The 57671-nt window shown below is 61.5% G+C and carries 49 protein-coding genes and 3 tRNA genes; 20 read left to right on the top strand and 32 right to left on the bottom strand.

The genetic code is table 11. The features are described 5' to 3' along the window. Positions 1–377: 377 nt before the first annotated feature. Positions 378–462: transfer RNA gene (locus AAC029_RS08795), tRNA-Tyr, on the bottom strand. 129 nt (positions 463–591) lie between these two features. Between AAC029_RS08795 and rlmB the strand changes: the two genes are divergently transcribed. Continuing rightward, the gene (gene rlmB / locus AAC029_RS08800) at positions 592–1422 is read left to right on the top strand and encodes a 23S rRNA (guanosine(2251)-2'-O)-methyltransferase RlmB (RefSeq protein ID WP_339746483.1); all 831 of its coding nucleotides are present in this window, start codon (positions 592–594) and stop codon (positions 1420–1422) included. Between the two features lie 139 nt (positions 1423–1561). Here the strand turns inward: rlmB and AAC029_RS08805 are convergent, their stop codons facing one another. From AAC029_RS08805 to metG, 9 genes are all read right to left on the bottom strand, one after another. Beyond that, the gene (locus tag AAC029_RS08805; protein WP_339746485.1) at positions 1562–2575 is read right to left on the bottom strand and encodes a DUF2807 domain-containing protein; all 1014 of its coding nucleotides are present in this window, start codon (positions 2573–2575) and stop codon (positions 1562–1564) included. 291 nt (positions 2576–2866) lie between these two features. After that, on the bottom strand, positions 2867–4618 hold the full coding sequence (locus tag AAC029_RS08810) for a pyridoxal-dependent decarboxylase (protein ID WP_339746487.1): 1752 nt from the start codon (positions 4616–4618) through the stop codon (positions 2867–2869). 176 nt (positions 4619–4794) lie between these two features. Then, complete coding sequence (locus tag AAC029_RS08815) at positions 4795–5949, bottom strand: DUF819 family protein (protein WP_339746490.1); 1155 nt, start codon at positions 5947–5949, stop codon at positions 4795–4797. Positions 5950–6001: 52 nt separating this feature from the next. Further along, positions 6002–6622: a glutathione S-transferase family protein gene (locus AAC029_RS08820; protein WP_339746492.1), complete on the bottom strand. Its 621-nt coding sequence runs from the start codon at positions 6620–6622 to the stop codon at positions 6002–6004. Positions 6623–6634: 12 nt separating this feature from the next. Further along, positions 6635–7030, bottom strand: a complete 396-nt coding sequence (locus tag AAC029_RS08825) for a RidA family protein (protein WP_339746494.1) — start codon at positions 7028–7030, stop codon at positions 6635–6637. Between the two features lie 2 nt (positions 7031–7032). Further along, positions 7033–8454 (bottom strand): amidohydrolase, encoded by a 1422-nt coding sequence (locus AAC029_RS08830; protein ID WP_339746496.1) that lies wholly within the window; start codon positions 8452–8454, stop codon positions 7033–7035. A 152-nt stretch (positions 8455–8606) separates the two neighbouring features. Then, complete coding sequence (locus tag AAC029_RS08835; protein WP_339746498.1) at positions 8607–9893, bottom strand: flavohemoglobin expression-modulating QEGLA motif protein; 1287 nt, start codon at positions 9891–9893, stop codon at positions 8607–8609. Continuing rightward, positions 9893–10813, bottom strand: coding sequence for a peptidylprolyl isomerase (locus AAC029_RS08840; protein WP_339746500.1), 921 nt, complete (start codon positions 10811–10813; stop codon positions 9893–9895). Before AAC029_RS08840 ends, AAC029_RS08835 begins: the two co-directional genes overlap by 1 nt. Positions 10814–10904: 91 nt before the next feature. Beyond that, the gene (gene metG, locus AAC029_RS08845) at positions 10905–12614 is read right to left on the bottom strand and encodes a methionine--tRNA ligase (protein WP_339746502.1); all 1710 of its coding nucleotides are present in this window, start codon (positions 12612–12614) and stop codon (positions 10905–10907) included. A 119-nt stretch (positions 12615–12733) separates the two neighbouring features. On the opposite strand from metG, the gene AAC029_RS08850 reads away from it, so the two are divergent. Both AAC029_RS08850 and mprF read left to right on the top strand, forming a co-directional pair. After that, on the top strand, positions 12734–13177 hold the full coding sequence (locus AAC029_RS08850; protein WP_339746504.1) for a DUF1761 domain-containing protein: 444 nt from the start codon (positions 12734–12736) through the stop codon (positions 13175–13177). A 95-nt stretch (positions 13178–13272) separates the two neighbouring features. Beyond that, positions 13273–15927, top strand: coding sequence for a bifunctional lysylphosphatidylglycerol flippase/synthetase MprF (mprF, locus tag AAC029_RS08855; RefSeq protein ID WP_339746506.1), 2655 nt, complete (start codon positions 13273–13275; stop codon positions 15925–15927). Here the strand turns inward: mprF and AAC029_RS08860 are convergent. Then, positions 15924–16769 carry an alpha/beta hydrolase gene (locus AAC029_RS08860; protein WP_339746508.1) on the bottom strand — a complete coding sequence of 282 codons (846 nt, stop codon included), beginning with the start codon at positions 16767–16769 and terminating at the stop codon, positions 15924–15926. The two genes, mprF and AAC029_RS08860, sit on opposite strands and share 4 nt — an antisense overlap. 137 nt (positions 16770–16906) lie before the next feature. Here AAC029_RS08860 and AAC029_RS08865 point away from each other — a divergent pair. The 3 genes from AAC029_RS08865 (at position 16907) to AAC029_RS08875 (ending at position 18463) form a co-directional block, all read left to right on the top strand. Then, positions 16907–16982 (top strand) — tRNA-Thr (locus AAC029_RS08865). 289 nt (positions 16983–17271) lie between these two features. Then, on the top strand, positions 17272–17712 hold the full coding sequence (locus AAC029_RS08870; protein WP_339746510.1) for a thioredoxin family protein: 441 nt from the start codon (positions 17272–17274) through the stop codon (positions 17710–17712). Between the two features lie 25 nt (positions 17713–17737). Next, a complete protein-coding gene (locus AAC029_RS08875) occupies positions 17738–18463 on the top strand; it encodes a cytochrome c biogenesis CcdA family protein (protein WP_339746512.1) in 726 nt (241 codons plus the stop codon). Positions 18464–18521: 58 nt separating this feature from the next. Here the strand turns inward: AAC029_RS08875 and AAC029_RS08880 are convergent, their stop codons facing one another. The 3 genes from AAC029_RS08880 to AAC029_RS08890 all read right to left on the bottom strand — a co-directional run bounded on the left by AAC029_RS08880 (position 18522) and on the right by AAC029_RS08890 (position 20072). Further along, complete coding sequence (locus AAC029_RS08880) at positions 18522–19094, bottom strand: carboxymuconolactone decarboxylase family protein (RefSeq protein ID WP_339746514.1); 573 nt, start codon at positions 19092–19094, stop codon at positions 18522–18524. After that, a complete protein-coding gene (locus AAC029_RS08885) occupies positions 19094–19498 on the bottom strand; it encodes a hypothetical protein (protein WP_339746516.1) in 405 nt (134 codons plus the stop codon). The genes AAC029_RS08880 and AAC029_RS08885 overlap by 1 nt, the downstream gene beginning before the upstream one ends. Positions 19499–19781: 283 nt before the next feature. Then, on the bottom strand, positions 19782–20072 hold the full coding sequence (locus tag AAC029_RS08890; RefSeq protein ID WP_339746518.1) for a DUF2282 domain-containing protein: 291 nt from the start codon (positions 20070–20072) through the stop codon (positions 19782–19784). A 168-nt stretch (positions 20073–20240) separates the two neighbouring features. On the opposite strand from AAC029_RS08890, the gene AAC029_RS08895 reads away from it, so the two are divergent. The 3 genes from AAC029_RS08895 (at position 20241) to AAC029_RS08905 (ending at position 22006) form a co-directional block, all read left to right on the top strand. Beyond that, positions 20241–20795 carry a sigma-70 family RNA polymerase sigma factor gene (locus AAC029_RS08895; RefSeq protein WP_339746520.1) on the top strand — a complete coding sequence of 185 codons (555 nt, stop codon included), beginning with the start codon at positions 20241–20243 and terminating at the stop codon, positions 20793–20795. Beyond that, positions 20788–21432, top strand: coding sequence for a DUF1109 domain-containing protein (locus AAC029_RS08900; RefSeq protein ID WP_339746522.1), 645 nt, complete (start codon positions 20788–20790; stop codon positions 21430–21432). Before AAC029_RS08895 ends, AAC029_RS08900 begins: the two co-directional genes overlap by 8 nt. Before the next feature lie 253 nt (positions 21433–21685). Beyond that, the gene (locus tag AAC029_RS08905; RefSeq protein WP_339746524.1) at positions 21686–22006 is read left to right on the top strand and encodes a hypothetical protein; all 321 of its coding nucleotides are present in this window, start codon (positions 21686–21688) and stop codon (positions 22004–22006) included. A 650-nt stretch (positions 22007–22656) separates the two neighbouring features. On the opposite strand, the gene AAC029_RS08910 is transcribed toward AAC029_RS08905, so the two are convergent. From AAC029_RS08910 to AAC029_RS08930, 5 genes are all read right to left on the bottom strand, one after another. Continuing rightward, positions 22657–24489 carry a hypothetical protein gene (locus AAC029_RS08910; RefSeq protein ID WP_339746526.1) on the bottom strand — a complete coding sequence of 611 codons (1833 nt, stop codon included), beginning with the start codon at positions 24487–24489 and terminating at the stop codon, positions 22657–22659. 10 nt (positions 24490–24499) lie between these two features. Beyond that, entirely contained in the window at positions 24500–25186 is a 687-nt protein-coding gene (locus tag AAC029_RS08915; RefSeq protein ID WP_339746529.1) for a DUF305 domain-containing protein, read from the bottom strand. A gap of 106 nt (positions 25187–25292) precedes the next feature. Further along, on the bottom strand, positions 25293–27125 hold the full coding sequence (locus tag AAC029_RS08920; protein ID WP_339746531.1) for an ABC transporter ATP-binding protein: 1833 nt from the start codon (positions 27123–27125) through the stop codon (positions 25293–25295). A gap of 6 nt (positions 27126–27131) precedes the next feature. Further along, complete coding sequence (locus AAC029_RS08925; RefSeq protein ID WP_339746533.1) at positions 27132–28568, bottom strand: sulfotransferase family protein; 1437 nt, start codon at positions 28566–28568, stop codon at positions 27132–27134. Positions 28569–28574: 6 nt separating this feature from the next. Further along, positions 28575–29417: a sulfotransferase gene (locus AAC029_RS08930; protein ID WP_339746536.1), complete on the bottom strand. Its 843-nt coding sequence runs from the start codon at positions 29415–29417 to the stop codon at positions 28575–28577. A 207-nt stretch (positions 29418–29624) separates the two neighbouring features. Here AAC029_RS08930 and AAC029_RS08935 point away from each other — a divergent pair, with 207 nt between their 5' ends. Beyond that, positions 29625–30161 (top strand): cytochrome c family protein, encoded by a 537-nt coding sequence (locus tag AAC029_RS08935; protein ID WP_339746538.1) that lies wholly within the window; start codon positions 29625–29627, stop codon positions 30159–30161. Here AAC029_RS08935 and AAC029_RS08940 read toward each other — a convergent pair. The 3 genes from AAC029_RS08940 to egtB all read right to left on the bottom strand — a co-directional run bounded on the left by AAC029_RS08940 (position 30158) and on the right by egtB (position 33024). Continuing rightward, entirely contained in the window at positions 30158–30829 is a 672-nt protein-coding gene (locus AAC029_RS08940) for a hypothetical protein (RefSeq protein WP_339746541.1), read from the bottom strand. The two genes, AAC029_RS08935 and AAC029_RS08940, sit on opposite strands and share 4 nt — an antisense overlap. A 92-nt stretch (positions 30830–30921) precedes the next feature. Further along, a complete protein-coding gene (locus AAC029_RS08945; RefSeq protein WP_339746545.1) occupies positions 30922–31689 on the bottom strand; it encodes a class II aldolase/adducin family protein in 768 nt (255 codons plus the stop codon). 66 nt (positions 31690–31755) lie between these two features. Continuing rightward, positions 31756–33024, bottom strand: a complete 1269-nt coding sequence (gene egtB / locus AAC029_RS08950) for an ergothioneine biosynthesis protein EgtB (RefSeq protein ID WP_339746547.1) — start codon at positions 33022–33024, stop codon at positions 31756–31758. 93 nt (positions 33025–33117) lie between these two features. On the opposite strand from egtB, the gene AAC029_RS08955 reads away from it, so the two are divergent. From AAC029_RS08955 to AAC029_RS08970, 4 genes are all read left to right on the top strand, one after another. Beyond that, positions 33118–34176 carry a DUF2336 domain-containing protein gene (locus AAC029_RS08955; protein ID WP_339746549.1) on the top strand — a complete coding sequence of 353 codons (1059 nt, stop codon included), beginning with the start codon at positions 33118–33120 and terminating at the stop codon, positions 34174–34176. Between the two features lie 28 nt (positions 34177–34204). Next, entirely contained in the window at positions 34205–34975 is a 771-nt protein-coding gene (locus AAC029_RS08960; RefSeq protein WP_339746552.1) for an NAD kinase, read from the top strand. 77 nt (positions 34976–35052) lie between these two features. Further along, positions 35053–35559 carry a response regulator gene (locus AAC029_RS08965; RefSeq protein ID WP_339746554.1) on the top strand — a complete coding sequence of 169 codons (507 nt, stop codon included), beginning with the start codon at positions 35053–35055 and terminating at the stop codon, positions 35557–35559. Positions 35560–35572: 13 nt separating this feature from the next. Next, a complete protein-coding gene (locus tag AAC029_RS08970) occupies positions 35573–36070 on the top strand; it encodes an Hpt domain-containing protein (protein WP_339746556.1) in 498 nt (165 codons plus the stop codon). Positions 36071–36072: 2 nt separating this feature from the next. On the opposite strand, the gene AAC029_RS08975 is transcribed toward AAC029_RS08970, so the two are convergent. After that, entirely contained in the window at positions 36073–37209 is a 1137-nt protein-coding gene (locus tag AAC029_RS08975) for a DUF2336 domain-containing protein (RefSeq protein ID WP_339746557.1), read from the bottom strand. A gap of 80 nt (positions 37210–37289) precedes the next feature. Then, positions 37290–38090, bottom strand: a complete 801-nt coding sequence (locus tag AAC029_RS08980; RefSeq protein ID WP_339746559.1) for a transglycosylase SLT domain-containing protein — start codon at positions 38088–38090, stop codon at positions 37290–37292. A gap of 147 nt (positions 38091–38237) precedes the next feature. On the opposite strand from AAC029_RS08980, the gene AAC029_RS08985 reads away from it, so the two are divergent. The 3 genes from AAC029_RS08985 (at position 38238) to AAC029_RS08995 (ending at position 44712) form a co-directional block, all read left to right on the top strand. After that, positions 38238–38615: a DUF6491 family protein gene (locus AAC029_RS08985; RefSeq protein WP_339746561.1), complete on the top strand. Its 378-nt coding sequence runs from the start codon at positions 38238–38240 to the stop codon at positions 38613–38615. A gap of 331 nt (positions 38616–38946) precedes the next feature. Then, on the top strand, positions 38947–41889 hold the full coding sequence (locus AAC029_RS08990) for a S8 family peptidase (RefSeq protein ID WP_339746564.1): 2943 nt from the start codon (positions 38947–38949) through the stop codon (positions 41887–41889). A gap of 216 nt (positions 41890–42105) precedes the next feature. Then, positions 42106–44712 (top strand): EAL domain-containing protein, encoded by a 2607-nt coding sequence (locus tag AAC029_RS08995; protein ID WP_339746566.1) that lies wholly within the window; start codon positions 42106–42108, stop codon positions 44710–44712. A gap of 101 nt (positions 44713–44813) precedes the next feature. Here AAC029_RS08995 and AAC029_RS09000 read toward each other — a convergent pair. Next, positions 44814–44890, bottom strand: a tRNA-His gene (locus AAC029_RS09000). A 107-nt stretch (positions 44891–44997) separates the two neighbouring features. Continuing rightward, positions 44998–45792 carry a M48 family metallopeptidase gene (locus AAC029_RS09005; protein ID WP_339746569.1) on the bottom strand — a complete coding sequence of 265 codons (795 nt, stop codon included), beginning with the start codon at positions 45790–45792 and terminating at the stop codon, positions 44998–45000. Between the two features lie 132 nt (positions 45793–45924). Here AAC029_RS09005 and AAC029_RS09010 point away from each other — a divergent pair, with 132 nt between their 5' ends. From AAC029_RS09010 to phhA, 3 genes are all read left to right on the top strand, one after another. Beyond that, positions 45925–48042, top strand: a complete 2118-nt coding sequence (locus tag AAC029_RS09010; RefSeq protein WP_339746572.1) for an AsmA family protein — start codon at positions 45925–45927, stop codon at positions 48040–48042. Positions 48043–48200: 158 nt separating this feature from the next. After that, positions 48201–49466, top strand: coding sequence for a beta/gamma crystallin-related protein (locus AAC029_RS09015; RefSeq protein WP_339746574.1), 1266 nt, complete (start codon positions 48201–48203; stop codon positions 49464–49466). A 160-nt stretch (positions 49467–49626) separates the two neighbouring features. Beyond that, complete coding sequence (gene phhA, locus AAC029_RS09020) at positions 49627–50508, top strand: phenylalanine 4-monooxygenase (protein WP_339746576.1); 882 nt, start codon at positions 49627–49629, stop codon at positions 50506–50508. On the opposite strand, the gene AAC029_RS09025 is transcribed toward phhA, so the two are convergent. From AAC029_RS09025 to AAC029_RS09050, 6 genes are all read right to left on the bottom strand, one after another. Beyond that, positions 50505–50930: a response regulator gene (locus AAC029_RS09025; protein WP_339746579.1), complete on the bottom strand. Its 426-nt coding sequence runs from the start codon at positions 50928–50930 to the stop codon at positions 50505–50507. The two genes, phhA and AAC029_RS09025, sit on opposite strands and share 4 nt — an antisense overlap. Before the next feature lie 87 nt (positions 50931–51017). Continuing rightward, positions 51018–52358 carry an N-succinylarginine dihydrolase gene (gene astB, locus AAC029_RS09030; protein ID WP_339746582.1) on the bottom strand — a complete coding sequence of 447 codons (1341 nt, stop codon included), beginning with the start codon at positions 52356–52358 and terminating at the stop codon, positions 51018–51020. Between the two features lie 20 nt (positions 52359–52378). Continuing rightward, positions 52379–53824, bottom strand: coding sequence for a succinylglutamate-semialdehyde dehydrogenase (astD, locus tag AAC029_RS09035; protein ID WP_339746584.1), 1446 nt, complete (start codon positions 53822–53824; stop codon positions 52379–52381). Between the two features lie 4 nt (positions 53825–53828). After that, positions 53829–54845, bottom strand: coding sequence for an arginine N-succinyltransferase (locus AAC029_RS09040; RefSeq protein ID WP_339746586.1), 1017 nt, complete (start codon positions 54843–54845; stop codon positions 53829–53831). Between the two features lie 16 nt (positions 54846–54861). Continuing rightward, entirely contained in the window at positions 54862–56130 is a 1269-nt protein-coding gene (locus AAC029_RS09045) for a hydrolase (RefSeq protein ID WP_339746588.1), read from the bottom strand. A 78-nt stretch (positions 56131–56208) separates the two neighbouring features. Beyond that, positions 56209–57495, bottom strand: coding sequence for a cystathionine gamma-synthase family protein (locus AAC029_RS09050; protein ID WP_339746590.1), 1287 nt, complete (start codon positions 57493–57495; stop codon positions 56209–56211). Positions 57496–57671 lie beyond the last annotated feature (176 nt).

Consider the following 57671-nt stretch of genomic DNA (forward strand, 5'->3'; position numbering starts at 1 on the left):
CCTTCGCTCGGATTTAGGGTGGGCCTGCCCAGCCGAAGCTCGCGCAGCGAGCGAAAAACAATAGCTGGAGAACGGTCAGCGCCAGTCCGCCTTCGCTCGGATTTAGGGTGGGCCTGCCCAGCCGAAGCTCGCGCAGCGAGCAAAAAACAATAGCTGGAGAACGGTCAGCGCCAGTCCGCCTTCGCCAAGGCTACGGCGGGACAGCCTTCGCTCGGATTTAGGATGGGCCTGCCCAGCCGAAGCTCGCGCAGCGAGCGAGAAACAATAGCTGGAGAACGGTCAGCGCCAGTCCGCCTTCGCCAAGGCTACGGCGGGACAGCCTTCGCTCGGATTTAGGGTGGGCCTGCCCAGCCGAAGCTCGCGCAGCGAGCGAAGGCTGGTGGAGGGGGCTGGATTCGAACCAGCGTACGCTATGCGGGCAGATTTACAGTCTGCTGCCTTTAACCACTCGGCCACCCCTCCACAGGGTGTCCCGCTGGCGCCAATCCGGGGCCTTGGGAAGACCTGCAACAAAGGGGCTGCGCTCCCGGCTGGGCATGCTATGCCTGCGCCGAAATTTGCAACCGCCCTGAGACAGGAGCGCGGACTATAGTGACGAAGCCCCCTATGCGCAACACTCCCAACCGGGGCGATTACACACGTCGCTCCAGCCCTGCCCAGACAGCGAATTCCGGCTGGATATGGGGCCGCCACGCGGTCCTCGCAGCGCTGCAAAACAGCAAGCGCAAAGTGATCGAAATCCGCGTCACCCGCAATGCCGCGAAGGAACTTCCCGCCGGCATCGCGGCAGCGCGCATTTATGAGCCGCGCGAGATCGACCAAGCCCTGCCCGACGGCGCCGTGCACCAGGGCTTCGCCCTCAAGGCCAGCGCGCTGGAAAGCGAGCACATCAATGCCGTGGTCGACCCGACCCATGGCGCGCTTCTGGTGCTCGACCAGATCACCGACCCACACAATGTCGGCGCGATTTTCCGCTCCGCCGCCGCTTTCGGCATTCGCGCCATCATCATGCAGGACCGCAAGGCCCCGCCTTTGTTCGGCACAGTCTGCAAGAGCGCAGTCGGTGCCGCCGAACGCGTGCCGCACATCGCGGTCACCAATATCGCCGATACGCTGAAGAGCTTCCGCAAGGCCGGCCGCCATGTGCTCGGCTTGGCCGGCGAAGGCGATATCTCGCTGGCCGACGCCATTGCCGGTTATGACGGCAAGGGCCATGGGCCCGGCCTGGTGCTGGTGATGGGATCGGAAGACAAGGGGCTGCGCCCGCGCGTCGCCTCGGAATGCGACCAGCTGGTGCGGATCCCGATGATGGATGCAATCGAGAGCCTGAATGTCTCGAACGCGGCCGCCATCGCACTCTATGAAGCGTCAAAATGGCGCCCGGCCCGTGGCAAGGCGTCAGCCAGCGACCCCGAAGACTGAAACCCGCGAGCTTGCCCGGCCAAACCACCCATGATCGGGCGGCCAAGAGCTGAACGGTTTCCGGCAGCGCTGGCGTGCAATTGAACTCACACAAGCGCCGCCGGATTCGTGTTCGCGGATGATGGACCGGCAGAGCCGACTATTTGGTGTTACCGACGCGCAGGACCGGACGGCCATTGCGGCGCCAATCGACATTGCCCTCGATCTCATCGATGGAGACGTCGCCGCTCCCGGATTCGCGCACGGTGACATTGACGGCCGTGCCGCCAAAACTGACCCCACCAGATCCGTTTATCGCCACATCGAAGGGTTCCGCCCGCCCGCCACGGACATTAACGTCACCGGAGCCTCCGACACGGACATTGAAAGCGCCGTTCATGCTGTCGGCCGAGACATCGCCCGAGCCGTTAATGCTGATATCAAGGCCGGCAATCCGGCCAAAATCGACATCGCCGGACCCGTTGATCCCGATATCGGTGTCGCCAGTCACATCGGTCATGCGAACATCGCCCGACCCGTTGATGCCGAGATCGACCGAGCCGGCGATAGCGCCGAGGATGACGTCGCCGGAGCCATTAATGCCGAGGTCGAGATTTCCGCCGACACCACCTGTCGTCACATCGCCGGAACCATTGATGCTGATATCGACGTCATGGGCGATATCACCGGTCTGGAAATCGCCACAGCTGTCGATTTCCAGATCGAGCGAGCCGAGATCGCCGGATGTGCCCTGGAACGCACTGTCGCGCAGGCGCAGCGCCAGCGAGGCGGGCGCGGTGATGGTCAGCAACGGATAATCGGCGATGTCATGCCGGGCTCTCCAGTGCCGTCCGATCCGTATTTGGCCGTCGCGATTATTGCAACTGAGATTACGGATCGACTGGCCGCCATCAATCATGAGGCTGGAACCGGTCTGTCGCAGCTGCGGGTCATCGGCGATGCCGCCGGTGTTGGAGATAGCGACGCTGACCTGCGAGGAGGTCCCGGTGCGGATCTCGACCCGACCAATGAAATGTTCAATCGAGACGGTGTCGGCGCCATAGCTCTGGCCTGCACCCTGGGCGGGATCCTGGGCTGTCGCCGCATTGGCGATAACGGCCAAGCTGGCGAGGGCGAAAGCCGTACCAGTGATCAGTGCAAATTTACGCGTCATGAAAATCCCCTTGGATTGGTCCGATATAAACTGGATGCCGCAAAGGCCCCGATTGGATGCAAGCCTGCCGGATTCATTCCTGCCGCTCGCTGACGAGCGTGTGACAATGGTTTAATACTGCGCCGCATAAAACGCGTTGAGAGGGAATAGCGATGCCCCGATCCCCTGGCGACCCCTCGCATAGCGGCCACAGGGGCGGATAAAAGGGGACAGGTATAATTAACGCGTCCGCTCCACGGCGCCTTTGCGGGCAAAGCGGTGAGACTGCGCGTTAATTATACCTGTCCCCTTTTATCCCTCCGCCGTATGCGCCTGAAGCCGTTCCAGAAATTGCGGCATCAGAGCCGCGCGCACGGCTTCATGACGCCAGAACGGGTTCATGAAGACGCAGCGCAGCAGGACCAGCGTTTCGCAATCGCGCACCCCGCCATAGCGGTCCAGATGCGCGTCAATCAACCGGCCATAACCTTGCGTGCTCAAAACCGTCTTGGAGACTGAAAAGGCCGGGTCGGCCTTGAAGCCGGCATGGGCTCGCGCAGTGCGCGCATTGGAGGCGCTCAGGGCTTCACCCTTATGCGCCAGCGAGAAGCAGACGATATTGGTGTCGGCCGGTTGCAGCAGGCGCGCCATCGGGGCAGAGGCCTGGAGCGTCTGCGAAAAGGCCCGCGCGCTCTCGATCGTCGCCGCCAGCATAGCGCCGAAGCGGTCGGGCGTGAAACTCATGGTCTTCCCCGTCAACCAGACCGCCGACGGGCCGGCACCGCTGCGCGATCCTTCCAGCGTCACCATCCAGCGATCATTCGACAGGGCGAGATCGATATAGGGCGCAGGAAATCCGGACGTCGCATAGCGCGCTTCGTCGGCAACGAGAAAGGCGCCGCAGGCATAGGGCACATAGCCGAGCTTGTGCGGGTCGAGCGTGACGGAATCGGCACGCCCGATCGCGCCGAGCGCGTCGCGTTGGGCCGGCTGCAGCACCGCCTCAGCGGGCCCGCCCAGCATCGAGCAGAAAAAACCACCCCAAGCCGCATCGACATGATGCCAAATATCGAGGCCCCTGGTGCGAAGCGCGTCGAGCTGATCGCACACGGCATCGACCGGATCGATCTCGCCCGCCTCGGTCGTCCCGGCGACGGAAACGACTGCCAGCACCGGCCGGCCCTCGCCATGTGCCCTGGCGATCACAGCGGCGAGGGAAGTGGGGTCCAGCCGCCCCTCCCCGTCCAGCGCCACCGACCAGAAGGCCTCCTCGCCGAGACCGAAGACATTGGCCGCCTTGAGCCATGAGAAATGCTTGTTTCCCGGCACGATCAGAACCGGCCCGCGCCAGGCCCGCCCGGAGGCAGCACGAACACGCTCGGCATGCTCATGCGGATTGGTCAGAACACCGCTGGCGCCGCGTAATTCGCCGTCGGTCATCGCGTGCTCAGCGACCCGCTCATGATAGGCGTCCCAACCCATATGCGCCGCGGCAACCGGATCGAAGCGCTCGCCGGTCTTTTCCGAAACCGCCAGCCCCAGCGCCAGGAAATGGTCGAGCCGGTAGCGGGCGCGCCAGACGCCCTCGAAATTGGCAATCGTACCGCCGCTGGTGAAATGCCCCTGGGCGTGGAGCGGATCGAAGCCGACCATTTCGGCCAGCATGGCAATGGCCTCGTCTTCGATCTTGCCGCTGACCCGGGCGACTTCGCGCGAGGTGTTGTTGGGATTGTGAAGCAGGGTCGCAAAATGCCCAAGCAGGGCCGGAAGCGATGTCTCCGACACCATATGGCCGATATAGCGCGGCGTGTATTTGGGCACTTCCGAGCACAGCATTTCCCGCAATTCGCGCGTCGCTTGGGCAAAGCGTTCGCGTTCCGCCAGAAAGGGCGCGGACAGTCGCATCTCTGCGGAGATTGGCGAGGGATCGTCCTGAAACAATGATCGGCGCCAATCAAACCAGTGATCCAGAATCGCTTGGAATTCAGCCCGTACCCAGGCCGCATTCTCCGATTTCGGCCCGAGGAAATAGGCTTCGTCCAGCCAGGGCTCCCCGCCACTCATGACGCGCTCAGACGCCGCACTGCAGCGTCGTTATCAAGCGGACTTCCAACAGCAGACATTCGGCTCAGTCAGCCTCCAGCGCAGCAGGGCTGCCCATGCAGGTCCTGCAACCTCGTGAACATCATTGGGCTTGATAAATGTCAATGCGCATATCCGCGCAGGGCGAAGGGTCCTGGTCAGCTCGGCCAGAGCTGATAGACCGCCGTGGCGATCAGCGTGCCGATGGCATAACCGAACACCCCGACCAGCACGCCCGGCGTCACCAGATCCTTCCAGCCCTTCGCCGCCGCCAGTGCCGGCGCCGTCGTCGCACCGAGAATCGCGGCATTGGATGCGGTGATCAGTTCGGGCAGCGAGAATTTCAGGATCGAGCCGAGCCCGAAAGTGATGACCGCGTGCACCGTCAACAGGATGCCGATCAGTGCGATCAGCACCGGTGCCGATTGCACCAGTCCCATCACATTGGCGCCGGCGGCAATCGCCGCGAAGAAGACAAAGCTCAGCCCGATCCCGATCTCATAACCGCCATGCAAGCTGGCCATGGTTTTCGGGAAAGCCGTGGCCGGGATCAGGGCCAGAACTGTGATGATGGCGTAGCGCCATATTCCGGCATCCTCACCAAACTGGGCGACAACCAATCCGGTCAGCATATCGCCCAGCACCAGAACGATCAGCGCAAAGCTCGCCGCATAGACCAGCGTGGCCGCCGTCGCCTTACCCTCGCCCGCATCCTCTTCGACGACGTCATCAACCCGGCTGTGATCGCGCGGAACGAAACGCTTGGCGACCCAGTGCAGGCCGGGCAAGACCGCCAACATCGCCAGGAAGACGCCAGAGAAGAGATTGTCGACCGCCGTCGCGGCGGAAACGAAGCTTGGATCCTCGACGCGCAGTCCTGTCAGATCTACCAGCGCAGCATAATTGACCGAGCCGCCAATATAAGTGGCGGTGAATGTCCCGGCGGCGGCGGCCTGGTTGGGACCGATATCGATCAGAGAAAACGCGACCACCGCGCCAACCACTGTCCCCAGCGTTGCGAGCAGGAAAGCCAGCGTCATCCGGCCGGTCTCGAAGAATATCTTCTTCAGATCGGCCTTCATCAGGAAAAGCGGGATCAGGAGCGGCATGAAATAATCGAAGACAAAATCATAGCCGGGCGAGTCGTGGGGAATAAGACCGAGATTGGACGCGATGATCGCAAACAGGATTGCCCAGACGGCGCCGGTCAACAGCGCCCCGATCCGGGTTTTCTCCATCAGGAAGCCCGCCGCCGCGATCACGAACAGGGCCGCGAGCGCTGCCAGCGCATTATCTGCCGGTATCAGTGACATGTCTTTTCCCCAATATTATCGATCCGCGCGGCGTCAGGCCGGCCCGGCACACTTATTCGCCGTATAGCTCCAGCGCCCAGGCCGCATCCTTGGCCGTCGCGCGCTTGAAAGCCTCGCGCGCTGTCAGCCGGTCGACATAGGACACGAATGGTTCTCGCCGCTCCAGCATTTTGAAATTCATCAGAAAATTGAGCGTTGAGCCGATCATCAGATCGGCAGCGCTAAAGCGGTCATTGACCAGATATTGCTTGCCGGCGAGCCCCTGGGTCAGTGTCTCAAGCACCCGGTCAACACTGCCCCAGCCAACCGTGGCCGCGGGTGTTTCGCGGTTGAAGGCCTTATCGATAAAGGCCGGCTCGATGCAGGCGGCGCAGAAGAACAGCCAACGCAGATAGTCGGCGCGGGCGATATCGTTGATCGCTGGCGCCAGAGCGGCTCCAGGGCAGGCATCGGCCAGCCAAGCGCAAATCGCCGTGCTTTCCGTCACCAGATGCCCGTCGACGTCGAGCGCCGGAACCTTGCGCATCGGATTGACACCGGCATAGGCCTCGCCCTCGATCTCGTCGCGAATATTGACGAGCTTGACCTCGAAGGAATTGCCGATTTCCTCCAGCATCCAAAGCGCGTGAAAGCCACGCGTACGCGGGCAGTGATAGAGCGTGATATTGCTCATGCTCGGCTTCCTTTAATCGTCAACGAAGGCATCGGCCTCGATCTCAACCAGAAAACCCGGGCTGATCAGGCGGGATATCTCGATCATGCTGGTGGCGGGCGGATGATCGCTGAACACCTCGCCATGAGCACGTCCGAACGCCTCCCAATGATCGATATCGGTGACGAACATCCGCGTCCGCACGATATCGCTCAGGGTCGCGCCGACATCGACCAGCGCCGCCGCGATAATCTCGAAACAGCGCCGCGCCTGGGCTTGCGGATCGCCGGGTGCAAAGACGCCGCCCTTCTCATCCATCGCCACCGTGCCGGTGACCCAGACATGCGCCCCGCGGCGCAAGGCCCGGCAATAACCGACCTTGGCCTCCCAGGGCGCCCCGGAAAATGCGCGTCGAACCGGGGCGCTCACGCCTAGCCCTCCGTGGGCGCCAGAATATCGAGCGAGACGGCGGTCATGGCTTCAATCGCTTGGGTGATGGTTTCCTCCGGATCGTCCGGCGCAAACAGTGGCGAATGATTGGAGGGAGCAGCGACACCGCGAGCTGCGTAATCATCGAGCCGGGCCTGCGTCGTACCGCCGACCCAGAACATGAAGGTCGGGATGTGGGCATCGGTGCGCTCATATTGCGAAAAGTCTTCGCCGCCCATCACCGGCGTCGTCTCGATCACCGCATCATCGCCGAACCGGGCCCGCATCGCGGCGACGGCGCGATTGGCCAGAGCCGGATCATTGTACAGCGCCGGCGTATAGGGATCCTCGACCTCGACATCGGGATATTCTTCCGGCGTCAGGCCGTAGGAGGCCGCCTGGGCGTGGGCAATACGTTCGATCCCGGTCAGCAAATGCTCGCGCACCTCGTCGGTATAGGAGCGCACGGTGAGCTGCATGTGCGCCTCATTACCGATGATATTGTGCTTGGTGCCGGCATTGATCGCACCGACCGTAATCACACCCGGATCGAGCGGCGACAATTCGCGTGAGATCAGGCCCTGCAGCGCAATCACGATCTGCGCCGACAAATAGACCGGATCCTTGGTCGCGTGCGGATAGGCACCATGGCCGCCGCGGCCATGAACGATGATGTCGACACTGTCGACATTGGCCATCGCATAGCCGGGAACATAGGTAATCTCGCCGGCAGGAATGCCGGAGAAGGTGTGAAACGCGACATTATAGTCCGGCTGCGGGAAGCGCTCGAACAGCCCGTCTTCGATCATCATGCCGGCACCGAGACCAACCTCCTCGGCCGGCTGGCCGATCAAAACCAGCGTGCCGGACCATTGATCACGACGTTCCATCATCTGCCGAGCCGTGCCGACGATCGCCGTCATATGGGTATCATGCGCACAGGCATGCATGACCGGGCTCTCAAGCCCGCGTCGGTCGACACCGGTGACGGTCGAGGCATAGGTAACGCCGGTATTTTCTTCCACCGGCAGCCCGTCCATATCGGTGCGCAGCATCAGAGTCGGGCCTTCGCCATTGGTCAGCACGGCAACAATGCCGGTGCCGCCGACACCCTCGGTGACCTCAAAGCCGATCGCCCGCAATTCGCTGGCCAGTCGCGCCGCCGTCTGGATCTCCATCAGGGAGAGTTCCGGATTGGCGTGGAAATGCTCGTACAGCGCCTGCAGATTGGTTTCATAATCGGCGACGATCGACTGGCGCATCGCATCATCGCCGGGCACCGGAGCCGGTGTCGCCGAAGCCGCCAAAGCCGCTGCAGCAGAGGCACCGGCCTCAGGCGCGGCCGGTGTCTGCGCCTGGTCGGCAGCAGGCGAACAGGCCATCAGAGCCAAAGCGGCGACGGCGGTCAAAAACTGGCTTTTCATATCGGATTTCCCCATCCACTCATTCGCGACCATTCGAACCGCGACTCGCAGTCAGGTCAATCACCCAAGTCGATCCGGTGCGATATTTACCCAATCCATCACAGCCGCCAGCACGCCTGCGCCGGTCAATTCGCGCCGCGAAGAGCGGACGTCTATGGCGTTTTCGGCGCCGGTGTTCCGAGCAGGCTGCGGTAGCGCGCGGCGACATCGCCGAGATTGATCTCGTTGAGAAAAGTCGAATAGGCCAGATAAGACAAGAGATAACGCAGATCCGTTGCCCAGGGCGGCATGAAGGTCGGCTCGGCGATCAGGCCCTGTTCGCGCAGCATTTTCATCGCTTCCAGATCGGCCAGATCGATCTTGCCGACGAAGAGCAGGCGGATGAAGGCTGGATCGCCCGCCCTCACCGCCGTGCGAAGATAATTATGCACTTCCAGCAGCCCGCCGAGATAGATCGAATCCTTGGTGCAGGGTGCACCGCCGCCAACCAGACCGCCGCGCACGACCCGGCGCGCATTCTCGAACGCCTCAATCGGGGCGTCCTGGCCGCCGCGCTCGCGGAAGAACTCAAATAGTTGAATGAAATCGGCGCCCTCGGTCGCCATATCAATCGCAATGGTCCGGTCCGCCAAGCGCCGGAAGCGGCGCGGATCAAGGGCACCGGAAATGAACTCCGCGAACACGGCGAGACCTTCCTGGGTCCGCGCATTGCCCGGATGTGCCTCGCCGAGGATTGGAAACCGGCTCTGGGCGGCGCCATTCATATTGGTCGCGATATGGATCAGCGCTTCATGTTGCAGCAATTGCGTCACGTCGAGATCGGAGAAGGCCGCATCAGCCCGTAGCTTGATATAGTCGCGCCCGGCCGCCGCCTTGGCCGAGACATTCAGCGTCACTTCGACCTGAGGTGCCGCTTGGCCGAAAAAGCGCGGCAATTCCGCATCGAGCCGAGCTTTGAGGTCGGTGGCGCTGAGACGTTCCGGCGGTTCGAGCCGGATACTGCCCTCCTCGAAATCCGCCAGCAGTGTGTCGAGCCGGCGGGCGAGATCGAGTGCATTGCGCTTGCCATCGGCGATTGGCGTTCGGGGATCGCCATACAGGGCGCGCGAATGGGTGTGGAAGGTCTTCGTGCCAGTATTGGCCAGCAGGGCAGCGGTCTCAGCCGTCGTATCAGCCAGCCGCCGCAGCCAGTCATGCACCGGGCTGTCGCCATCAATCAGGGCGCGCGCCGCTGCGACACGCTCCAGTGAGGGCGCCGGATCGATGCGCGGATAGACCGGCTTGGGAAGTTCGCGCCCGCCGGCGGCAAAGAATGCATCGGCATGAGAGCGATCCCAAGCGATGGTCTTGAGCACCGGTAAGCGGTCTTCGGCTTCCAGCAACAGCCAGGCCGCGCGCGAAAGGCGCTCGACTTCGGCCTCGGGCAGCCCGTTCGACATCAGTTCACGCGCCGGGCCTGCGCCGGGATGTGGCAGGCCTCGATCACCGGTGGCGGCGTTTCGAAAAAGAACTCGGCGGTGCGATTTCGCCGCGCCGTCTTGAGGTTGAAGAAAGCCTCACTGTCGGTACGCATGATTTCATAGACCGGGCGCTGATCCTCCGGCAGATCCGCCGCGATATGCATCGACAGGATCTCATCGCGCATCGCCGGATCGGCGATGACACCGGAATTGACCATCGGGTCGCCGCGATTGAGCGCCTGGACATGATCCATGCCGTCAATCACCCGCCCGAACAGGCTCATGATGCGGTCGAGATGACGCGGCCCCTGCCCGATCACGATGTAGAATTCGACATCGCCGGTATCGGGACCATTATCGCGCGCCATCCCCATCGTGCCGGGACAATGGATCAACCAAGTCTGCGAGCCGTCATCATTCTCGGCCGCCGGAAACCCGTTCACATGCCCGACCACGGGCGCGTAGAGATCATCATCAATCATCGGCGTGAAGACGATGCCCGCGCTGGGCCGTACAAACTCACCCTGCAGCGGCGGGTATTGTGGCAGCTCCACAGAATCCGCCTCTTCGCCGCGCCCGCCTTGGGCGACAAAACCATCGATCACACGATAAAAGGTACGCCCGTCAAAAAACCCGTCGCGCACCGCCTGGCGCATCCGCGCCGCATGATGGGGGGCAAACTCGTCGGAGAGTTCAACCGTGACGGTGCCGTGACGGGTCTCGATCAGCAGCAGGTCTTCGGGGTCAGCGACGCGCCAGGTCGGAATGCCAGTGAAGTCGGGAATCGCGACCTCGGCCATCGCCTGTTCGGCCTCGTCGGGGATCGCCATGTCGTTTCCGGCGTCCGGCGAGCAGGCTGCAAGCGCCATCAGGCTGAGTCCAAATATCAAACTGCGCATCAATCACTCCCCACCCAAGCCAGTCGCACCTATTCGAGACGGTCACGAAGCGGGCGTCAATCGCCTTGCCGGATGGCCAAGGACGTACCGCCTATTCCGAGCCACCGAAGCGATCTGTCCAGGCCGCGATATCATCTTCTTCGATCTTCTTGAACAGGACGTCCGGCGGCTCGACCGACAGGCCGACCGGCAGCGCCGTCAGCATCGATTTGGCATCGCCCTGCGGCCAGGCGCGATGCGCGTCGGGGATGGAGAGCGCATCGAGGATGACCTTGGCAGAGACCGGAATAATCGGCTGCGCCGCGCTGGCCATGATGCCCATGTAGTTGAGCGCCGTACGCACACCGATTGCAGCGCCCTCAGGGTCGGTCTTGAACTTCGTCCAGGGCTCGGCGCGGGTGAGGTATTCATTGCCGAGCGCCCACAGGCCGCGCACTTCAGCGGCTGCCTTGCGGAACTCCATCGCTTCGAAATTGGCGGCAGCCGCTTCAAGTCGGACGGTCATCTCAGCCGCCAGCCAATCCTCATTCTCGCCCCATGTGCCGCCCGCTGGCACAACGGCCTCGAAGCGGGACTTGTTGAAGCGCAGGACGCGGTTGACGTAATTGCCCAGCACATCGGCCAGGTCCTTATTGATCACCGACTGGAAATGTTCCCAGGTGAAGGCGGCATCCGAGCCCTCCGGCGCATTGGCGGTGAGATACCAGCGCCAATAATCGCCCGGCATGATCTCGAGCGCCTGGTCCATGAAGACGCCGCGCTTCTCCGAGGTCGAGAATTTGCCGCCATACCAGGTCAGCCAGTTAAAAGCTTTCAGCTTGTCGACCGTCTTCCACGGCTCTTCCGAACCGAGAATGGTCGCCGGGAAGCTCACCGTGTGGAAGGCGACATTATCCTTGCCCATGAATTGGACATAGGTGACATCGCCGGCGCCCTTGTCGGTCCGCCACCAGCTCTCCCAATCGGCACTATTGAGCGCGGCCCATTCGGCCGTTGCCCCGAGATAACCGATCGGCGCGTCGAACCAGACATAGAAGACCTTGTTCTCAAAGCCCGGACGCGGCGCGCCCTGGCGAGCCACCGGCACGCCCCATTTCAGATCGCGCGTGATCGCCCGGTCGCGCAGGCCTTCATCGAGCCATTTATAGGCGATGGATTTGGCCAGCGATGGCCAGCCGGTCGAGGCATCGACCCAGGCGCGGATGCGGCCTTCCATCTTGGTCTGCATCAGATGCAGATGCTTGGTGCCGCGCACTTCGAGATTCTTCGAGCCGGAGACTTTCGAATAGGGCTCGATCAGATCGGTCGGCTCCAGCAAGCGGCCACAGCTGTCGCACTGATCCCCGCGGGCGCGTTCAAAGCCGCAATGCGGGCACGTGCCCTCGACATAACGGTCCGGCAGGAAGCGGTCATCATCGATCGAGAAAATCTGGTGTTCGAGCACTTCCTCAATCAGGCCGCGATCTTCGAGAACATCGGCGAAATGCTGGGTCAGCCGCGCGGTTTCCGGATTCGAGGTGCGGCCAAAATAATCATAGCTCAGCGAGAACCCCTCGCCGGCCTGTCTTTGAATTTCGTGTTGTTCATCGCAATAAGCGCGCACATCCATGCCCGCCTCGTTCGCAGCCAATTCGGCCGGCGTACCGTGCTCGTCGGTGGCGCAGATATACAGAACCTCATGGCCAGCCAGCCGCTGGAAGCGCGCATAGACATCGGCCGGCAGCATCGAGCCCGCCAGATTGCCGAGATGTTTGACCCCATTGATATAGGGCAAGGCGCTGGTGATCAGGATACGGGCCATAGTTGGTGCTTCTTCTTTGCGGCGGAAGTCGTGTATGTTTATTCGCCTGAAGCGCGAGTATCAAAACCCGCGCGCAGGATGGCAGACATAGCTGTCCTTTCATGGGGAGGAAATACCCAATGCCGCGCATTTTCGGTCTCAATATCATCGCCGTGCTGGTTTCAGCCATCGCGCTCTATTTCGTCGGTTTCCTGTTTTACGGCCTGTTCTTCGCGGATCTCTGGATCGGGCTTCAAGGCTTCACCGAGGCACAAATCCTCGAAGCCGATGAACACATGGCCCTCGGCATGGTGCACGGCTTTCTGATCTCGCTGGTCACGGCCACTTTCATCGGCTTGGCGCTGAAGCGGTTTGGGGCTGACGGCATGATGCCTGCGATCCAGGGCGCGGTCCTGCTCTGGGCCGGTTTCGCCCTAACGACGCTGGCCTATGGTTTCGTCTATGCGATGCAGCCCTTCATGCTGTTCGTGCTCGACGGCTCCCACCTCCTGGTCGGCTTTATTGTCGTCGCTGCAGTGCAAACGGCGCTGGACGGCGTTGGCGTCAAGTCCGAATACGCCTGATACCAAACGCGCGGGGCCCGACGGGTTTCGCGCGTTCGCCACGACGCAGACAAAAACCGGCTTCGGGCTGGGCTTCGACAGTCAGGAATCACGTCATGACCGACACCCAGGCCCCAGGCAAAACCGGGCCAAGCCAAGTCAAGCGAACGCAAGCTCCAGCGGACCCCAAGTCGGGTTTCCTGCTGCGGCGGCTGGCACCGTTGGCCGGCCTGCTCGTCTTTGCGGCGGCGCTGTGGACGATCCACAATGAAACCGGCCATCTGCATGTTCGCGATATCGCGGCCAGTTTTCGAACCATCGCCTATAGCGATATCGGTTTCGCGGCCGCACTGACCTTCGGCAGCTATCTGATGCTGTCGCTGGCTGACTGGTTTGCGCTGCATTATTCCAGCGCCCGCCTGCCCTGGCACAAGGCCGGCCACGCGGCGACGCTCTCCTATGCCGTCTCGAATGTCGTCGGCTTCGGCCCTTTGACCTCGACCGCCGTGCGTATCCGCCTCTATTCCGTCTGGGGCATCGATACCGGCACGGTCGCGATCATCACCGTGATCACAGCCGCCAGCCTCTATCTCAGCGGCGGCGCGGTGGCCGGGGTGGGCCTGATCCTGCGACCAGCCGAGATCGCCGGCTTCTTCGGCGGCCATCCCGCGCTCTACCAGGTCCTGGGCATTGTTCTGGTCGCACTGCTCGCCGCCGCGATTGTGCTGGCCTTGCGGCTCAAAGCGCCGATCAATTGGCGCGGCCTGACCATCACCGCGCCGCCGCGCTGGGTGCCCGGCTTGCAAGTCCTCGCCTCGATCACCGACTGGTTGCTCTCGGCGGCTGTGATCTGGATCCTGCTGCCCGAAATGGTGCGGCCCGATCTGATCGCCTTCCTGCCGCTCTTTATCCTGGCCGGCCTGTTTGGCGCCCTCAGCGGCCTGCCCGGCGGCATTGGAGCCTTCGACGCCACCCTGATCCTGGTCGCACCGCCCGGAAGCGAGGCCGCCTACGTCGCCGCGCTCGTCGTTTACCGCGTGGTCTATTTCGCCGGCCCCTTGCTGGCTGTCGGGATCGCCACCGCTTGGTCGGTGCGGCGCAAAATCCCCGCGACGGCCATCGGCGCCCAGACCGCCTTCGCCTCGGTCGCGAAAATGGTCGCGCCGCCGGTCTTCGCCCTGCTGACCTTCCTGTCCGGCGCGATGATGTTGTTATCGGCGGCAACGCCCGATCTCGGCTCGCGCCTGCGCGCCCTCAATGACTGGCTGCCGCTGGGCGTGATCGAGGCCTCGCATTTTGCCGCCAGCTTGGCTGGACTGATCCTGCTCTTCCTCGCCAGCGGGCTCTACCGGCGCCTGCACCGGGCCTGGACCGCGACGCTCGCTCTGAGCCTTGCTGCCGCAGTGCTGGCCATACTGCGCGGCCTGCACTGGAGCGATGCGACCTGGCTCCTGACCCTGTTCACCCTGCTCGCCCTGTCCGGCCCCGCCTTCTACCGCCGCGCCGAGGCCGGCAGACTCCGGCTCGGGCGCGAATGGACCGCCGCCATTCTCGCCACGCTTCTGCTGGTTGTCTGGGTCGGCTATGTCTCCTACCGGCACATCCCCTATCACGACGAATTATGGTGGAGCTTTCTGATCCGCGGCGATGAATCGCGCACTTTGCGGGCGATCAGCGGCGCCATCATCCTGTTCTTCCTGATCGCGATCTGGCGCTGGCTTGGCAGCAGGCAGGCAACAACAGACCCGCGCGCGTTGGACGCGGCATCAACGGCAAGTTTGAGGCAGGTTCTCGCCAGTGCAACGGTCAGTCATCCCGACTCCAATCTGGCCCTGCTCGGCGACAAGCGCTTCATCTTTTCGCCCAGCGGAAAGAGCTTCATCCAGTATGGCATTCGCGGCAATAACTGGATCTCGATGGGCGAACCCACTGGAGAGACGAACGAAATCAAGGCTTTGCTCTGGGCCTTCCGCGAAGCCGCCGATCTCGCTGGCGCCCGTCCGATCTTCTACGCCGTGCGCGAATCTGCCCTCGGTGATCTGATCGATCTCGGTCTAGTGGCCCAGAAAATTGGTGAAACCGCTTTGATTTCATTGGTAAATTTCGGAATTGAGGGCCCCAAACGCGCCGAATTGCGCCAAGCCCGCAACCGCGCCATCCGCGACGGCGCCAGCTTCGAGATCCTCACCCCCGACGAGGCCGCGCCCCTGATGCCGGCTCTAAAAGACATTTCAGATGAATGGCTTACCGGTCATGGCGGCGCCGAGAAAGGCTTCTCCCTCGGCCGTTTCGACGAAGCTTACCTGGCCAATTTCCCGATTGCTTTGGTGCGAATGGCCGGCGAACCGATCGCCTTCGCCAATCTCTGGACAACCCCCGATCGCCGCGAATTTTCCGTCGATCTGATGCGTCATGCCGAGGGCTCACCGCATGGGGTGATGGACTATCTCTTCACCGAACTGGGCTTGTGGGGCAAGGAAAATGGCTATGCCGTCATGGACATGGGCATGGCACCGCTGAGCGGCCTGGAGGCCCACCGGCTGGCCCCCCTGCTGACGCGGCTCGGCACCTTCGTCTATGAACGCGCCGGCAGCCTTTACGGCTTTGACGGCCTTCGCAAATACAAGAATAAATTCCTGCCCGACTGGGAACCACTCTATCTCGCAGCACCAGGCCGGATGATGCTACCCGCCGCGCTCGGCGATGTTGCCCTGCTCACGAGTGGCGGCCTGCTCGGCCTGTTCGGACGCGGCCGCGCCCGCGCCGACTAGGCCTTCAAGCCTGTCATCGTCCGGATCGTCGCAGCGATCCGCGCCGCATGCTCAGGATCGAGCACGGACGTATGGCTCTGGTCCGGCCAAGCCTGCAGCTCGTTGAACTGTCCCCTGGCCGCCGCAGCCCGCACCAGGCCAGCATTTTCACCGCCATCAGCGCGACTGGCAAACACCGCCACCGGCAAATCCGCCGCCGCTTGACGATCAAACAACGGGTCATTGGCATTGAACCCCGTCATCTCGCGGCGTGAATGCGACCAGTGGGTGCGGGCATCAAACACATGCCGCTTCTCGCGCGCCCGCTCTGTCGGCAGGCCGAGATCATCGCGCAGCGCTCCGGCCACCAGTCCGACCAGTCCCAGCCCCGCCGCCAATTCGCCAGCCCGCAAAGCCAGGGTAAAGGCGTGCAAATGCCGGGCAGCCACCGTTTGGCGATAGGCATGCGGATGCAGCGCATCGACGAAAACCAGGCCGGCCAGCTCGTCGGGATGAAGGTTGGCGAAGGCGTGCAGGCGCAATCCCGCCATGGAATGACCGACCAGCAACCAGGGCGGCGGCAGCTCAAGCGCCACTAAAAGCCCTCGCATATCAGCGACATGCCAGGCCGGCGACAACACCGCATCGCGTGGTGCCGGATCGCTGAACCCCATGCCGGCACGGCCATAAAGCAGAACCTGGTGGTCGGCCTTCAGCGCCTCCTTCAGCCACCAGCCATCGGCATACATGCCAAAGGCGCCATGATCGAAGACCACCACCGGCGCCCCGAGCGGCCCTTCCAGGCAGGCATGCAGTCGCCGATCAGCATCGATAGCGACGAGCGGGAAAGGCGCATTGATCATCGCTCATGCTAATCCCGCCACCTTGCCTGCGGCAATCAAATTTGTGATCGCGACCCGACCCACACACAGACCATTGCAGCGAAGCCTTGTGAGATGTCCCGGCTGCGGCTATCAGGTCGCCAGACGATCGAAATCGGGCCGGCTTAGCTCAGCTGGTAGAGCACCTGATTTGTAATCAGGGGGTCGGGGGTTCGAGTCCCTCAGCCGGCACCATTTCGAACGCCCAGACTATCGTCGAGCATCGACGCATCTTGGATTATTCCTGGCGAGCCTCTCGGGGGCTGCGACGCTCCCTGGCGCTGGCGAATGCTAGCACTGCAGGTGTCGACTGGCCGGACCGGTCGCCCCCATGTCTCCCCCATACCGCCGCTGCATTAGGCCATCGAATGCAGCCCGACATGTAACCTTTCCGAACCTGGGCGCGAAACTGTTGGAACTGGGCTGGAATGGCCATCCCGTGGCACCGCTATGTCTGGTGCTTCCCGCGACTTTGGAGACACCGATGAAACTGACGCTGCCCGCCATGATCCTGTTCGCCACCGTGTGTTTTGCCTCCCTCGGGGCCGTGGCCTCTGCCAACGGCCTGATTTTCAGCACACAGAACGAGATGACCAATGAAAGGTCGACGCCGTTTACCGCCGAAGCCTTCGCGGCAGCGCAGGCCGCAGGACAACCCATTCTGGTCGATATTTCAGCGACCTGGTGCCCAACCTGCCGGCGCCAGGGTCAAGTGATCGCGCAACTCCTCGACAGCGGCGAATTTGCTGACCTGGTCATCCTCGAACTCGACTGGGACAGCCAACGCCGGATCGCACAGTCCTTCGGCGCGATGCGGCAAAGCACGCTGATTGTGTTTCGCGGTGAGGACGAAGTCGCCAGAGCGATCGCCGTAACCAGTGAGCACGACATCCAGTCGCTGCTCTCACAGGCCTATGCGAACTAAGCCACGGATCCGGAGACTTTAGAATATGGGACCTGAATCCTATGGCCTTGGATTGATAGCAGGCATGCTGTCGATCCTGTCGCCCTGCGTCTTGCCGCTCCTGCCGATCGTGTTCGGCACCGCATCCGACAAGCACAGGTTTGGACCGCTCGCCCTCGCGGCCGGGCTGACCCTGTCCTTCGTGCTGGTTGGGCTGTTCGTCGCGACGATCGGCTATTCCATCGGGCTCGATGCCGAATGGATCCGCAAGGCAGGCGGCATTCTACTCGTCGCTATCGGGCTTGTTTTGCTCGTCCCGGTGTTGGGCGCAGGTTTCGCGACCGTCACTGCACCGGCCAGCCGATGGCTTGATGCCCGCTTGGGGTCAACGAACGACTCCAACGGTTTGGCCGGTCAATTCTCGATGGGGGTCGTTCTGGGCGCCGTCTGGAGCCCGTGCATCGGACCGACGCTCGGCGCGGCATCCATGTTGGCGGCGCAAGGTGAAAATCTTGGCCAGGTCACCTTGGTCATGATCGCCTTTGCCATCGGCGCAGCCATTCCGCTGACCTTTATCGGCATGGCCTCACGCGCCACCTTGGCGCGGTGGCGCGGAAAAATGCTGCAGGCCGGTTCGATCGGCAAAATGCTGCTCGGCGGCGTGATGCTGGTGGTCGGAGTGATGATCATCTCCGGCGTCGACAAGGCCATCGAAGCCTGGGCCGTCGAACACTCACCCGCTTGGCTGACCTGGCTGACGACCAGCATCTGAAGTCTTGATGACCGCGCCGCCCGTGTCTCCATTTGTGAGACACGGGCGTTGATGCCAATCAGCGCGTCTTGTCAGATATGAGGCCCAAACCAGCGCCCCATTTGGTATAGGTCGAACCGCGGCGGGCCTCGAGTTCCTCCGCGCCCGGCTCGAGATATTCAGGCCCCGGAACCAGGCCCGCGCCATCGACGAGCCGGTTCATGTAATTATACAATGCGATGATCGAGATCGCCTCGAACAGGCTCTCCTCGCTCCAGCCGGCCTCCAGCACATCGCGGGTTTCGCGCACCGGGCTCTTGCCAGGCTGGGTCGTGATTACGCGGGCGAGCAGCAGAACCGGCACCATTTTCGCGGCAATGGGCGCGGCGGCCGGATCATCCAGCAAGGTCTGGAAGACCTCGGCATCAATGCCAAAAGCCCGCGCCATAAGGGTGTGAGCGCCGTAACAGAAGGCGCATCGATTGGTGCCCGACACAAAGGCCGCGATAAGTTCGCGCTCGGCGATCGAGAATTCCGACGGTGATCTCAACAGCGCGTCGTGCAGGGCCAGCAGCGGCTCAACGCCTTTCGGAAAGCGCTGAAAGACATGGCTGAGATGCGTATCTTCAGGAAGCGACGGGAAATTCGACATCAGTTTGTATCCTCTGGGGTCGGCAGGAGCTTGTTGCTGGCCAGCCACGCCAAACATTCAATCTCGCTCTGAAAGGCGCGTGCCGGAAACCCGGCGCGATGGAGGGCTTGAGTCAGGAACATGGCATGGCTCAGTTGGGCCGGACGATGCAGCACGATGAAGATCGTCGCAGGCGGGAGCGTGGCGATGAAATGGTCCGCGACGCCGCGGAATTGCTGGACATCCTGCAGCATTTCACAATCATTCCAGTCGATAATAAGAGCCCGAAACTGACGGGCTGAGACAAAGGCCGAGATCGCATCAGCATTTTCCAAGCTGACGTCAAATCCGTTATCGCCATAAAGCCTCACCCGCGCGACGTGACCATCCTCCATCACTTCAAGCGCCATCGACAAGGGTTGCATATTTTGTCCTCGCTCAACGCGCCGCAGGCCCGGCTGGACAGATCCGCCGGGCACTGTATCAAACGCGATCCGACCCGCTGTGTACATCATCAGTCGCAAAGACAAGGTTACCCGCAAGGCGGGAGCGTCGAAGCTGAGGCCATCCGGATCGTTGTGGGAGCGAAGCGGAAACGCTCGCGCCTATCACCGGCCTGCGTCTGGGGGGACAAGGCGGGTTCAACAGGATCGGGATGGCCTCATGCCACGCGGTGCCAGGGGCGTAGCCCGCGCGGCAATTCGAAATTTATGGACGTTCGACGGCGGTCAACGAGCCGTGACCATAGGGCGTTTCGATCGACTCGCAGGTGCCGGTTGGAACATTGCTCCAGGAATTGCCCTGGTAATCGACGGTCGAGGTGCCGGCACAGGTCGTGCCGGGTCCGGCGGCGCAGTCATTTTCACCCGCTAGGGCGACGCCGTAACAATGTTCCATCGATGCGGATGTCGTCGTCACGGTGGCATTGGATGCCGCTGCAGCGAGTGCCAGTGCCAGCGCGGAGGCGGCGAAAGTGGCGATTTTGGTTTGCGTTTTCATGGTTCACCTTTGCTTGATAATAGGGGTGTGATCATTGCCAACAGGCCGACCACATGCTCCATTTCGCGCGGTCATGACAAAAGGTTACAGCGCGCTGAAATAAATCGGCGCAGAGCGGGATGTAACCTCCTGGTGCCTGCGGACGAACTCCTATCAAGAAGGGCAGACATGATTGCGTCGGAGAATGAGCTGCGCACAATGATGATCGCCAGTCAGGACGGCGATGCGCCGGCCTACCGGCACCTGCTCACAGCGCTGCGCCCCCGGCTGGAGATCTTCTACCGGCGGCGGGTCCATGATGGATCGGCGGCGGAAGATCTGGTCCAGGAGGCCTTGATGGCGATACATATAAAGCGCGACACCTTTGATCCCGGCCAGCCGTTCACGCCCTGGGTCTATGGCATAGCGCGCTACAAGCTGCTCGATTATTACCGGCGTCACCACAAGCATCAATCGGTACCGCTTGACGGTATCGCGGAATTCATTGGCGAGGCCGATCATGGCTTCGCCGCCGCCGACGCCCGCATGGATCTCGGCCGCTTGATGCAAGACCTGCCGGCAGCGCAATCGCGCGCTGTGCAACTGACCAAGCTTGAAGAGCTGTCAGTCGCCGAGGCCGCAGAGAAAACCCAGTCGGGCACCTCCGCCGTCAAGGTCAATGTTCATCGAGGGTTGAAAGCCCTGATCGCAAAATTTCAGAAATCGGAGGCGGAAAATGTCTGATCCGCTGATTGATTCCCTCACCGCCGACCTGAAGCCGGTGAACCGGCACCGGATCGGGCACCGCTTGGCGCTGTGTGTCATCGCCGGTCTGATCCTCGGAGCCGCTGTGTTCTGGCTCCTACCCGGGCGGATGATCCGATCAGACCTCGATATCGCCGTCACGGAACCTAATTTCTGGCTCAAATTCGGCTTCACCGCGGGCCTTGCCCTGGTCGGTTATTTCTCACTGCGCCAATTGAGCCGACCGGGTGGCGATGCTCCCGCTGCGGTGCGCCTTCCCGTGGCAATATGGCTGGGACTCGCGCTGATCGCCGCTGTCAGCCTGATTGTCACGCCGGTCGACAATTGGACGGGCTGGATACTGGGATCAACGGCTGTGCGCTGTGTGACTTATATCGTGCTGATTTCGCTGCCGATCATGGGCCTGTTTTTCATCGCCGTCAGGCGCGGTGCCCCGACAAGACTTGCCATGGCCGGCTGGGCCACCGGGCTCGCCGCGGGCGGCATCGGTGCGACGATTTACGGACTGGGTTGCCCCGAATCCTCAGTTGGTTTCCTCGCGGTGTGGTACGCATTGGGGATCATCTCGACCGGGCTGATCGGCGCGTTTACCGGACGTCACCTGCTGCGGTGGTAGCGGTCCCAAGGGTGGGCAGGTCTGCCCGGTGTGGAGGTGTTGATAGCAGAGCAACAGGCGAGCGACAGTGCCTGCACCCGATGCCAGAGTGAGAAGCGAGGGCCAGATGATCGAAACCGGGCCGGCTTGGCTCAGCCGGTAGAGCACCTGATCTGTAATCCGGGGGGACGGATTCATGTCCCCCAGCCGGCACCATTTCGATGGCCTTCCCAGCCTCGCAGGCTGGCGGGGCGAACAGGGTGGGAGATCGAGTTTGAACCAGCGCAACCCGATTGTTTTGAGTTTGATGATCGCGGTCCTGACGGCGGCGCCGCTGGCCGCGCAACCAGCGCCCGCGCCTCGAAACGGGCCCACGGCAAGTCTCAGCGACGACCAGATCCGCGATATCATCATCCAGCGCTCGATTACCGCCTATTCCGGGCGCTGTCCCTGTCCGGAGAACCGGATGAGCAATGGCGCCCGCTGCGGCCATCGCAGCGCCTATGAGCGGCCCAATGGTGAAGCGCCGAAATGCTATCGCCGCGATGTCTCCGACGAAGAGGTCGCGCGTTTTCGGGCCGCGAGCGAGCATTGATTGATCAGGAGTAGAGCAGAACTTGATCGCTGATGGACCGCACGTGGTTTGCCGGGCTTCAGCCGGATCGATCCCGGCGCGCAGCCAGGCCGTGCTCGGCGGCACGCACACCGAAATCTCCACGCCGCGAGCGGCTGGAGGGATGCGGAGTTCCCATCGAAATGGGAGGGGTGTGGGACGCCTTCGAATGCCGAACTGGCGCCAGTTTGATTTTGTTTGGTGTGACAGTCGAAGTCGTCCCACACGTGCAGTTTTCTCGGGCTGTCTCCACCCCGGTTCCAATCCAATCAGGTATTCGGGTCGGTCGTTTAGTGCCGTCAGACCTGAAAGGACGCCCTGCCAGCGCTCGGGATGTCACCCCTTCGCCCGGACAGGCTGCACGCTCCCGACCGCCGCAAATGACTGAGCTCGTGCCTCCCGTGCGACCGGAACGCTGCAAGCATACGCGCAGGTTTGGGGGGTGGGGATAACATCACGCAAAACTCGTCATCCCGCCCCCCCCCCTGCGCGGGGGCAAACTCCAGTCAGGACCTCGATTTCACAGGCTCCGCACTTGTCACGTCGAGGTCCCGGCGGTTCGCCGGGATGACGTGGGATAGTTGCGTGCGGTGGGGGATAAGTCGCCTACCGCTCCGCCCGGCCCGCCGCTCTTACCCGGCGCGGTGCAGCCAGTCGCTGATCGCCTGGAAGCGCTCGGCATCCCGGCCAGAGGCGGCTCTGGTGGCTGCCGCGAGGTTGGAGGTCAGCATGCGGGTGGTTTGGCCCGTGTCGATGGCGCTGCGGATTTGCGCCGCCAGTTCAGGCGCGACACGGCCGGCGCGCACGAGCTGGTCGAGATAGGCTTGGGCGATGACAGCCTCTTGCGGCCAGACAAAGCGCTGCTGGGTCTGGGGATTGGATTCGTCAAAATGGATCGCTTCGGCTGCGGCGATCTCATTGGCAGACAAATAGGCGCTCGGGACAAGTCGGAGAATATCGAGCCCGCGGACAATTTCCGGAGCGTAGATGCGGCCATTATACCAGTAGGCCGCCCAATTGCCGGCGAGGTATAATTCCTCGGCATCGACCGGGCCGCGATCAAAAAAGGCGATCTCGAACGGATTGTCGGAATCGGTGAAATCAATCATCGAAATGCCGCCGGAATACCAGCCCTGGAGCATGATATCGCGCCCGGGAACCGGAACCAGACCGCCATTATGCGCGACACAGTTTTCGGTGGCGGTCTGCCCGTTCGGGATTTTGAAAAATCCGCGTGTTACCAGCCCGTCCTCGGTGATGTCGGCGACGATATCCGCGCCCCACCGATCCGGGTCTTCGCTCTGGCAGCGCGCGCCGAGACCGCCGCCCCACTCATCGGTGAAGACGATTTTCGAAGCGGCATTATTGAAGATCGCCGCGTGCCAATAGACCATATTCGGATCGGAAGTTTCGCTGATCCGGACCGGGTTTGCCGGATCGCGAATATCGATCAGAATCCCGTTTCCGCTACAAGCGCCGGCTGCCAGCCCGGCCTCGGGATAGGCGGTGATGTCGTGGCATTGATTGGTGGAGCCGGTTTCGCGCTCCTGGCCCTCGTGCACGCCGCCCGCCCACAATCCGGCGATAGCACCGGTCTCGGCATCGGCGAACAGGCGCGGACGCTCAATAATGGCGGCCTGTTCCGGTGCGTCGAGCGCGACGCGGATAATATCAATGGAATAGCGCGCCGTATCGGGATTTTCGTCCGGCTCGCCATCGGAGCAGATATCGAGTTCCTCGGTCGGGCGCACGCTCGATGTGGCGGAATTATAGATATAGAGCACGTTCGGATCGGTCGGGTCGGGCACCAGGGTGTGGGTGTGCGATCCGCGGCAGGTCTGGACAGCGGCGATCTGGCGCGGGGCCGTGATATCGCTGATGTCGAAGATCTGGACGCCGCGGAAACGCTCAGCGCTGGCATCACCCTCGATCTCGACACCGGTGCAATCGAGCCGCGCGCGGCGATCCTCGACCGAGCGGAAAACCAGATTACCGTGAATGCTGACATCGCCCTGCCCGCCCGGACAGACGACGGAGAGAACCAGTTGAGGCTCGGCATCGCCCTCGGCCTCGAACACGTTGAAACCGTGCCAATTGCCCAGCACGATACGATTGCCGGAAAACGCGACATCGGTATTGGCGAAGGAGATCGGGCTTGGTGGTCTTGCGACCTCTTCGCCGGCCTCGGCCGCGATTGCCAGCGCCCTTTCGACCGCCGGCGCCCACAGCGCTTCCGGATCATTAAACCCGGCCGGCGTCGGAACTTCATGCAACAGTTCCAAATTCCAGATCGCCGTGCCGGCATCGTGCAGCCCGGCGGTCAAGTCCTCGCGGCTTGGCGGCGGCGCGTATTCCACGGCCGTGGCAGCGGCGGCATCAGGTGCGGTTTCCGTCGCGGGCTCCGAACAGGCGGTGAGGCCGAGCGCGAGCGCGGCAATCGAGGCAGTGCAATTGAGATAGTTCATAGTTTTCCCCTCAGCCGATTTCGGCCAGCATGGCGCGCATGCGCTGAATTTCAGTGGATTGATCGGCGATGATGGCGGTCAAAAAATCGGACATTTCCGGGTCCTCACCGCCACCGGGCTCGTTGAGCAACGCTTCGACCATGCCGATCGCGCCCTGGTGATGTTCAATCATGCCGGTCAGAAAGAGTTCGTCGAATTGTCGCCCCTCGGCCGCGGTCAGTTCGACCATCTGCGCCGGTGACAGCATTCCGGGCATCAGCGGCGTGGTCGACGGCATCGAGCCCTCGCCAGCCATGTGACCGGCTCCGTGGCCAGGCATTTCGACGGCCTCGCCCCGGCGTGTCAGCCAAGTCTGCATCATGGCGATCTCGCCCGTTTGCGACAGGGCGATGCGTTGGCCCAGCAGGCGAACGCGGCGATTGCTCGTGCGCGCCTCGATCAATCCGCCCATCTCCACGGCCTGGCTGTGATGGACGATCATGTGTTGCATGAATCGGGCATCGGCCGGCGTGTAATGGCTGCGCCCAAGCTCCAATGATTGCTCTGCCGTGATTTCGCGGCTGGGTGCGCCCGGCGCGCCAGGCTGCATGATCGGCGCGGTCTCGTCCGGCTGGGCGGGAAAAGCGGCAGGACAAAGCAGGACGAAGGCCGCGAGAACCGGCAACGTCTGCAAAAGCCCCTTGCGACGGAATTTCATTGGTTCGCCCCCGCGCTCTATGCCCTCGCCATGCAAGCCGAGCGAACTTTAGACGTTCTGGGGACGAGGGCAAGTTGGGTCTGGCAAAAGGGGACATGCCCGCCCCTCACCCTTCCCGATACGGGTCCGCCTGGCTCTCGAACAGTTCCCCATAGAGCCCGCCCGCCGCGATCAGCGCGTCATGGGTGCCGGTTTCGATCAACTGGCCCTTGTCGAGAACGATGATCTGGTCGGCGGTGCGCAGATTGGACAGGCGGTGGGAAATCAGGATGACGGATTTGCCATCCAGCGGGCGCTGCATGAACTCGGCCTCGGCGGCGGGGTCCATCGCGGCGGTCGGCTCGTCGAGGATGAGGATATCGGCCTCGTCATTGAGATAGGCACGCGCCATGGCGAGGCGTTGCCATTGCCCCCCGGAGAGGTCATGGCCGTCGATGAAATGGCGCGACAGCCTCGTGTCGAGGCCGGCCGGCAGTTCGGCAATCAAATCCTCGGCCAAGCCGAGCCGGGCCGCTCGCGCCAGATTGTCCGCATCGGTTTGCGCCAGGCCCAGTCCGGCGGCGATATTGTCGCGTGCGCTCAGCTTGTAATTCATGAAGGGCTGGAACATCACCCCGAGCCGTTTCGCCAAGGCGCCGCGCTGCCACTGCCGCAGATCCAGCCCATCGAGCGTCACCCGGCCACTATCGGGCGCATAGAGCCCGGTGGCGAGCTTGACCAGGGTGGTCTTGCCGGAACCATTGGCACCGACAATGCCAAGGCGGGCGCCATGGGGCAGATGGAAGCTGATCGTGTCCAGCGCCGCGCGCTTGCGACCCGGATAGCGATAGCTGACATTTTCAAAGCGCAGACCATCGCTCGGGTCCGGTCCGGCGGCGGCGCCGCTGGTCCGATCCTCCTCGGGCAGGGCCATCACTTCAAACAAATTGGCGACATAGAGCAGATCCTCGACGACGCCGTTGAAGGCCGCCATCAGGGTTGAAACATTGGTCTGCCCTTGCTTCAACAACCCGACCAGCATTGTCATCTGGCCCAGGGTGATCGCGCCGCCAATCGTCACCCAGACGATCCAGACCTTGCCACCGAGAAAGACTGCCGAGCTGAGCACGCCGAGCGCCGCTGCGATCCAGGCCTGACGCGCATGCAGGGCACTGTCGGCGCTGTGCAGGCTTTCGAATAATTCGCCATAGCGGCGCAGCAATTCATCACCGAAGCCGAAATGAAGCCGTTCACGTGCCGCCGCCTCGGTGGTGATCAGGCTTTCCAGATAGCTGCGATCACGCATTTGCGGCGAACGGCCAGTGTAAAAACGGTAGGCGGTGCTTGCAAAGCGCAGATTGCCGATGAAGAGCGGCAGGCCGCCCGCCACCACCAGCACGAACAGCCAGGCCGAGAAGCCCCACAGCAGTGCCGCGACCGAGACCAGGGTCACGGCCTGCTGGGCACCGTCGAACAGGCGATTGACCAGATTATAGGGCCGGCTCGCCGCGTATTGCCGGGCCAGCAGCAATTGCTGCTGGATCGTCGCATCCTCGACCTGAACCAGCGACAACGCCGCCGACTTGCCGAGAATCAACGAGGTGACGGCGAAACCGAGCTCAGCGTGCAGTCGTGTCTTGTAGAAAACCAATATCCGGCGCGCGGCCAACAGGACAGCGAGTGTCGCCGCTTCGGCTGCAACCCAGATCAGGGCAAGATCGCGATCAATCGGGTCGGCGCTGGCCATCGCGGTGACGACCCCGTCGATCACCAGTTTTGAAAGATAAAGCGCCAGCGCCGGCAACAGCGCGACGAACAGGTTCAGCGCGCCGATCAGCAGGGTCAGGCCCGGGCTGGTCTTCCATGTCAGTGCGAAGGTCCGCCAAGCGTATTTCGCGCCGGTAGCAAGGCCTGGAGCCGGCGACGCCGCAAATTCCTCCGACGGGCCGGTTTCAGCCATGGCTTATCAGGCCACGCGGGCCGCTTGCCGCTGCGGTTCGGCATCGGCCAACATCAGTGCTGACATGACGGCACCATTGTGCGGGAAAGGCGCTGCGGGCACCGGCCGGCCGAGAAACTCGGCCAGCTTGCCAAAGCCTTCGCCGGAACAGATATCGATGATCAGCAGATCCTCCGGGCGGTCCTTGAAATACTCCATCACCGAGCGAACGTGCGCGTCGTAGACGGCGGCGAACCGCTCCGGGTCATAATTATAACAGCCATAGACCGCAGCCCGCAGGAATTGCCGCATCCGCAGATGGACATCCTCGTCCGGGTCGTCGAACTCCTTGAAGGCCGGGCGATTATACCAGTGGCGGGCACACGAGGCGAGCCAGCTCTCGCGATCACGCACGGTCAGGACGAATTTGCTGCCCGGATAGAGTTTGTCGAATTGCGGGTAGAAGGGAATGGTCGTGATATCGGTCAGCCCGTCGAGATCGCGCAGGATCGTCAAGTCATACTGGGCGTTGGACAGCTCCACATAGGTGTCCTCGTCAATCGGATAGTGCGAGCAATCATAGCCAAGCATTTGCAGCGCGCTGGTCAGGCTGCGCGTCCCGGTCCGGCTGAGGCCGAGACCGAAGATCTTCGGCTTCGAAGCTTTCTGGCCATAGCCCACCCGGTTGCGGTTATCGCTCAGCCAAGTGTCGAGCTCCTCTCGGGTGAAGTCACCCTTGTCGGCAATGCCCATCCGCGCGAGTTCGGCCGTGGCATGCTGCGGCAGTGCCTCGATAAATTCATGCACCTCCTGCGGCGTCGCCGAAGCCGGCACCGACGCGCTGGCAAAGTCGACGGCGTGGCGGGCAATCGTCAGGTCACACATCACGCCCGGCTCGGTCTTCCAAGCCTTCATGGCACGGATCAGGCGTTGGCGCTGTTCCTTGGTCCGGCTGCGCAGCTGGCGCAGGGCATATTTCATGAAGACGTGGTGATAGGACTGGAAGTGATCGTGCAGAATATCGAAATTGCGGAATTGCTTGCCCGCCCCCATCGGCTTCATCGCCAGATTGCGCAGGCGCGATTCCGGACGGAGCACGTATTTCAAATCATTCTCCGGCACTTTCGTCGCCGCCATCGCCCGCACGACATCAATGCGTGTGATGTGGACGCCGCAATGCAGCCGGCCGCGGAAACGGTCGCTGACATAGGAATCGACATAGGGCGCATCGCAGGCATCGATGAAAGCGCGCATATCCTCGAGGATCAGGCAGTCGGCATCGACATAAACGACGTAATCGCAATCATGCTCGATGCTGAGCATCTGATTGACGCATTCCGTGAACGGACGCACATCATTGAGAATGAACGTGTTTTCGGGCCGGATATGTTCCTGCGCCAAGGCCAGAGCGACGTCGCGGGTGCGCTCGTCAATCTGCCGGAAAACGAGGTCAACTTTTGCCATAACCGTTCAAACTCCAACACTGAACTGTGCATTAAATTCGCCAGCGAGCGTCTCGAACAAGGCCAGATGGGCCGGGTCGAGTTCGTGCTTCCAGCGCAGATCGAGTTCAATCCCGCCGGAATGATTCTCGTAATAGCCACTTGTCCGATCCGTCAGGGAGACAAAAGCCTCGTCGGGATCGTCAAAACGCGTCTTTGCAGCGATGAACTGGGTGCCGCTATTTCCGCCCAGCACATGGTGAGACTGCTCGGCGAAGCGCAGCATGGCCGGCTCGAAATCGATCTGAATCAGGTCGCACACCCGGCGGACTTCCGCCTCGGTCTGCGTCGACAGGCTTTCATAACTGATCTGCAATTTGGGCCCCTCGAAGGCGTCGAACACTGCCTGGCTCGATGCCATTTTCCCCATCCACTGCACAATTTGCGCCTCAGCCCCACGCTCCGGATATTTCCGGATTCGCGAATTGACCACGGCGCGTCCGTCTCGGGTCAGGAATAGCAAACAGGCCTGCCCGCCCGACTTGTCCATCTCGGCGGCACGCGCCTCGATCCAAGCCTCATCTTTTGTAGAATCGATGATGACTGTGCGATGAACGTGAGCGGAAATCTGTTCATAAAGCGGATTTTCGCGATCCCAGCGGAAGCCGGCCCAAACCTCGCAGCCCTCGCCGCAAATCTTGCACACACGCTTGCGCAAAGGTTTGTTCTCATCGCCGAGATTGCGAACCTTGGCGCCCTCGCCGACATAGAAGGCCTGCGAGTGACTGCCCAGAATCATGCCCAGCAGGGTCGATCCGGAATGCCCCGCGCCGCACATAAGCACGGCTTTCAGCTCGTCAACGCGATTCATGACACCCCCTCGATCGGCCAATCCTGCCTCAAACGGACCGATCACCCCTATTTGGCGATGTGGAACCCCAAATCCAGTTCCACTGCAAGAGAAATTGCATCCATGACGATCAACAAGCACGAACCGCTGGCGGCGGCATCCTGCCACATGGTATTGCGTCGCGGTCGCGACTATACGGCAATCGTCCCCACAAAGCGGAGTAATAACATGTCACGTGCCCTATTACCCGTGCTCGCCTCGCTGGCGCTGGTCGCCTGCGGGAATAGCGCAGATTCGCCCTCTTCAGCCGCCGCCGCGACCCAGGGCGATGCCCAATCGGCCAATACTGTCGCCGTGGCAGATAGCCCGGCCGAAATTGCTGCGACCACTCACCGTGCAGCTGAGACGCCGACCGGTCCCGCTCCGGCTGTGCTGGCGTCAGCCGATGCCGATCTCGACAATGGGCAGCGCCAGTTTCGCCGTTGCCAGTCCTGCCACACCATCAATGAAGGCGGTCGGAACACGGTCGGCCCCAATCTCCACGATGTGTTTGGCCGCCCCGCCGCCAGTGCGGAAGGGTTCAGCTACTCCCGAGCGCTGAGCGAGTCGGGCCTGACTTGGGATCACGACACGCTCGACGCCTGGATCGAGAACCCGCATCGACTCGTGCCGGGCACCCGGATGAGCTTCGTTGGCTTGCGCGATGCCGATGATCGCCGCGATGTGATTGCCTATCTCGAATCGATGAACGCGAGCGAGGACTAGAAGCGACGCCAGACTGACAGGAAGAATGCGCGCTCGTCGATCGTGTTGCGACCGGCGGGGGTCAAAGTCGCACCAAGGTCGTATTCTAGCCCACCGATTTCACGGCCGACGGAGAGCTGCAGCTTGTGCTGCTCGAATTCACGGGCGTCCGGGCGGGGCGTATCCAGACTCCAGACCGAAAACTCTTGCGCGAAGACGTGCCAACGCAGGGCGGGTTGCCAGCCCAGGGTCAGGTCAAGCCGGGCCTCATCGGAATATCCACCCTCCCGCCGGCGGTAGGCGAGTTGGGCATCAGCGAACAGGCGGGAGGACAAATTTCCGCCCCATAGCGCCCGCGCCTCCCAGGCATTGCCGCCATCGCCCAAGGGTTGGTCGGAGATGTTTTCGCCTTCGCCGGGTAGTATCGCCATAGCTTCCACGGACACTACTTGCCGACCTGTCACAAATAATGACCGGCGCAGGCCGATCTCGGTCGCGGAAAAGCCGCGCGCGCTATCAAAGTCCGCTCCGCTCCGACGTTCTACCGTCTGCCATGCAGCCCGCGTCACCAGAGTGATGCGTTCGGTCAGCCCATATTCGAGATAGAGCGCAAGCTCGTCCTTGTAGAAATAACCATCATCTTGACGCTCTCCCGCATCGTCGAAAGACAGCTCGGCACGATCATGCAATGTCGTGGTGATCAGGAGCCCCTCGCCGCGCGGTTGCGGCCACGCCCCGGGATACGCGGGAGCCGTGGCCGCAAACAGCGACAGCGCAGCGATCAGGTGTCGAAGCCAGGGCTTTCGCGGCGAACGCGGTCGAGCAGTGCAGCCCAGCCAATTTCCTTGAAGAACTCGTTGCCGGAGATCTCCGAGGACTGGCCGAATACCCGATCCTGCATCTTCTGATCCCATTCGATCAGCTCTCCGCCGGCTTGTGCCATCACCTGGATACGACACGCACGCTCCAGTATGTAAATTCTAATATACGCGCTAAACGGGTGATCGCCAACCGCCAACGTGCCATGGCTGGAAAGGATCATCAGATTCTTGTCGCCCAGATCGGCCACGAGGCGTTTCTTTTCATCAGCTTCCAGCGCGATTCCCTCATAGCCGTGATAGGCGACATCATTGAAAACATTCATCGCGAGCTGGGAAATTGGCCGCAGGCCACCCTTCTGCGCCGCCACGGCAACACCCGCATCGGAATGAAGGTGGAGCGCGACGTGAACATCTTCGCGCGCCGCATGAATGGCCGAATGAATGGTGAAACCCGCCGGATTGATGCCGTAGCGCGAGGGCGGCAGCACATTGCCGTCCAGATCGACCTTCACCAGATTGGAGGCAGTCACATCCTCATAGAGAAGGCCGAAGGGGTTGAGCAGAAAGTGCTCCTCCGGACCGGGGACACGCATTGAGATATGGGTGAAGAAAAGATCGTCCCAGCCATGCATGCGCACGAGCCGGTAGAGCGCGGCCAGATCGCAGCGCGCTTTCCATTCCTCCGCCGACACCTGGTCTTGCACCGATACTGCCGCTTGATCGTCCATGAAGGCCTCCCGCTCAAAATTTTCTGTTTTTGTCTGCACCAATCATCGGCCGACGGGCCGATCCGGTCAAATGTCCTTTGCCAGCCGCAGGCCGGAAAACTGCCAGCGCGTCTGAGGTGGAAAAAAGTTGCGATAGGTCGGCCGCACATGCCCCATCGGCGTGGCGCAGGATCCACCGCGCAATACGTATTGGCCAGACATGAACTTGCCATTGTATTCGCCGACGGCACCGGCCGCCGGACGGTAGCGCGGATAGGGCGCATAATCCGACCGAGTCCATTCCCAGACGCCGCCAAACATCTGGCGCAAGCCCTCGCCCGGTGTCGAGACGGCCGGGTGAGCGGAAAAGCCCGGAAGGGCAAAACATCCATCAGGGCCAGCCGCGCGCAAGGCGGCATGCTCCCATTCGCGCTCGCCGGGCAGACGCGCCCCGGCCCATTCGGCATAGGCGCAGGCCTCGTAGAAGCTGAGATGCGCCACCGGCGCGTCGGCGAGCGGGACAGTCTCGCCATGCAAGGTGAACTCCAGCCATTCACCATCCTGCTCACGCCAATAGAGCGGCGCGCGCCAGCCCTCAGCTTCGACGCGGCCCCAACCATCGGACAGCCAGAGCGAGGGCGTGTTGTAACCGCCATCTCGTATGAAGGCGGCAAATTCTCCATTCGTGACCGGACGGTCGGCCAAGGCGAACGGGGTCAGAACGGCCTGGTGAGACGGACCTTCATTGTCGAATTGGAATGGCGCGTCCTCGATCCCGAAGGCGAATACGCCGCCATCGAAGCCGATCCAGGACGCCAGTGCCTCAGGCGCCGACGATATCGAGGCCAATCGTTCAGGGAAGGCAACCGGGCCAAAAGGGTGCCGAGACAGCACGTGCTTGATATCCGTGAGGATCAATTCCTGATGCTGCTCCTCATGCGCCAGTCCTAGACGAAGCAAAGGCTCGATAGTGAAAAAATCTTGATCCTGGTCAACGCGAAGTAAACGCTCCATCGCCGAGTCTACATGCCGACGATATCCCAGCACATCTTCCAGCCCCGGTCGCGAGAGAAAACCGCGCTCCGCACGGGCATGCCGCGTGCCGATCGAGTTATAGTAAGAGTTGAACAAATAGTTGTAATTACTATCATATTCTACGTAGCCTTCGAGATGTTCCTGCAGCAGGAACGTCTCCCAGAACCAGCTGGTATGGGCCAAATGCCATTTGGTCGGGCTGACGTCCGGCATCGTCTGGATCGCCATATCCTCCCGATCAAGACACTCTACCATGGCTTGTGTATTCGCCCTCACATGCGAATATTCAACCAAGGGTGTTGGCCGAGTTTTGTCTTTCATTTTTACTTCGACTCCCCAACAGCCTCATTAACAAGTTTTCAAGGCCAGTCCGCCTTAATGCGATGTAACAATAAACAATCACACGCCAGGTCCATGGTCAGCAACTCCGCGCACGCTATCGCCCAACTCGCCCAATTGCGAGACCCCACGAAACGCCAGCAATTGGCGCTCGGCGTCACGGAAATGTGCCTGGCGCAACAGCTTTCGCCCACTGCCGAGCCCATCGCGGGCGAGCTTCTGATCACGCTCTCAAGCGCCATCGACACCAAGACCAAAATCGCGATGGTCGAAAAGCTGTCGGCCTCCGACTGGGCACCGCATTCTGCCATCCGCCACTTCGCCTTTGACGAGATTGAAGTTGCCGGCATCGTCATACGCGAGAGTTCATTGCTCAGCGAGCAGGACCTGATTGCCCTCGCGCAAACAGGCTCCCCGGAGCATCGGCGCCACCTCGCCAGCCGGGCCAATCTTTGCCTGTCTGTGACTGACGTTCTCGCCAAGCCGGCTGAGGCGGTGATCCTGCGGGCCCTCGCCAATAACGACACGGCCCAGATCAGCGAATCGACACTGAATATCTGCCTGACCGTTGCCAAGGATCATCTGAAATTGCGCGAGGCGCTTGCCCGCCGCCATGATCTGTCGACCGATTACGCGACCCAACTTTGTATCATGCTGCCGGAAAACTGGCGCGAGGAATTATACCGCCGTTTCGGATTGGACAAGGATCGAGTCGAAGGCCTTGCTGTCAAGGCTGCTCTGAGTGCCACGCCAGCCGGAATCGATAGCGAGGCGGCAAAGGCCGTGGATGCTGCCGAGGAGTCGGAAAAGCTGACAGGCCAATTCGCGCTGACAGCGCTGAAAGCGGGCCGGGAAGCCGTATTTGACCATGCCGTGGCCCGTCTGTGCGGCCTGACACCGGCGCAATGGCGCGTCGCACTGACAATGGGCGGTGTCCGGGCTGCCGCGATGGCCTGCCAGGCCTGCGGGCTTGATCGCACCGCCTATCCGATCGTCCACCGTGCGCTGCAACGGTCCGGTCGCATGCACCAACAGCTTGAAGGCGACGCGATGAATGCCGCCGCCAATGTGTTCCGCATGTATGGCGCGCAGAAAGCTGCGAAAGTCTTGCGTCAACTCGGCAGCAGGGCTTGAATGGGCTCCGGCTTACACGGACCTCCCCTTGACCCCTTCCCCGTCTTTCGCATTCCTCGCCAGCCCAAGACCCGATGCCAAGGCCGCCAAAGCCCGCCTTGAAGCGCGTTACGGCCACGTCCCATTGCCCGAGGCCGATATCATCATCGCACTCGGCGGCGATGGCATGATGCTCGACGCCCTGCACGCCGCGATGAGAAGCGGCGCAAAGGTCTACGGCATGAATTTCGGTTCCGTGGGCTTCTTGATGAATGAATTCCGCGAGGACGACCTTCCCGATCGCTTGGCCAATGCGGAGCATGCCCGGTTGCACCCGCTGCGCGCGACCGGCGAAGATGTCTATGGCCACCCCTTCCAAGCCTTGGCGATCAATGAAGTCTCGCTGCTGCGCGGAACCCGCCAGACCGCGAAAATCACGATCAAGATCGACGGACGCCCCCGCATGAGCGAGCTTCAGGCTGACGGCGTCATGGTCGCAACGCCGGCCGGATCGACCGCGTATAATCTCTCCGCTCATGGCCCCATCCTGCCGCTCGATTCCAAGGTTCTGGCCCTGACGCCGATCAGCGCATTCCGACCACGCAGATGGCGCGGCGCACTGTTACCTCACACGGCCAAGGTCGGATTTGAAATCGTCGAACCTCGGCTGCGCCCGGTCCATGCGGTCGCGGACAACCAGGAATTCCGGGAAGTCGCTTGGGTCGATGTCGTCGAGGCCGATGACGTCACCCTGACGACCTTGTTCGATCCCGGTCGCGATCTGGCGGAACGCATCCTCGCGGAACAGTTCGAAAGTTAGGCGTATTTAGGGGGACGTTAAGCACCCGGCCTTACGGTAGCGGATACGCATCGAACCAAAATCACACCGGCGACACGATGAAGATAGCGCTCGAAGAAATCCTGACACAAACCCGCGTGTTGGTCGTGGACGACAACGCTGCGCTGCGCGGCGTATTGCGCGTCTCCCTGCAGTCTTTCGGGTGCCCCAGGGTCATCGAGTCCGGCACCGTCACCCATGCCCTTGAGATATTGAAGACCCAGCCCGTCGACCTCGTCATCACCGACTGGAAGATGAAGCCACGCGACGGCCTCGAGCTGGTGAGCAGTGTCCGATCGCCAATGACCAGCCCGAGCCCCGGCCTGCCGATCATCATGCTCACGGCCTATGACAGCACGGACCGCATCCGCCAAGCGCGCCGCGTTGGCGTGAATGCCTTCCTGATCAAGCCAGTAACCGCCGCCGCGCTGGCCGCTTGCCTGCGCGACGTCCTGACCGGTGATAACGGTTTGGTAGAAACAGATTCCTATGTCGGCCCCGAGCGCCGGCAAGCAACACGCACGGAGCAGTCCGGTTCCAATACCGAACGCTCAGCTTCCGTTTGAGAGGACCTCACTGATGGCCAAAACCAATTCCGATGTCGAAATGATCGCCGCGCCAAACATGCTGCAGATCAAGATCGGTGGTCCGATTGGTGCAGTCGACATGCACCTGATCGAAAAGGCCGAGGGCGCCCTGCAAGCCATGCGGTCCGATTTCGTGCTCTGGCTTGAAGACGAAGTCGAGAAGCTCGAAAAGGCGGCGGTCGTTGTCCGCGAGAAGGGCTTGAAAGGCAAGGAAGGCGAAGATCTCTTCATCCGTGCGCACGATTTGCGCGGTCTGGGATCCACCTATGAGTTCCCACTCATCACGCGCCTGGCCTCATCAATGACCAAGCTGATCGATATTCCTGAAAAGCGTCAAGTCGCGCCGCTCGGACTCGTCCTGGCACACGTCAACGCGATTCGCGCCGCGCTGGTTCAGAATATCCGTGACAGCGGCGATCCGATCGCCGACGAACTGGCCGGCGAATTGGAAGCGATGGCAATTGCGTTTGAAGCGCCCTGGAAAGACTAGACTCAGCCCGTCGCAGCGAGGGGCTGAGCGTCCTCGGCGAAGCGGCGCAGCATATAGTCAAGATCTTCGTCCGGAATACCCTGGAAGCGCGTAATCGCACGCTCCGCCAACACGCGCCGGAAATGCTCCCGGCCCTCGCCATCATGCGGCATCTCTGTGGAATGATAGACATCGAGTCCGGCACGGATCGCCGGGTAGAGCCGCGGCGGCATGCCGGTGCGGTCATAGATCGCACGCAATCCGAGCGGTCCGGCGTCGTGAACCAACAGCCAAGCCTTCGCATGCGGCAGGCCCGACAGCTCGGCAAAGGCATGCTCAACAAACACGACATGACCGCGGAACAGGGCCCGCAAGACCAGTGACGGTGTCAGTCGGCTATTCATGCGCAATTGCTGCACGAAATGCTTGGGATTGTGCGCCAGGCCAGCCTGGTCGACGAGATCGACAGTCGCGCGTTCGCGCGCGCCTTCAGCGATCTCGACAGCGAGTTGTGGCGGCAAGGCATGAGTTTTGACCAAGCGAGCTAGGGCCTGGTCGCTGATGTGAGAGATCAGTCGCTCGGTGATATCCAGCGGCAGGTGTGATCGGGCCACGAAAGCATCCATCACCGGCTGGTTTTCGCAAAACTCACTGAAGGCGCGCTGATAGGCCGCCTCATCGAAATCGGCACCATCATTGGAGGCCGCGATGCCAACCGCCTTCTCGTCGGTCGAATCCAGGATCTCGTGGACAACGATCGCGGAAACATGATCGCGAGCGGCGACGGCGCAGAGCTTCGCAGAACTGGCTGACCGCAAAACTTCGATCAGGTCCTCATCAGTCAGCATCGGGGAGGATAACAGTACCGGTGCAGCAACTGAATCGACATCGGCCGCGAGACGAACAGCAAGGTCGTGCGGCAGATTGGGGGATTGCCGCAGCGTCACGGCCAAAGCGCGGCGTACGAGCTCCGCAGCATCGCGGGCGATCAATTCGAGGATATCGTGCGCGGCGGCGCGTTCGACCTCGGTCAGGTTGGCGGTGTCGATCCGATGACAGATCTTGCGTGCCGCGAGGGCACGGTCTTCGACGGTCTCACCGCGAACCAGGCGGCGGACATCGGTCTCGTTCAGGCGATTTCGCAGCGCGACGACAGTCATGATTTTCCCGAATTCTTTCAGAACTTAATGAAATCTAACTCCGACATGCTTAATGAAAGCTTGCCGCATGCCGGTCCGGTTCACGATTCTCGGACGCGGCCAGCGGTCGGAGCGTCAAGCGATGCGAGAATTTCGACCAAGGCCGGCGATAATTCGCCATCACCAACCCGGAAACTGCCGGGATTGAGCGCCCCGGAATAGACGCCCGATGGCGCCCCCGATCCAGGGCGAGGCGTGGAGGTACGCTCAATCGATTGCGTAGAGATTGCAACGACCGGCCGCTCCTGGGTCAAAGATGCGAGCACTTCGCTTGCCGAACGCGAGCGGCCGCCATCGTAAAAAATCGGGCGATTGGCACGGGCCGCCTGGGGAAATAATTCGTCGGCGGGCACGGCAGGAGAACGCTCTGCTGCGGCGATCAGACCCGCAGCGCCCTGCGCACCGAGAAAATGCGCGGCGTAGAGCTCGCCGCCCGATGCCGGACGGCCCAAGCGCGACTGGATGACTTGCGCGTTTTCGGATGCCAGTTCGCCAGCCATCCGCGCGGCGGTTTCCGGATCAAAGCGCAAATCGAGAATCCGTTCACGTTCAGCCGGGTCTGCGACGGCGAGCCTGCCGTCCTGCCCCTGCGTGATCGACTGTGCGGCATCGCCATGACCATGTTCAGCCCCATGGCGTTGCATAACGCCGAGCCAGGTCTGCTCGATGAATTGATACATGCCGGCGGCGCTCGAGGACGAGGCCTGCGCGTCGGCGTCGAAATTGCTTTCCCGCGCGGCGGTCCGCAGCAGGAAATTAAAGTCAGCGCCGGTTTCCTGCGCTGCCTGACGGATCAGGCGCGTCGTGGATTCCTGCTGGTTTATTTCAATCGGGCTGACCACGTCAGTCCTCCACCGCAATTTTCTGAATCGATTCGAAGCCCAGCATTGCGCCCGGCGGCCTAACCCCGCGTTAACGATGATCATGGCGCACTCGCGCCGGACTGTGGTAATATTGAGTTGAGGGACTGAACCGGATTGGAGTTTACGATGCCCCGTATCCATTTTGCTGTCGCGCTCGCCATTGCTGGTGGGCTGGCTCTGAGCGCACCCGCGGCGGCCGAACGACTTCGCTTGGTCAATATCAACGGCTATAGCGTGATCGATAACGAGCACATGATGCTCCAGGGCGGCGTTAGCCACTCCTATTTGGTGACGCTGCGCCATCGCTGCCCCGGCCTTCGCTTCGGCGTCGAGGTTGGCCTGAGCTTTCCATCGACCACGACGCTCTACACGCCCTTCCTCGAATATGTTTACACCACCGACGATGTGCGCTGTTTCATCGACACAATCGAGCCGATTGAAAACGTCGATGCCGCTCGGGCACTGATCGAACAGCGCGCGACCGAGGCCGAAGCCGCCCAATAGCCGCGGCTAGTGGTCAAAATATTCGCAGAGTGACGATGCTCGGTGGACACGCGGTCGACGAGTACCCAACGTGTACCGTATAGCCGCACCGACTCGGTCGAGCCGTGCCTGGACTGAAAAACTCGCTGGGCGGAGCCAACGAAGCCGCCAAGCTTTGCGTCCGATCACGCCGGGAACTCCAGACAATTTGTACTACGTCGGTTAATCGCTGGAAAACCATTGGATTCATTTCCAGTTTGGTAACCAAATAAATTAGTCACGGTTTAGCCTCCCGCTGCCATTGTCCTGAGAACGCAACAAGTTTGTGTGCATTTCAGCAAGGGGTATCGAGATGAAAAATTTTTGGCGTAATGGGGTGGCCGTCTCGGTTCTCGTACTCGCGCTCGCGGCCGGACCGGCGGAAGCTGGCAATGGAAATAGTGGAAAGCCGCCCAAGCGTGATCCAGCGCCTGTGAGTGATCCCGCGCCTTCGCCGGCGCCGGCGGACACCACAACACCGGCCAATGATGGGTCGGGCGCGTTGATCCTGCCATTCCGTGGAGATATTGATCCCTTTCACGGCGACATCGACCCCTTCAACGGCGACATCAATCCGTTCCGCGGCGACATCAATCCCTTCTACGGCGATATCAGTCCGTTCTGGGGCGATATCAGCCCGTTCTGGGGCGATATCGACCCGTTCTCCGGCGATATCAGCCCGTTCTGGGGCGATATCGATCCTTTCCACGGCGACATCAACCCCTTCTGGGGCGATATCGCGCCCTTCTGGGGTGATATCGGGCCGTTCTGGGGCGATATCAATGCCTTCTGGTCGAGCATAGATCCTGGCGCCCCGGGCTCCAGCAGCGATTATAACCGGCTGCACCGCGCCCTGGACACCATGTTTGCCCGGGCGGACCAGGTTTTCGGCGATGCCGTGAGAGCGGAAACGGGCCAAAACTTCAATTCCGGTTTTCTGCGCAACCTGCTGGCCGAGTTCAATATCAACCCGGCCGATCGCGATTCACTTGCCACGGTCACCGCTGAGACACGCTCCCGTTTCTTCCTCGCCTTCTATGATGGCCTGATGGCATATTCCGGCACGGACCGTGTCGATCACTGGATGGCGTCGATCAACTGGACCCCGGCCCTGTCCCAAGCTGCTCGCGGTGGCGAAGGCGCCAAGGTCACCATGATCGATTTCGGCTTTGCCAGCGATGAAGCGGCCGAAGCCGCCAATGTTCATGTTCGCAATGGCGTCGGGACGTCCTCCTTTTATCACGGTGCCGCCGTGGCCAGCCTGATCAATGGCGCCCATGACGGCGTCGGCGTGATGGGAATCGCCCCCGATGCCAATGTCTCGCTGTACAACCCGTTCGATGACAGCAATTCGACCGACTGGGCCAGCCTGACAGACGGCGTTACCCGCATGGTGCGCGGTCACCCGGACGTCATGAATCTGTCGCTCGGTGTCAGCGGCTGGGTGTTGCATCCAGAGTGGAATAATGTCTTCGGCGACAAGACGATCAATCGCATGGGTCAAGACACGCTGTTTGTGATGGCCGCCGGCAATGATGGCATCAGCCAGACGACTGATGTCGCGTTCGACCTGACCAATCTGTTCGGCAATTTGCTGCTGGTCGGCTCAGTCGATCCGAATAACCAGATATCGTCATTCTCGAACCGTCCTGGTACAGCCTGTGTCACGACTGGTGGGCAATGCAGCGAAGGTCAACGCCTGATGGACCGCTTCCTGGTTGCACCCGGTGAGCTGATCCTGGTCTCCGATGGTATGGGTGGCACGATGCGGGTCAGCGGCACATCCTTCGCCGCCCCATTGGTCACTGGCGCTGCTGCGCTGATCGTGTCGGAATGGGAATGGCTCGGCGCCCAGAATGTTGGTGACATCCTGCTGCTGTCGGCCCGCGACCTCGGCGCCCCTGGCGTTGACGAAGTTTATGGCCACGGCCTGCTCGACGTGACGGCTGCAATGTCGCCGCTCAATCGCGACAATCTTTATTATATCGACAGCGAGGGTAGCCATGTCCGCGTTGGCGAAATGGGCATCGTCGCAGGGCAACTCAGCTTCGCCCATTCCGATGCCGCCCGTCTGACCGTGTTCGAAGACCTCAATGATACCTATCGCGACTTCGAGGTATCACTCGACAATGTGACACGGGACAGCTCTGCCGCGCGCAGCTCGTCGGAAGCCAATGCCAAAGTCTTCCTGATCGATCGGACCCTCTCAACCGATTTCAACTTCTCTGACACTGGCGAAATGGCCTTCCTGGCCTCGCGCACCGGCAATCTGGAAGTCAGTATTGTCGGTTCGCGCCTCGATCCGCGCGAAAGCACGACCAATAGCGATTTGCCATTCCAAGCCGGCGTGCAGGTCACCGACACCTCAACCGGCCGCGAATACCGCCTCGGCATCGGTGAAGGCGCCCTCGCCCTTAACGATCAATCCGGGTTCGGCCTGTTCTCGGACCATCGTCCGGAGACCGGCGGCGTCAATCCAGTGCTCGGTTTCGCCTCCGGTGGCGCCTACGCCATGTCGAGCTTTGCTCTAGGCAAGGATACCCAATTTTCGGTTGGCCTGACTTCAACCCGCGACGAGCATATTTTCGTGATGCCAGGAACGGGCGAGGAACAGCCTCTGATCGCGGGTCTGTCGCCCTACGAGGCCGTCGCGATGCATACCGGCATCAGTCAAGCCATCAATGAGGACCTGACCGTCCACGCCAGCTACACGCAACTCTATGAGATGACGGGTCTGCTGGGCGCACAGGGCACCGGAACGCTCGGCTTTGAAGGTGGTACGCAGACCAGTGCCGTCACTTTGGGTGCCGATGCCAACCTGGCGTTTGGCCTTTCACTTAGTGCTTCGGCGACGATGGCCCGGACGCATGGTACGGCTTTCAACGGCTCCGCCCTGTCGCTGAAAGATGGTGCCAACTCCACTGCCTTCCAGATCACGGCTCGCCGTGACGGCATCTTCACGGACGCAGACGGCGTTCGGGTCAGCCTGATCCAGCCACTGCACCTGGAAAGCGGTGCGATCGAATACACATCGGGCCGTGTGATTAACCGCGAAACCGGTGAGATCGGCATTGTCACAGATCGCTGGAAACTCGGTGGTGAGCGTCCGCTACAATTCGAAGTCCTGTACGCGACCGGCTTCATGGATGGCCGCGCCGATATCAGCCTGTTCAGCCGGGCCGAATTATCCGGCAGCGATGCCAGCAATGGCGCAACAGGGCTGGCAAGTGGGGCAAGCTTCCGCCTGAAGTTCTAACCCTCGCACCAAACTCCAGACCAACTGGGCCGCCCTCCATCCCGGACGGCGGCCCTTTTTCGCTCCCGTAGCCAGTTGAGCCGCGAGATTGAGGACAGCAACGGCCACCGCATGAAATAATAACTATTTTCCATCACCATGCTTCCTCGCACGAACGGTCGGCCCTTTACCGGGGATCCGTCCACCAGGACACAACAGACCCGGGGTCAGGTCAAAATGCACAGACTGGTGCTGACATGCTTCGCCGCAACGGCCGTCTTGCTCGCGCCCTGCGCGCCGGCCAACGCGTGGCAGGCTGCACCGTCGACGCAGGCGACAAGACCCGTCGAGCTGACCACTTTGATCGACCAGGCCAAAGCTGCGATGATGGCCAACCCGGCCGATGCCCTGACGCTTATTGCAGCAGCCGAAACCTTGCTGGACGCCGGTGTTGGCGACAGAGATGCGGGCTCCGATACCGATCTGGCAACGATTTGGTGGCTCGAATCCGAAGCGCTAACGCGCCTGGGCCGGCCAATTGACGCCAAGCCGGTCGCGCTGCGCGCCCTGGCCCAACTTGGCGCAGAGCCGGAACGTACCAAGTTATATGCTGACATCATGGTTTCGCTGGGCCGTATCAACAAATCGACCAGCGAATACGGGCTCGCCTTCGAGAACTTCCAGCACGCTTATGAGGTCTACCGCGCGATCGGCGACAGGCGCAGCGAATCCATCGTGCTCCAATCGATCGGCTCGATTTATACGGATGCACATCAGTATCAGCGGGCGGTGGAATATTATGACGATGCCACGGATCGTTACACCGGGGACCCGGCGCTTGAACTGGCCGCCAACAACAATCTGGGCAATGCCTATCGCGAGCTGGGACAATACAACGAAGCCCTCGAACATTTCGAGCGCGCGCGCGTCCTTGCGGCGGAAATGGGGAGTGGCACGCTACAGGCGAGAATCCTCAACAATATAGCTACGTTACACATTGCATTCGGGGAATTTGAAGCTGCGGCTCAGGCCATCGACACAGCGTTCGCAACGATCGATGACCCGGTGCACAGCGAGTGGGCTCGCTTCCTTTGGGGTGCCCGGGCGAGGATCGCCTATGGGCGCGGCCAATACCGCCTAGCGCAAAGCGATATCGGGCACACATTTGACGGGGTTTCGCTGGATGAAACGACCCAGTCCTTTGCCGAATATCACGCCGCCGCCGCCGATATCTACCAAGCTCTGACGCTGTGGGACCTCGCCGTGCCGCATTTGCGTGCCTTCAAACGTCTTGACGACGAGGGCCGCGACGTTGCCGCCTCGGCGAACACGACCTTGCTGGCAGCCCAGTTCGACTTCGCCGAGCAAGAGCTCCAGATCGAGCAACTTCGGACCGATGGTCTCGAACGGAATTTCGAGCTTGCCAATGCTCGTGCCCGGCAGCGAATGATCGGTCTGAGTGGTTTGCTCGCACTGTCATTCTTCGGGCTGTTCCTGATCTATATCCGCCATCGCAGCTCCCGCGAGCAACAAAGAGTGCTGGAAAAGGCTCTGTATGTGGATCTCGATACCGGCCTGCCGTCGCGCGCAGCCGCTGAGCGCGCCATTGGTGATCTCAGCGAACGCGAGCGCCGTCCGGTCACCCTGATTGCGCTCGGCATCGAAAGACACAAGCATCTGGAAAACGCGCTCGGCTTCGTCAAGGCGTCCCAGCTTAAGACGGTCATGGCAGAACGCATTGCCGAAGAGGTCAATGTCGAACTCGTTACCCTGCTGGCACCGGACATCCTCGGCGTCCTCCTGCCGGTCCCAGACGCGGATGCCGCCCTGCCCGCAGCTGAACAGATGCGCCGGTGTTTCAACACGCCGGTGACGCTGGATGGCGTCGAGATCGACGTCGCGGTGACAGCAGGCCTGTATGCCGGGACCAGTGCCGAAACCTGCGTCAAGAATGCGGTGATTGCGCTCGATCAAGCGCGGGAATCCTGCTGCGCCACCGCGATCTTCGACGCGATAAGATTCGGCGACCCGGAACAGAATTTAACCCTGATGAGCCGGATGCTCGCCGCAACCCGCAATGGCGAGATGGTGATGCAGTATCAACCCAAGCTGCACCTTCCGACGGGCTCCTATCTCGCAGCCGAAGCTCTGTGCCGCTGGACCGATGGCGAACACGGCACGATGTCGCCCGACACATTCATCCCACTCGCCGAAGAAACCGGGCATATCCGCGATTTCACCAAATGGGCGCTTGAACAAGTAGTGCGCGATCAGCACGCCCTACGCGCCGCCGGCCATGACATCACGCTGGCCGTAAACATCTCGGGTTCACTGATATCCGACACGGATTTCGCCGAGCTGGCACTGCGCATTGCACTACAGGCACCAGGCCGCATTTCCTTTGAAGTGACTGAAACAGCCGCGATGCAAAATGCCGAGCGTGCCTTGGCCAATTTGGAAAAGTGGGCTGCGGCTGGCATCAAATTGGCGATTGATGATTACGGCACCGGCCTGTCATCGCTCGCCTATCTCAAAACATTGCCGAGCCATGAGCTCAAGCTCGACCGCGCCTTCGTCACCCATATGGCGTCCTCACAACGGGATCGCATGCTGGTCAAATCCACCTCCGATCTGGCGCACGGCCTCGGTCTGGAAATGACCGCCGAAGGCGTCGAGACACTCGAGGCGCTGGCATTGCTGAAGCTGATCGGTTGCGATTGGGCTCAAGGCTATGTGCTCTCAAAAGCGGTACCACTGGCCGAATTGAGTGAGTTTTTGACCGCGAACCCGGAAATGAAAAACCTGCCCAATATGCCAACGCGAGCCGAAGGTTTGGCAAGGTAAGCCACCTGCGACCTGGCCTGGTCGGCCCGTCACTGAACATAGACGGTGCCATGGCGCGAAATACCGCCAGGCAAGATGAACATCATCGAAGAATTGAAAAATGGTACCGCCTGACCGAATTGAACGGTCGACCTCTAGATCCACATTCTAGCGCTCTAACCAACTGAGCTAAGGCGGCACCGGGCACGCTCCCGTTGGACAGGGCGTGAGGCGCGGGAAACTAGCGCCACCGCCGTGCGGTGGCAACCATGCAATCAGGCGATATGCAGGCCGGCTTCGCCGAACTCAAACATAGCCACGCGCGACCATATGCGCTCGCATCGCCTCGATCCGGTGCTCGTCGGACGGGTGGGTCGAGGCAAACTCCAGTTGGCCACCGGAATGGGTCGTCGACATCGCGATCCAGAAGTCGATCGCTTGGCGCGGATCATAGCCGGCAGCGACCATGTAATCGACACCGAGCCGGTCGGCCTCATATTCGTGTTGGCGCGAATAGGGCAGGATGATGCCCAGGCTGACACCCATCCCGAGAGCGGCGCCAAGCTGGTCGCTATAGGCGATATCGGCATTGCTGTTGAGCGCCGTGGTGACCAGACTCATGCCGATTTGCGCCGCCATTTGCTGGCTCGCGCGTTCCGCCGAATGGCGCCCTGCGATATGACCAATCTCATGCCCCATCACGGTTGCAACGTGATCGTCGGTCTCCATCAGGTCGAGAATGCCCTTGTAGAAGCCGACCTTGCCATTGGGCAGTACCCAAGCATTGACGGTGTCGCTGTCGAAGACAACAAACTCCCAGTTGAGTTGGGTCTGGCCGGAGGCATTGACGATACGGCGACCAACCCGTTCGAGCCGACGCGTATAGGCCGGATCGCGCGAAACGCGCTCACGCTGCAGGCTTTCCTGCCACGCTTGCTCGGATAGTTGCGCCAATTGCGCGTCGGAGACCAGCATGAGCTGACTGCGGCCGAGGGCGGCATTTTCAGCGCAGCCAGCGATGAATGGGATCATCGTTCCCGCCGCCAGACCGATCAGAATTTCGCGACGACGGATCAGCTCGGTCGATTTTCCCTTGTTCACGTCAAACTCCCGCTTCGGTTTCACCTCAATTAACCGTAAGACTATCCCAGCGCCGTGCTTCCGTCTCGTTCCAAATCGATTTGGGGGACATCCGCACGGCAGCGACAAGCAAACGCGCCGGAGCCCGCCATCATGACACGCCTGCTGCAATTCGTTTTCGCCCTGATCGTCATCGTGATCGGCGCGGCCATCATCATCCCCTTCGTGGTCCCCGCCTCCTTCTATCGCGACCAGGTGCAACTGGCCGCTAGCGAAGCCCTGCACCGTGAGGTGAATTTGGGTGGTGATCTCGAACTGAGCCTGTTGCCGCATATCGAATTCCGCGCCAGCCAAGTGTCGATCGCCAATGCGGACGGATTTGGGGACGCGCCTTTCGCAGAGATGGGTGAGATGCGGCTTGCTGTAAAGTTGCGCCCGCTGCTGTCGCGCCAGATCGAAATCACCGAATTCGTGCTGGTCGACCCGGTCATTCGGCTGCAGCAGAGCGGTGCGCGCAATAACTGGACCCTGACCGCAGCGGAACAGAGTGCGCCGGCGTCGGCCGAGCTTGGTTTTCGCCGCCCCGGTGCCCTACCCTTGGATGCAAGCTTTGGCGAAGTGCGAATCGAGAACGGCACCGTCAGTTATTCTGACGAGCGTGAGAGCCATGATGTCACCGGGCTCGACCTTACGATTGGCCTACCCTCGCTCGACGGCCCGATGCAGCTGGACGGAAGCCTGAATGCTGATGGCGAACAACTGAGCTTCAGCGCCCGCATCGCTTCGCTACGCGGATTCTTCGAGGGTCGGCAAACCGGCTTCCTACTCGATCTCGGCGGCAATCTGGTGACCGCTCATTTCGACGGCAATTTCCTAGAGTCCGCTGACCTTTCCCTCGACGGCGCCTTCAATACGACCGTGCCGTCAATCCGCAATCTGGCACGCTTTGCCGGCGTCGAAATGCCAGCGGGCGACAGTTTGCGCCGATTCAGCACCGCCGGGCGCATTGGCGGGGATCCAACCCATATCGCGTTGACCGCCGATACCATTCGCCTCGATGACATCACCGGATCGGGAACGCTGAATGTGAATCTGGAAGCGGACAAGCCCCGTCTTGACGGTGCACTCTCACTAGCGACGCTCGATGTCACGCCCTACCTGCCCGAACCCGCACAAGAGACCAGTGCGGCCGCGGCCGGCATCGCGCCCTGGAGCGAGGCAGCGATCGATCTGGCCGGCTTCGGCCTGGTGAATGCCGATTTGCGGCTCATCGTCGGCTCGCTGAAATTCCGCGATCTTGAGGTCAACGACACGCGCTTGCGGCTGCGGATCCTCAATAACCGGCTGGAAGCGAATCTGACCCAAATCGCGCTCTATCAGGGCCAAGGCACCGCAGATATCGTCGTTAATGGACGCACGCGCACCCCGAGTTACTCACTGCGCGCAGACCTGACAGGCCTCGACGCGCAACCTTTCCTGACAGCAGCCGCCGGCTTTGAACGGCTACGCGGGATTGGTAATATCGAGCTCGCCTTCACCGGGTCAGGGCAGAGCCAGGCGGCAATCATGCAAAGTTTGGCCGGCAATGGCCAGTTCAGTTTCGCCGATGGCGCGATCACTGGAATCAATGTCGCCCAGACGATCCGCAATGTCAGCAGCTTCGTCTCGGGCAATGGCAATGCATCCGCGAGCGATCCGGCGACTCCGGCCGCCACCGGCGAGATGGCACAGACCGATTTCAGCGCCCTCACCGGCAGCTTCACGGCGACTAGCGGACGCATCACCAATACCGACCTGCTCATGCTCAGCCCGCTCCTACGGATCACGGGCGCAGGCTGGGTCAACCTGCCTGATCAAACTGTTGACTACCGGCTGCAGCCACGCGCCGTCGCCTCAATCCAGGGTCAGGGCGGCGATCGCGACCTGCAGGGCATCACCGTGCCGGTGCGTATTCGCGGCAGTTTCAACAATATTGCAGTCGGCGTCGATACCGAAGCCGTCGGCCAAGCTTTGCTCTCCGGCGTCGTCAGAAATGCGCTGGGCGGCAGCAGCGGCGCGGCCACAACGCCCGAACAGGCCGTTCGCAACACCCTGCTCAACGCGCTCGGCCTGAGCAGCGATAGCGCCAATAATCCACCGGCCGGCAGCGAACCCACCCAACCCCAGGCCGAGGATCCGGCACAGCAACTTCTGCGCGGTCTGTTCAATCGGGGCCGCGCGACCCCGCCACCAGATCCCGCCCCGGCCGACGCACCTGCAGACCCACAATAGCCAGACAATTGAAGCCCTTGTCCGGGCCTTTGGGGCAAGGTCGCACCGGCTGCCCGAGGGCGTGAATTCGAGATGAATACATCAGTGAACTCCAGTTCACCCTGCGCGTTCCATCATTCTTGCGATACACTCACAATCCTGACCGAGGGAGATCACCGATGACGATACGCCACCGACTAACAGCACTGGCTGCACTGGTATTCGCAGGCGCCGCTGGCACCGCGAACGCGCAAGAGATCATTCTCTACGACCAACCAAATTTTCAGGGCCAGAACCTCACCATCAACCGTGCGACCAGCGATTTGTCTGCGATGCGCTTCAATGACCGCGCCAGCTCATTGCGCGTCGTCTCCGGTCAATGGGAACTGTGTGTCGATGCCAATTTCAGTGGCGGCTGCTTCACCTACTCCGGTCAAGAAGCCAATCTCGGCCGCTATGACAATATCTTTACGGCGCTGCGTCCCGTGGCGCCCAATTCGAATGGCGGCCGGCCTGGCGGACCACAGGGCGGCGGCGATTCACTGACGCTTTATTCCGGCCCCAATTATTCGGGTCGCGCCGTCACCCTCACCGACGCCCAACCGGATTTGAACCGGCTTGGTTTCAACGACGCCACACAATCGATCCGCTATAGCGGCCGCGGCAGCTGGCGCGTTTGTGATGACGCCAATTATGGTTCGCCCTGCATGCAAGTCAGCGGCGATCTGCCTCAGATCGGCGGCGGCCTCGCCGGTCGGATCAGCTCGGCCGCGCCCGATTACAATGCTGGCCCAGGACGCCCCGGCTCGCCGGGTGGAAATTACGGTCCGCAACCGCGTAATGGTGTGTGGCTGTTCGACGGAACCAATTTCACTGGCCAACGCCTCGACGTCCAACAGGACACGCCCGATCTCGATCGGATCGGCTTCAATGATCGCGCCGACAGCCTGGCCGTCGCCCGCGGTGAGACCTGGCAGGTCTGCGAGCATTCGGACTTCCGTGGACGTTGCGAATATTTCGAAGGCGATAGCGTCGAGGACCTGACGACCTACTATCTACGAAACACAATCTCCTCCTTGCGCCGTGTCGATGGCAATTACGGACAGTCCGGCAATGGCTATCCCGGGCCAGGCGGCGGAGCGGGTTATCCCGGACCGGGCGGTGATCGCGGCATGAATGTGCGCGGCGGCATTCGCGGCGTCGATGCCACCTTCTTCGCCCGTCCGGAAATCAATGGAATGGGCGTCGACCGATGCCTTGGGACCGGCGGGCGTTTCTGCGATGAGGAAGTCGCACGCCGGGTCTGCCGTGCGGCGGGCTATAGCCAGGCCGCCCATTTCTCGGTCGACCGCTATAATCGTAGCCGGACTTGGTTCATTGGCGAGAACGCTGAATGCCGGGCCGGGCGTTGCGAACCGATGGTGGATCTGCTCTGCACCAACTAGTCGCAGGCCCCGCAGATGAATTGAGGCGATGCCGTCCCTGGCTCCAGGGGCGGCATCGTCTTGTTGTCCGCAGCCCTGCGGCGATTCGATCATTTCGCTGCGGGCTGATGCGACCTATATTGACTTCGTTCAACAGCCAGCCACGCTCAGGATGTTCGCTATGCCCGTCAATGATCCCGTCATCGCCGAACAGACCCCGGCTGCGGACTTCACAATCGAGCAGAAATGGGATCGCTATACCGGCGAGGAACACGCGATCTGGACCACGCTTTACGAACGCCAGATGAAGGTCCTCGCTGGCCGCGCCGTCCCGGAATTCTTCAAGGGACTCGACCTGCTCAACCTGAATGAAGGCGGAATTCCTGACTTCCGCCGGGTCAATGAAAAGCTCGAAAAACTGACCGGCTGGACGGTCATCACCGTGCCTGGCCTGATTCCGGAAAAGGAGTTTTACGAACATCTCGCCAACCGGCGCTTTGTCTCGGGGCGCTTCATTCGCGATGGCGAGAAACTCGACTACCTGCCCGAGCCCGATATTTTCCACGACGTGTTCGGCCACGTCCCACTGCTGACGCAGCCAATCTTTGCCGATTATATGGCCGCCTATGGCCGCGGCGGGCTTCGTTCCATCGGCTTCGACGCGATCAAGCACATGGCTCGACTCTACTGGTACACTGTGGAGTTTGGCCTGATCAACACACCGGAAGGCCGCCGGATCTATGGCGCCGGCATTGTCTCCTCCCGCGCAGAATCAATCTTCAGCCTGGAGGCCCGCTCGCCGAACCGGATCCATTTCGACCTCGAACGCATTATGCGAACGGATTATCGCTATGATGATTTCCAGCAGAGCTATTTCGTGGTCGACAGCTTCCAGGAGCTGATGGACGCGACCTATCAGGACTTCGCCCCGATCTACGACCGCCTGCCCGGCATGAGCGAATTGAAGCCGTCCGACACCCTCGCTGGCGACAAGATCTACAGCGAAGGCACGCAGGAATATGCGCAAGCCGGTGGCTTGCTCGCCAAGGCCGAGGCACTTTAGGCGCAGACCAGACGCCGACGTCCATCTGGCAAGACTTCTATCGAGATCGCATCCGTGGCCACAATGGCAGCTTCCAGCTTCGCGCTGGAAATCGGTTTGACGATGTAGAAGCTGGCACCGACCGCGCGGCAATTCGCTTCCATGTCCGGATTTCGTGCGCCGGAATAAGCGCCGATGACACCGCCGTGAAGAGTTTTTGCCGCCAACTCGATAAACTCCACCGGGTCATCCCCCGCCAGCCCCATATCGGTCAGGACGAGAATCGGTCCGCCAGCACGCCGGTACAGATGAGCCAGCGCATCCTCGGGGTGCGCAAAGCTCTCGAGGTCGAGGTCAAACCCGGCATCTTCGAGATCCGTCCTGAACAGAAAATGCTCGTCTGGATCATCATCGACCAAAATGATTGGAACGGTCTGGCTCACACCCTGTCCTTGCAGCGGCCGCGAGCGACCTGCGGCGATACGACCCTGATTCGGTCTTGATGAACGACCAAATCTCGACGCAATCCCCTAATCGCGCTGGAACGGGTAGAAATCCGGTCCCAAATCGAGCAGGACCGTCAAGGCATCGAGCGCTTGGCGGCTTTCCACCAAGAGCTGCGGGTCGGCCAAGTCGGCCGGCGCCAGCGCCTCGCGGTAATGCGTCGCGCCCCAGGTATTGAGCGCCTCGAACAGGGCGGGCGTCATGATCGTATTGGCTGAGAGTGACGCGCGTTCAGTCTCGGTCAGCACGACGCGCAATCGCAGACAGGCAGGCCCGCCGCCATTACGCATCGACTGTCTGACGGAAGCGAAGCGAACGGCGCCGATTGGGCCATTGCCGCTAACCAGACGCTCACAATAGGCTCGGGTCGCGGGGTTTTCGCGGGTCTCCTCCGGGGCGAGCAGAACCAGACGGTCCTCGCCGGGGATTTGCAGCAGTTGCGAATTGAAGAGATAGGAGGTGATGGCATCAGCCAGCGAGACCTCGCTGGCCGGCACTTCGACGAAATCCGGTTCGAACAAACCCTCAGCCGCACGCCTCACTGCGGCAATCATGCCGCTGCGATCCTCGAATGCCTGCTCATGGTAGAACAGGCAGGTCCCGGTACCGACGCAGACGACATCATTGTGAAAGGCCCCGGCCTCAATCGCCGTGCGCGACTGTTGCAACAAGATTGTGCGCTCCGGATCAAGATCGTGCCGCCGCGCAATCGCCTCACAGGATTGGCGCGTCTGCCGGGCGGGAAACCGGCCCTCATAACTCGTGGCCGCATCACGGCCCCAAACCAGCAGCTCGACACCGGGCGCGCCATGGCGCTCGCACAGGCGCACATGATTGGCGGCGCCCTCATCAGCGAAGTCAGATTGATAAGGCAGCGGTTCGTGGACGCAAAAGTGCTCACGATCAGCAAATATTCGCGCCAATGCCCGACGGGTCTGCGGCGCCTCGATGGCGCGGTGTCCCGTGGTCAAGAGATTGGCCGGTGTAAAATGTACACGGCCATCGGCACTGTCGGCCGACGGTGAGACCATGGCCGCATTGGCGGCCCACATCGCAGAGGCCGAACTGGCCCGGCGCAACAGGTGCGGCGCTTCGCGCGAAACCTGCTGGATAATCTCAGAATCACTGCCGGAAAAGCCGAGCGTCTTGAGCAAGGGCAGGAAGGGCCGTTCATGCGGCGGCATCACGCCTTGCAGCAGGCCGATATCCGAGAGGGATTTCATCTTGGCGATGCCCTCGAGCACCGCTTCGCGCGGCGAGGAAGTCAGCCCTTCACTGCGCGCGCTGGCCAAATTGCCTTCAGACAAGCCGCCATAATTATGGGTCGGCCCTACCAGACCGTCGAAATTGGCTTCAATGGCAGTCATCGCGCGCGGCCTCTCTGGATTTAGTCAATGCCCTTGATGGCCATGTATTCCGGTTCCGGCGCCGCTTGGGTCGCGACGGGAAAAGCGCAATAATCGGCGGCATAATAGGCGCTCGGGCGCAAATTGCCCGACTGGCCCGGCCCACCGAACGGCATGTTCGATGCGGCGCCACAGGTCGGCCGGTTCCAGTTGACGATGCCGGCCCGACTCTCGACCCAAAAGCGCTCCCACAGATCGCGGCTGTCAGAGACCAGTCCCGCAGACAAGCCATAGGCAGTGCCATTGGCGACCAGCATCGCGTCGTCAAAACTGGCGACGCGCGTCACCTGCAACATTGGTCCGAACACTTCCTCATCGGGCACATCGATACCGGTGACGTCGAGCAGGCCGGGGCGCAGGAAAGCATCGCCCAGCGCGACACGCTCGACTTTGCGCAGCGCTACCGCACCGCGCGCGATCAGATCGTCCTGGGCGTCGAGCACGCCCTGCGCCGCATGCGCCGAAACCAGTGGTCCGATAAAGGGCTGCTCCGCATCATTCCATTTGCCAATGGTCAAGCGGTCGGCAAGATCGATAATCGCGGCGATCACGGCATCGCCCGCTTCGCCGCGCGGAACGATCAGCCGGCGCGCACAGGAACAGCGTTGGCCTGCCGTGATGTAGGCCGAGTGTACTGCAATACTGGCGGCGGCGCGCGCATCGGCGGCGTCCCAGATCACCAGCGGATTATTGCCGCCCATTTCGAGCGCCAGCTGAATATCAGGACGGCCGGCGAATTTCTCGTGAATGAATTTACCCGTGCCCCAAGAGCCGGTGAACAGGACGCCGTCCAGCTCTGGATTGTCCAGGGCAGCCGCACCGGTATCGCGCGCGCCCTGCACCAGATTGATGACGCCAGACGGCAGCCCGGCAGCATCCCAAGCGCGGATCATCGCTTCGCCGACGCCTGGCGTGATTTCCGAGGGTTTGAAGACGATCGTATTGCCGGCGATCAGAGCCGGAACGATATGACCATTGGGCAGATGACCGGGGAAATTATACGGGCCCAGCACAAACATCACGCCCAATGGCTTGTGCGCCATGCGGGCAAAGCCGAAGGCGGTGTCAGTCTCATGGCCGCCGCTGCGGTCGGCATGGGCGGCGATGGAAATATCAATCTTGCCGATCATCGCTCCGACTTCACCAGCCGTCTCCCACAACGGCTTGCCGGTTTCGCGAGCAATAAGATCGGCAAGTTCGTCCTTGCGGTTACTCAGCTCATCCTTATAGCGTCCAACCGCCGAGATGCGGTCAGCCAAGGGCATCCGGCCCCAGGCAGGAAAGGCTGCGCGGGCTGCCTCAAAGGCATCCGCGACATCGCTGACGCCTGCGGCCTGGCCTTTCCAGACCAGCGTATCATCGGCCGGATTGGTCGAGGTGAAAGCGGCAGCGCTACCATCGCGCCAATGTCCATTGATGAAATTCATTCTGTTACCTCTGACGCCGCCAGAAACGGGCGCGCTCTCCGTCTTGCAAATCCATCGCCTGCATCACCTCGTAGGAGATACCCAGCATGTCACCCTCGTCGACGGCCTCAACGGCACAGGTGCGGAAATCCTCAAGCCGGTCGGTAGACAATATTCCTTGAACACCACCAGCAGTCGTCGCGGCGCGAACCGTCACGACGCGGCTTTCGCGAAGGGTACGGATATTTTCCGTCCAATTCGAGACCAGCGGACCGCCATCGAAAATATCGACATAGCGATCATAGTGAAAACCTTCCCAGCGCAGCAAATTCATCGCGCCGGCACCGTCACGATGGGTCTGGCCGATCAGACTGCGTACGGATTCAGGCAGGAGATCGACATAGATCAAATGCTGCGGTCCAAGGTCGAGGATGAACTGGTTGTCGGTCGAGGCGCTCAGGCGGTCAGCCTCATCGAAATCCATGTGAAAGAAGGGTCGCGAGACGTAGTCGAAAAACGGTGAGGAACCGTCATCGAGCACAACGCCGCGCAATTCGGCGAGAACCTTTTCGCCAAAGCGGTGCGGCGCGGCAGCCATCAGCAGATAGCGCGACTGGGCCACCAAGCGACCGGCACCACCGCCACGCCCGGCCTCCGATACGAAGAGCGTACCAACCTCGGTCGAACCGGCAAAATCATTGACCAGCAGCATCGCGTCCATGTCGAAACGACGCTGGGCGTCGACGGAATGTTGGGCAATGGTGATGACCTTGAAATCCCAATAGGGTTTGGAAACGCCAACCATCGCCTTGATTGCCGAACAGCCCACGATCCTGCCGCTCTCTGTGTCTTCGAGCATCAGCTGATAAGTATCCTCCGTCTGCCCTTCCGGGTTCGACAGATAGGCGGCTTCTGATTTCTCGAGCCGCTCGGCCAGCACATCCCTGGAAACGGACAGGCTGGTGAAGCCAGTCCCGGCCTCATCGGCCAGCTGGCTCATGGCATCGATATCAGTCGCCTTGGCAGCGCGTACGATCAGCATAATTTCCCCCGCCCGGTCAGGCTTGTTGTTGCACCAAGGCGCGCGCCTCGCGGACGTCAAACTCACCGCGCGCGAATTTCATCAGCATCACAGCCGAGAGTTTGGACCGCTCGGCAAAGCTTGATAGTTTGGCGATCTCACGGTCCGAATGGATATCGGCACCGCGCACCCCCAGTGTATCGACATTCGGACAGCCCGCGGCCCACAAATTATTGCCCTCACAGACGCCGCCAGTATCCTGCCAGCGAATGTCCAAACCCAGGCTCGAGCCGGCCGCGCGGGTCCAGTCGAACATTTTCGCATTCGCCGGGCTCATCGGCTTGGGTGGGCGAGTAAAGCCGCCATATAGCTCGGCGCCGATGCCGTCGCGGATGCGAACCATGTCGAGCAGACGCTCAAGCTCGGCCAGCACCCAGATGCGGTCATTCTCGGTCTTGACCCGGATATTGAAGCGCACGACGGCATTGTCGGGCACGACATTGGGCGGGCCACCGCCATCAATCCGGGCGAGATTGAAGGTCACGTCCTCGCGGCGGCCGTTCAGCGCGTCCAGCTCAAGCCCAAAGGCGCAGGCGGCTGCGAGCGCATTGCGGCCGAGATGGTGTTCGCGGCCAGCATGAGCAGCGCGGCCGGTCAGCTTGAGCGACCAATTGCCCGATCCCTTGCGGGCGCCAGCCAGCGACCCATCGGCCAGAGCCGGCTCATAGGTCATGCCGATATCGGCGCGTGCGCCCAGCTCAGCCAGAACCAGTGCGGAACCAAGCGAGCCGATCTCCTCATCTGGACTGATCAGAACATCGATTCCGATCTGGTCCTTCCAAGGCGAACGTTGCAGGCCGAGCAGACCGTGCAGCATCACCAGAATACCGCCCTTCATGTCGGCAACACCGGGTCCGTTGAGGGTATCGTCATCCCACAACTTGGTGGCCTGGAAGGCGCTGGAGACCGGAAAGACGGTGTCATGGTGGCCGGTCATGGCGATGCGGATCGGCGCGTCCGGGCGGATACGACAGCGAAAGGACGGCGTGTAGGGTTGTTCGTGCACGCGGCCATCGGGCTCGACAACCGTGGAGGGTTGGAGATCAACAGCCTCAATGCGGGCATCATCGAGTTCGCCAAAGGCCGTAACCAGACAGCTACGCATCCGCTCCAGCCCGTCCGCATTACGGCTACCGGAATTGATCGCCGACCAAAGCTTGACGGTCTCGATCATCGCCTCGCTGCGCGTGTCGATCCAGTCAAGGACCGCGCATTCGTCGGCATTGAGCTCCAAAGGATTCAGCATGGCTCAGTGATACTGGTTTAAAATGCGCGGTCTAGCCCCGGCAGACATACGCGCCGGGGCTAGACCGCTGAAACTGTATCAGACCTTGTCGAGCGCCTGTTTCAAATCGGCGATGAGGTCATCGGGGTTTTCGATGCCGACCGAGATGCGCACCAGGCCCTCGGAGAAGCCCTGACGTTTGCGCAGTTCGGGATCGACGCCGCGGTGGGTGGTCGAACCCGGATGACAGATCAAGGTCTCGGTGCCGCCAAGGCTGACCGCAAGCTTCATCACCTGCAGCGCATTGAGCATGCGAAAGGCGCTCGCTTCGTCGGCAAGATCAAACGCGAAGGTCGAACCGGCCGACGTGCATTGCGCCTTGAAGATATCGGCATCGCGATTATCCGCGCCGAGAAAGCCGAGATAGCGCACGCGCTTGATCTTGGGATGATCGCGCAAGAAGGAAGCGACCTTTTCGGCACCGAGCGCAGCAGCATCCATGCGGATCTTGACGGTCTCAAGCGAGCGCAGCAGCATCCAGCACGTGTGCGGGTCGAGATTGGTGCCGAGATATCCCCGCAGGCTGCGTACCAACGCCATCGCTTCCGATGCGCCGAGCGCCGAGCCGGCAATCAGATCGCTGTGACCGCCGACATATTTGGTCAGCGAGTAGACCAGCACATCGGCGCCCAACTTGAGCGGTGCCTGGCCAACCGGGCCAAGGAAGGTGTTGTCGACGACAATCCAAGGGCGCTTGCCCTGCTTTTCTGCGATCAGATCGGCGATGCGATTACACGCTGCCAGATCGACCAGATCATTGGTCGGGTTGGTCGGTGTTTCCGTGTAGATGACCGAGACTGGGCCGAGCGCCATGGCGGAGTCTGCCGCAGCGCGGATCTCCGCCTCTTCGGCACCAGCAAAAAAGTCGACACTCTGAATACCGTAATTCGGCAGAAACTTGCGCAACAGGCTTTCAGTGCCGCCATAGAGCGGAGTCGATTGCAGAATTACCGAGCCGGAATGGGCCAGCGCCATCAACGTCGTTGAGATCGCCGCCATGCCCGACGAAAACACTGCGGCCTCTTCAGCACCGTCATACAGGGCGAGACGGTCCTCCAACACTTCCATGTTCGGATTGTTGAAACGCGAATACATCAGGCCGGCCGATTCCGGATCGCCCTCCTGGGCCTGACCCAGCGAGACACGGAAGAATGATGCTCCGGCCTCAGCGCTTTCGAACGCAAAAGTCGATGTCAGGAAGACAGGCGGCTTGATCGACATTTCCGAGAGCTTTGGGTCGTAGCCATAGCTCATCATTTGGGTTTCGGGGCTCAGCGTGTGGCCGGCCACGTCATGTTTGCGGTAGGGCTTGTCGGGTTTACTCATCGGAATATCCTCGAATTCGCGCGCGGTGGGGCCACCGCGCTGCGTGTCGGGGCGATTAGAACCAGCTTCCGGCGCGGGTCAAGTCTCTCCTGAAGACGCCGGAGAAAGCCTCCATATCTGCTCAGTTTTCCCGCAAATCGAACACGATTATTCCAAAAAAAAGGGCGGCCCGGCAA

This window comes from uncultured Maricaulis sp. (genome assembly GCF_963975345.1).
GTDB lineage: Bacteria > Pseudomonadota > Alphaproteobacteria > Caulobacterales > Maricaulaceae > Maricaulis.

Coding starts and splice junctions, on each gene's coding strand:
- AAC029_RS08805 (WP_339746485.1), bottom strand. CDS start 2,575: ATGACGCGTAAATTTGCACTGATCACTGGTACGGCTTTCGCCCTCGCC.
- AAC029_RS08810 (WP_339746487.1), bottom strand. CDS start 4,618: ATGAGTGGCGGGGAGCCCTGGCTGGACGAAGCCTATTTCCTCGGGCCG.
- AAC029_RS08815 (WP_339746490.1), bottom strand. CDS start 5,949: ATGTCACTGATACCGGCAGATAATGCGCTGGCAGCGCTCGCGGCCCTG.
- AAC029_RS08820 (WP_339746492.1), bottom strand. CDS start 6,622: ATGAGCAATATCACGCTCTATCACTGCCCGCGTACGCGTGGCTTTCAC.
- AAC029_RS08830 (WP_339746496.1), bottom strand. CDS start 8,454: ATGAAAAGCCAGTTTTTGACCGCCGTCGCCGCTTTGGCTCTGATGGCC.
- AAC029_RS08835 (WP_339746498.1), bottom strand. CDS start 9,893: ATGTCGAACGGGCTGCCCGAGGCCGAAGTCGAGCGCCTTTCGCGCGCG.
- AAC029_RS08840 (WP_339746500.1), bottom strand. CDS start 10,813: ATGCGCAGTTTGATATTTGGACTCAGCCTGATGGCGCTTGCAGCCTGC.
- metG (WP_339746502.1), bottom strand. CDS start 12,614: ATGGCCCGTATCCTGATCACCAGCGCCTTGCCCTATATCAATGGGGTC.
- AAC029_RS08850 (WP_339746504.1), top strand. CDS start 12,734: ATGCCGCGCATTTTCGGTCTCAATATCATCGCCGTGCTGGTTTCAGCC.
- mprF (WP_339746506.1), top strand. CDS start 13,273: ATGACCGACACCCAGGCCCCAGGCAAAACCGGGCCAAGCCAAGTCAAG.
- AAC029_RS08860 (WP_339746508.1), bottom strand. CDS start 16,769: ATGATCAATGCGCCTTTCCCGCTCGTCGCTATCGATGCTGATCGGCGA.
- AAC029_RS08870 (WP_339746510.1), top strand. CDS start 17,272: ATGAAACTGACGCTGCCCGCCATGATCCTGTTCGCCACCGTGTGTTTT.
- AAC029_RS08875 (WP_339746512.1), top strand. CDS start 17,738: ATGGGACCTGAATCCTATGGCCTTGGATTGATAGCAGGCATGCTGTCG.
- AAC029_RS08880 (WP_339746514.1), bottom strand. CDS start 19,094: ATGTCGAATTTCCCGTCGCTTCCTGAAGATACGCATCTCAGCCATGTC.
- AAC029_RS08885 (WP_339746516.1), bottom strand. CDS start 19,498: ATGCAACCCTTGTCGATGGCGCTTGAAGTGATGGAGGATGGTCACGTC.
- AAC029_RS08890 (WP_339746518.1), bottom strand. CDS start 20,072: ATGAAAACGCAAACCAAAATCGCCACTTTCGCCGCCTCCGCGCTGGCA.
- AAC029_RS08895 (WP_339746520.1), top strand. CDS start 20,241: ATGATTGCGTCGGAGAATGAGCTGCGCACAATGATGATCGCCAGTCAG.
- AAC029_RS08900 (WP_339746522.1), top strand. CDS start 20,788: ATGTCTGATCCGCTGATTGATTCCCTCACCGCCGACCTGAAGCCGGTG.
- AAC029_RS08910 (WP_339746526.1), bottom strand. CDS start 24,489: ATGAACTATCTCAATTGCACTGCCTCGATTGCCGCGCTCGCGCTCGGC.
- AAC029_RS08915 (WP_339746529.1), bottom strand. CDS start 25,186: ATGAAATTCCGTCGCAAGGGGCTTTTGCAGACGTTGCCGGTTCTCGCG.
- AAC029_RS08920 (WP_339746531.1), bottom strand. CDS start 27,125: ATGGCTGAAACCGGCCCGTCGGAGGAATTTGCGGCGTCGCCGGCTCCA.
- AAC029_RS08925 (WP_339746533.1), bottom strand. CDS start 28,568: ATGGCAAAAGTTGACCTCGTTTTCCGGCAGATTGACGAGCGCACCCGC.
- AAC029_RS08930 (WP_339746536.1), bottom strand. CDS start 29,417: ATGAATCGCGTTGACGAGCTGAAAGCCGTGCTTATGTGCGGCGCGGGG.
- AAC029_RS08935 (WP_339746538.1), top strand. CDS start 29,625: ATGTCACGTGCCCTATTACCCGTGCTCGCCTCGCTGGCGCTGGTCGCC.
- AAC029_RS08945 (WP_339746545.1), bottom strand. CDS start 31,689: ATGGACGATCAAGCGGCAGTATCGGTGCAAGACCAGGTGTCGGCGGAG.
- egtB (WP_339746547.1), bottom strand. CDS start 33,024: ATGAAAGACAAAACTCGGCCAACACCCTTGGTTGAATATTCGCATGTG.
- AAC029_RS08955 (WP_339746549.1), top strand. CDS start 33,118: ATGGTCAGCAACTCCGCGCACGCTATCGCCCAACTCGCCCAATTGCGA.
- AAC029_RS08965 (WP_339746554.1), top strand. CDS start 35,053: ATGAAGATAGCGCTCGAAGAAATCCTGACACAAACCCGCGTGTTGGTC.
- AAC029_RS08970 (WP_339746556.1), top strand. CDS start 35,573: ATGGCCAAAACCAATTCCGATGTCGAAATGATCGCCGCGCCAAACATG.
- AAC029_RS08975 (WP_339746557.1), bottom strand. CDS start 37,209: ATGACTGTCGTCGCGCTGCGAAATCGCCTGAACGAGACCGATGTCCGC.
- AAC029_RS08985 (WP_339746561.1), top strand. CDS start 38,238: ATGCCCCGTATCCATTTTGCTGTCGCGCTCGCCATTGCTGGTGGGCTG.
- AAC029_RS08990 (WP_339746564.1), top strand. CDS start 38,947: ATGAAAAATTTTTGGCGTAATGGGGTGGCCGTCTCGGTTCTCGTACTC.
- AAC029_RS08995 (WP_339746566.1), top strand. CDS start 42,106: ATGCACAGACTGGTGCTGACATGCTTCGCCGCAACGGCCGTCTTGCTC.
- AAC029_RS09010 (WP_339746572.1), top strand. CDS start 45,925: ATGACACGCCTGCTGCAATTCGTTTTCGCCCTGATCGTCATCGTGATC.
- AAC029_RS09015 (WP_339746574.1), top strand. CDS start 48,201: ATGACGATACGCCACCGACTAACAGCACTGGCTGCACTGGTATTCGCA.
- phhA (WP_339746576.1), top strand. CDS start 49,627: ATGCCCGTCAATGATCCCGTCATCGCCGAACAGACCCCGGCTGCGGAC.
- astB (WP_339746582.1), bottom strand. CDS start 52,358: ATGACTGCCATTGAAGCCAATTTCGACGGTCTGGTAGGGCCGACCCAT.
- astD (WP_339746584.1), bottom strand. CDS start 53,824: ATGAATTTCATCAATGGACATTGGCGCGATGGTAGCGCTGCCGCTTTC.
- AAC029_RS09040 (WP_339746586.1), bottom strand. CDS start 54,845: ATGCTGATCGTACGCGCTGCCAAGGCGACTGATATCGATGCCATGAGC.
- AAC029_RS09045 (WP_339746588.1), bottom strand. CDS start 56,130: ATGCTGAATCCTTTGGAGCTCAATGCCGACGAATGCGCGGTCCTTGAC.
- AAC029_RS09050 (WP_339746590.1), bottom strand. CDS start 57,495: ATGAGTAAACCCGACAAGCCCTACCGCAAACATGACGTGGCCGGCCAC.